At 54.2% G+C, this 57,671-nt stretch carries 50 protein-coding genes (1 of these 50 running past the window's edge); 21 read left to right on the top strand and 29 right to left on the bottom strand.

Annotated features, from left to right (window positions below; genetic code table 11):
• Nucleotides 1–770, top strand: partial view of an FdhF/YdeP family oxidoreductase gene (locus tag GGR27_RS18155; RefSeq protein ID WP_168039986.1) — the 3' portion only. It extends 1,516 nt beyond the left edge of the window; 770 of the gene's 2,286 nt are visible here — the last part of the coding sequence; the start codon falls outside the window, past its left edge; the stop codon is at nt 768–770.
• A 22-nt stretch (nt 771–792) separates the two neighbouring features.
• Here GGR27_RS18155 and GGR27_RS18150 read toward each other — a convergent pair whose 3' ends face one another.
• Together GGR27_RS18150 and GGR27_RS18145 are read right to left on the bottom strand one after the other, a co-directional pair.
• Nucleotides 793–1,203 (bottom strand): PIN domain-containing protein, encoded by a 411-nt coding sequence (locus GGR27_RS18150; RefSeq protein WP_168039984.1) that lies wholly within the window; start codon nt 1,201–1,203, stop codon nt 793–795.
• On the bottom strand, nt 1,200–1,469 hold the full coding sequence (locus tag GGR27_RS18145) for a DUF6364 family protein (RefSeq protein WP_168039982.1): 270 nt from the start codon (nt 1,467–1,469) through the stop codon (nt 1,200–1,202). The genes GGR27_RS18150 and GGR27_RS18145 overlap by 4 nt, the downstream gene beginning before the upstream one ends.
• 38 nt (nt 1,470–1,507) lie before the next feature.
• On the opposite strand from GGR27_RS18145, the gene GGR27_RS18140 reads away from it, so the two are divergent.
• Complete coding sequence (locus GGR27_RS18140) at nt 1,508–2,749, top strand: murein hydrolase activator EnvC family protein (protein WP_168039980.1); 1,242 nt, start codon at nt 1,508–1,510, stop codon at nt 2,747–2,749.
• A gap of 175 nt (nt 2,750–2,924) precedes the next feature.
• On the opposite strand, the gene GGR27_RS18135 is transcribed toward GGR27_RS18140, so the two are convergent.
• Nucleotides 2,925–5,597, bottom strand: coding sequence for a DNA gyrase/topoisomerase IV subunit A (locus GGR27_RS18135; RefSeq protein WP_168039978.1), 2,673 nt, complete (start codon nt 5,595–5,597; stop codon nt 2,925–2,927).
• Between the two features lie 529 nt (nt 5,598–6,126).
• Between GGR27_RS18135 and GGR27_RS18130 the strand changes: the two genes are divergently transcribed.
• The 10 genes from GGR27_RS18130 to GGR27_RS18085 all read left to right on the top strand — a co-directional run bounded on the left by GGR27_RS18130 (nt 6,127) and on the right by GGR27_RS18085 (nt 17,815).
• Nucleotides 6,127–7,506, top strand: a complete 1,380-nt coding sequence (locus tag GGR27_RS18130; protein WP_168039976.1) for a DUF819 family protein — start codon at nt 6,127–6,129, stop codon at nt 7,504–7,506.
• Nucleotides 7,507–7,662: 156 nt separating this feature from the next.
• Nucleotides 7,663–8,493, top strand: coding sequence for an SDR family oxidoreductase (locus GGR27_RS18125; RefSeq protein ID WP_168039974.1), 831 nt, complete (start codon nt 7,663–7,665; stop codon nt 8,491–8,493).
• A 246-nt stretch (nt 8,494–8,739) separates the two neighbouring features.
• On the top strand, nt 8,740–9,222 hold the full coding sequence (locus GGR27_RS18120; protein ID WP_168039972.1) for a hypothetical protein: 483 nt from the start codon (nt 8,740–8,742) through the stop codon (nt 9,220–9,222).
• 243 nt (nt 9,223–9,465) lie between these two features.
• Nucleotides 9,466–10,278, top strand: coding sequence for a universal stress protein (locus GGR27_RS18115; RefSeq protein ID WP_168039970.1), 813 nt, complete (start codon nt 9,466–9,468; stop codon nt 10,276–10,278).
• Nucleotides 10,279–10,328: 50 nt separating this feature from the next.
• Entirely contained in the window at nt 10,329–10,823 is a 495-nt protein-coding gene (locus GGR27_RS18110; RefSeq protein WP_320060371.1) for an SDR family NAD(P)-dependent oxidoreductase, read from the top strand.
• Between the two features lie 284 nt (nt 10,824–11,107).
• A complete protein-coding gene (locus GGR27_RS18105) occupies nt 11,108–11,545 on the top strand; it encodes a hypothetical protein (protein ID WP_168039968.1) in 438 nt (145 codons plus the stop codon).
• Nucleotides 11,546–11,869: 324 nt separating this feature from the next.
• A complete protein-coding gene (locus tag GGR27_RS18100; RefSeq protein ID WP_168039966.1) occupies nt 11,870–13,402 on the top strand; it encodes a type I restriction-modification system subunit M in 1,533 nt (510 codons plus the stop codon).
• Between the two features lie 44 nt (nt 13,403–13,446).
• Entirely contained in the window at nt 13,447–14,664 is a 1,218-nt protein-coding gene (locus tag GGR27_RS18095) for a restriction endonuclease subunit S (RefSeq protein ID WP_168039964.1), read from the top strand.
• Between the two features lie 214 nt (nt 14,665–14,878).
• Nucleotides 14,879–16,336, top strand: coding sequence for a cyclodeaminase/cyclohydrolase family protein (locus GGR27_RS18090; protein WP_168039962.1), 1,458 nt, complete (start codon nt 14,879–14,881; stop codon nt 16,334–16,336).
• 411 nt (nt 16,337–16,747) lie between these two features.
• Nucleotides 16,748–17,815, top strand: coding sequence for a PIN domain-containing protein (locus GGR27_RS18085; protein ID WP_168039960.1), 1,068 nt, complete (start codon nt 16,748–16,750; stop codon nt 17,813–17,815).
• 160 nt (nt 17,816–17,975) lie between these two features.
• Here the strand turns inward: GGR27_RS18085 and GGR27_RS18080 are convergent, their stop codons facing one another.
• The 3 genes from GGR27_RS18080 to GGR27_RS18070 form a co-directional block, all read right to left on the bottom strand.
• Complete coding sequence (locus GGR27_RS18080) at nt 17,976–18,212, bottom strand: hypothetical protein (RefSeq protein WP_168039958.1); 237 nt, start codon at nt 18,210–18,212, stop codon at nt 17,976–17,978.
• Between the two features lie 379 nt (nt 18,213–18,591).
• Nucleotides 18,592–18,870, bottom strand: a complete 279-nt coding sequence (locus GGR27_RS18075; RefSeq protein WP_168039956.1) for a hypothetical protein — start codon at nt 18,868–18,870, stop codon at nt 18,592–18,594.
• Between the two features lie 190 nt (nt 18,871–19,060).
• Nucleotides 19,061–20,053: a serpin family protein gene (locus GGR27_RS18070; protein ID WP_168039954.1), complete on the bottom strand. Its 993-nt coding sequence runs from the start codon at nt 20,051–20,053 to the stop codon at nt 19,061–19,063.
• 285 nt (nt 20,054–20,338) lie between these two features.
• Between GGR27_RS18070 and GGR27_RS20690 the strand changes: the two genes are divergently transcribed.
• Nucleotides 20,339–20,554: a hypothetical protein gene (locus tag GGR27_RS20690; RefSeq protein ID WP_454557398.1), complete on the top strand. Its 216-nt coding sequence runs from the start codon at nt 20,339–20,341 to the stop codon at nt 20,552–20,554.
• A complete protein-coding gene (locus GGR27_RS18065; protein ID WP_168039952.1) occupies nt 20,544–20,909 on the top strand; it encodes a hypothetical protein in 366 nt (121 codons plus the stop codon). Before GGR27_RS20690 ends, GGR27_RS18065 begins: the two co-directional genes overlap by 11 nt.
• Before the next feature lie 115 nt (nt 20,910–21,024).
• Here GGR27_RS18065 and GGR27_RS18060 read toward each other — a convergent pair whose 3' ends face one another.
• Nucleotides 21,025–22,476 (bottom strand): AAA family ATPase, encoded by a 1,452-nt coding sequence (locus GGR27_RS18060; protein WP_168039950.1) that lies wholly within the window; start codon nt 22,474–22,476, stop codon nt 21,025–21,027.
• 535 nt (nt 22,477–23,011) lie between these two features.
• On the opposite strand from GGR27_RS18060, the gene GGR27_RS18055 reads away from it, so the two are divergent.
• The 4 genes from GGR27_RS18055 (at nt 23,012) to GGR27_RS18040 (ending at nt 28,213) form a co-directional block, all read left to right on the top strand.
• Nucleotides 23,012–23,620, top strand: coding sequence for an XRE family transcriptional regulator (locus GGR27_RS18055; RefSeq protein WP_168039948.1), 609 nt, complete (start codon nt 23,012–23,014; stop codon nt 23,618–23,620).
• 259 nt (nt 23,621–23,879) lie between these two features.
• The gene (locus tag GGR27_RS20670) at nt 23,880–24,140 is read left to right on the top strand and encodes a HepT-like ribonuclease domain-containing protein (protein WP_168040098.1); all 261 of its coding nucleotides are present in this window, start codon (nt 23,880–23,882) and stop codon (nt 24,138–24,140) included.
• An 87-nt stretch (nt 24,141–24,227) separates the two neighbouring features.
• Nucleotides 24,228–27,521 carry a type I restriction endonuclease subunit R gene (locus tag GGR27_RS18045; RefSeq protein ID WP_168039946.1) on the top strand — a complete coding sequence of 1,098 codons (3,294 nt, stop codon included), beginning with the start codon at nt 24,228–24,230 and terminating at the stop codon, nt 27,519–27,521.
• Complete coding sequence (locus tag GGR27_RS18040) at nt 27,518–28,213, top strand: M48 family metallopeptidase (RefSeq protein ID WP_168039944.1); 696 nt, start codon at nt 27,518–27,520, stop codon at nt 28,211–28,213. Before GGR27_RS18045 ends, GGR27_RS18040 begins: the two co-directional genes overlap by 4 nt.
• A 675-nt stretch (nt 28,214–28,888) precedes the next feature.
• On the opposite strand, the gene GGR27_RS18035 is transcribed toward GGR27_RS18040, so the two are convergent.
• From GGR27_RS18035 to GGR27_RS18000, 8 genes are all read right to left on the bottom strand, one after another.
• Nucleotides 28,889–30,232: a hypothetical protein gene (locus GGR27_RS18035; protein WP_168039942.1), complete on the bottom strand. Its 1,344-nt coding sequence runs from the start codon at nt 30,230–30,232 to the stop codon at nt 28,889–28,891.
• Nucleotides 30,222–30,719 carry an RNA polymerase sigma factor gene (locus GGR27_RS18030; RefSeq protein ID WP_168039940.1) on the bottom strand — a complete coding sequence of 166 codons (498 nt, stop codon included), beginning with the start codon at nt 30,717–30,719 and terminating at the stop codon, nt 30,222–30,224. The genes GGR27_RS18035 and GGR27_RS18030 overlap by 11 nt, the downstream gene beginning before the upstream one ends.
• Nucleotides 30,712–31,329 carry a hypothetical protein gene (locus tag GGR27_RS18025; RefSeq protein ID WP_168039938.1) on the bottom strand — a complete coding sequence of 206 codons (618 nt, stop codon included), beginning with the start codon at nt 31,327–31,329 and terminating at the stop codon, nt 30,712–30,714. The genes GGR27_RS18030 and GGR27_RS18025 overlap by 8 nt, the downstream gene beginning before the upstream one ends.
• 497 nt (nt 31,330–31,826) lie before the next feature.
• Entirely contained in the window at nt 31,827–33,020 is a 1,194-nt protein-coding gene (gene hemW, locus GGR27_RS18020; protein ID WP_209037993.1) for a radical SAM family heme chaperone HemW, read from the bottom strand.
• A 2-nt stretch (nt 33,021–33,022) separates the two neighbouring features.
• Nucleotides 33,023–33,469: a PIN domain-containing protein gene (locus tag GGR27_RS18015; protein WP_168039936.1), complete on the bottom strand. Its 447-nt coding sequence runs from the start codon at nt 33,467–33,469 to the stop codon at nt 33,023–33,025.
• On the bottom strand, nt 33,469–33,702 hold the full coding sequence (locus GGR27_RS18010) for a hypothetical protein (RefSeq protein WP_168039934.1): 234 nt from the start codon (nt 33,700–33,702) through the stop codon (nt 33,469–33,471). Before GGR27_RS18010 ends, GGR27_RS18015 begins: the two co-directional genes overlap by 1 nt.
• Before the next feature lie 80 nt (nt 33,703–33,782).
• The gene (gene glyA / locus GGR27_RS18005; RefSeq protein ID WP_168039932.1) at nt 33,783–35,072 is read right to left on the bottom strand and encodes a serine hydroxymethyltransferase; all 1,290 of its coding nucleotides are present in this window, start codon (nt 35,070–35,072) and stop codon (nt 33,783–33,785) included.
• Between the two features lie 149 nt (nt 35,073–35,221).
• Nucleotides 35,222–37,831: a DUF5686 and carboxypeptidase regulatory-like domain-containing protein gene (locus tag GGR27_RS18000; RefSeq protein WP_168039930.1), complete on the bottom strand. Its 2,610-nt coding sequence runs from the start codon at nt 37,829–37,831 to the stop codon at nt 35,222–35,224.
• Between the two features lie 223 nt (nt 37,832–38,054).
• On the opposite strand from GGR27_RS18000, the gene rbfA reads away from it, so the two are divergent.
• Nucleotides 38,055–38,429, top strand: coding sequence for a 30S ribosome-binding factor RbfA (gene rbfA / locus GGR27_RS17995; RefSeq protein WP_168039928.1), 375 nt, complete (start codon nt 38,055–38,057; stop codon nt 38,427–38,429).
• Nucleotides 38,430–38,552: 123 nt separating this feature from the next.
• Nucleotides 38,553–39,332 (top strand): rhomboid family intramembrane serine protease, encoded by a 780-nt coding sequence (locus tag GGR27_RS17990; protein ID WP_168039926.1) that lies wholly within the window; start codon nt 38,553–38,555, stop codon nt 39,330–39,332.
• Nucleotides 39,333–39,392: 60 nt separating this feature from the next.
• On the opposite strand, the gene GGR27_RS17985 is transcribed toward GGR27_RS17990, so the two are convergent.
• From GGR27_RS17985 to GGR27_RS17925, 13 genes are all read right to left on the bottom strand, one after another.
• Complete coding sequence (locus GGR27_RS17985) at nt 39,393–40,988, bottom strand: ATP-dependent DNA ligase (RefSeq protein WP_168039924.1); 1,596 nt, start codon at nt 40,986–40,988, stop codon at nt 39,393–39,395.
• 329 nt (nt 40,989–41,317) lie between these two features.
• On the bottom strand, nt 41,318–42,043 hold the full coding sequence (locus tag GGR27_RS17980; RefSeq protein WP_168039922.1) for a PIG-L deacetylase family protein: 726 nt from the start codon (nt 42,041–42,043) through the stop codon (nt 41,318–41,320).
• A complete protein-coding gene (locus tag GGR27_RS17975) occupies nt 42,040–43,335 on the bottom strand; it encodes a glycosyltransferase family 4 protein (RefSeq protein WP_168039920.1) in 1,296 nt (431 codons plus the stop codon). The genes GGR27_RS17980 and GGR27_RS17975 overlap by 4 nt, the downstream gene beginning before the upstream one ends.
• Before the next feature lie 18 nt (nt 43,336–43,353).
• On the bottom strand, nt 43,354–44,244 hold the full coding sequence (locus tag GGR27_RS17970) for a sugar phosphate isomerase/epimerase family protein (protein ID WP_168039918.1): 891 nt from the start codon (nt 44,242–44,244) through the stop codon (nt 43,354–43,356).
• A gap of 103 nt (nt 44,245–44,347) precedes the next feature.
• The gene (locus GGR27_RS17965; protein ID WP_168039916.1) at nt 44,348–45,904 is read right to left on the bottom strand and encodes a YcaO-like family protein; all 1,557 of its coding nucleotides are present in this window, start codon (nt 45,902–45,904) and stop codon (nt 44,348–44,350) included.
• The gene (locus GGR27_RS17960) at nt 45,885–46,742 is read right to left on the bottom strand and encodes an MBL fold metallo-hydrolase (RefSeq protein ID WP_209037992.1); all 858 of its coding nucleotides are present in this window, start codon (nt 46,740–46,742) and stop codon (nt 45,885–45,887) included. The genes GGR27_RS17965 and GGR27_RS17960 overlap by 20 nt, the downstream gene beginning before the upstream one ends.
• A gap of 79 nt (nt 46,743–46,821) precedes the next feature.
• Nucleotides 46,822–47,955: a Gfo/Idh/MocA family protein gene (locus tag GGR27_RS17955; protein WP_168039914.1), complete on the bottom strand. Its 1,134-nt coding sequence runs from the start codon at nt 47,953–47,955 to the stop codon at nt 46,822–46,824.
• Nucleotides 47,949–49,043, bottom strand: a complete 1,095-nt coding sequence (locus GGR27_RS17950) for a class I SAM-dependent methyltransferase (protein ID WP_168039912.1) — start codon at nt 49,041–49,043, stop codon at nt 47,949–47,951. The genes GGR27_RS17955 and GGR27_RS17950 overlap by 7 nt, the downstream gene beginning before the upstream one ends.
• Complete coding sequence (locus GGR27_RS17945) at nt 49,028–49,996, bottom strand: hypothetical protein (RefSeq protein WP_168039911.1); 969 nt, start codon at nt 49,994–49,996, stop codon at nt 49,028–49,030. Before GGR27_RS17945 ends, GGR27_RS17950 begins: the two co-directional genes overlap by 16 nt.
• A 5-nt stretch (nt 49,997–50,001) precedes the next feature.
• The gene (locus tag GGR27_RS17940) at nt 50,002–51,252 is read right to left on the bottom strand and encodes an inositol-3-phosphate synthase (RefSeq protein ID WP_406603645.1); all 1,251 of its coding nucleotides are present in this window, start codon (nt 51,250–51,252) and stop codon (nt 50,002–50,004) included.
• Between the two features lie 175 nt (nt 51,253–51,427).
• Complete coding sequence (locus tag GGR27_RS17935; RefSeq protein ID WP_168039909.1) at nt 51,428–52,465, bottom strand: ligase-associated DNA damage response exonuclease; 1,038 nt, start codon at nt 52,463–52,465, stop codon at nt 51,428–51,430.
• Nucleotides 52,466–52,738: 273 nt separating this feature from the next.
• On the bottom strand, nt 52,739–53,863 hold the full coding sequence (locus GGR27_RS17930; protein WP_168039907.1) for a hypothetical protein: 1,125 nt from the start codon (nt 53,861–53,863) through the stop codon (nt 52,739–52,741).
• Nucleotides 53,864–53,913: 50 nt separating this feature from the next.
• A complete protein-coding gene (locus tag GGR27_RS17925) occupies nt 53,914–55,620 on the bottom strand; it encodes a M3 family oligoendopeptidase (RefSeq protein ID WP_168039905.1) in 1,707 nt (568 codons plus the stop codon).
• A gap of 245 nt (nt 55,621–55,865) precedes the next feature.
• Between GGR27_RS17925 and GGR27_RS17920 the strand changes: the two genes are divergently transcribed.
• Nucleotides 55,866–56,411, top strand: a complete 546-nt coding sequence (locus GGR27_RS17920; protein ID WP_168039903.1) for a hypothetical protein — start codon at nt 55,866–55,868, stop codon at nt 56,409–56,411.
• Nucleotides 56,412–56,784: 373 nt separating this feature from the next.
• On the opposite strand, the gene GGR27_RS17915 is transcribed toward GGR27_RS17920, so the two are convergent.
• On the bottom strand, nt 56,785–57,528 hold the full coding sequence (locus GGR27_RS17915; RefSeq protein WP_168039901.1) for a response regulator transcription factor: 744 nt from the start codon (nt 57,526–57,528) through the stop codon (nt 56,785–56,787).
• Between the last annotated feature and the right edge of the window lie 143 nt (nt 57,529–57,671).

Genomic DNA, 57,671 nt, shown 5'->3' with positions numbered 1-57,671 from the left:
ACGGAAAGCAAGCCCTCATTCTTCCCTGCCTCGGCCGGACGGAAATCGACCTGCGGGAAGCGGGCGAGCAGTTCGTGAGCTGTGAGAATTCGATGGGCGTGGTACAGATGAGTAAGGGGGTGTTGGAGCCCCGAAGTACGCATTTACGCAGCGAGGTAGCCATCATTTGCGGGATGGCCGCGAGGACGCTGGGCGAGAAAACGACGGTAAAGTGGACGGACATGGCTTCGGACTACGACAACGTCCGCGATGCGATTGCGGCCTGCATCAAAGGCTTCGAACGCTACAACGAAAAGGTGCGGCAACCGGCAGGTTTCTACTTACCGAACGGTCCGCGCAACTGCCGCTTCGAGACTTCGGACGGTAAGGCGCAATTCAGCGTTACGCCGCTGAGTAACCATGTGCTAGAGCCGGGTGAATTTCTGATGACGACCGTCCGCAGCCATGACCAGTACAACACAACTATCTACGGGATGGACGACCGCTACCGGGGCATCCACAACGAGCGGCGCGTGGTGATGATGAACGAATTGGATATGGCAGCGAACGGCTACGCTTCCGGCCAGAAAGTCGATCTGACGAGTGAGTACGATGGGGACGTGCGGCGGGTAAATCTATTTCAGATCGTGCCCTTCTCTATTCCCAGGGGGAATATTTGTACTTATTTTCCGGAGACTAATCCGCTGGTACCGATTTCGCGGACGGCGCGGGGGAGTAATACGCCAATTAGTAAGAGTGTTCGGGTGCGGGTTTTGGAGCGTAATAGATAGTACTCAGTCACATCAATTATTACTATCGGGATGCCATAAAATGAGCAGGCGTCATAACATTGATCGGCGAGGTAACGAAACCACTCGCGTCCCTTGTTATGATCACGTCCGCCTGCACGTGCACGGCAGAGTAAATCTGGAGACCATCTTCAAAATCGGGAAGTTCAGCATCATTTAAAGAACTAGAGACAATCTCTTTCGATAAGTCTACTACGCTGACGATTGAGCTAACTTCTTTAAGTGCTTTGGTTGCAAAGGCTCCATTATGAGACTTCGACAAAACATAATGAGCATTAGCATAGGTGAGCGTTGAAACAAATATTTCAATTTCGCCAAATTCAACCAACGAAAAAACCTCGCCCGAAGACACGAAACCATCTCTTTTTCCGAGCACGTCAATCAGTACATTAGTATCGACAAAGACTTTTCTCATTTGTATTTCTCTATGAGGTGATTACCGTAATCCACTTTGTGATCGTAATCATCTGGCAAATCTATTATGCCGAGTAATCGCTTCACCGTTGGTGAAAAATTAGCTTCCGCCTCTGTTTTTTCTTCTTGCGCGAAGACCGCTTCCAGGTAATTCTCAAATAGTCTGGAAAGACTCGTATTTCTGCCTTTAGCGTATACCTTTGCTTTGTCGATGACTGATGACTTTAGACTCAACGTAAGCTTTTTATCGGTTTTGACGAGTTCCATAACGTAAATAACGACGATTATACGTGTAAGTTGTAGTTATGGCTCCTATTTATACGTACAAAAAAGACATTTTGGAAATGACAAAGTCTTCAATCTTGTCTTATCTGGTGCTAATTATAGTACTTACCGTTTGGCTGATCAGTCCAACACTATCCGCCCAATCCCCCCTCCAACAACGCCGCCAACGCATTGAGCGCGAACTCCAACGTACCGGTCGTGAGCTGAAAACCACCCGCTCCCAAAAAGGTGCCGCCCTCACCCAGGCCGGCCAACTCAAAACCCAGATTACCCAACGGGAAGAGTTGATCCTGACCCTAGAAGAAGAAGCCGCCCGTAATACCGAACGCCTCCGCCGCGATAGCTCCGCCGTTGCGGCTCTGACTGCTGACCTTACCGGTATCATCGACGAGTACGGCCAAACCCTTCGCGCCGCCAACCGAGCCAGGCTGCTGGATGGCTGGACGGTCTTTTTGTTTAATGCAAAGGGCGTAAACGACGTCTTCCGCCGTATGATCTACCTGCGGCAGTACCAAAAATACCGCACCCGGCAAGCTTTGGCCGTGCGTCAAACGAGGGAGAAACTAAGTGGTCGCGTTGTAACCTTGCAGGAAGAAAGGATGCTGAGAGATTCCCTACTTCGCGCGACGGTAGAACAAGGAACAATCCTCCAGGGTGAACTAAAGGTTCAGGACCGGCTGGTCAAAAAGTTATCTACTAGTGAGCGAGCGCTACTAAAGAAAGTCAAAAAGCAGGAAAGCATCGCCCGCAGTTTGCGTCGCCAAGTATCCAGTGCGATCGACAAGGACGTGGCCAAAAAAGCCCGTACGCGCTCAGCAAAGAAAGGTAAGAAAACCGGAGCGGTAGCTACGGCTACATCCGCAAACAGTAATAGCATCGCCAACCGCCGGGGTCGCCTCGGTTGGCCGGTTGAGGGCCGCATCGTCCGTAAATTCGGGAAGCAGCCCCACCCGGACGTTCCTTCCGTCATCGTGGATAATCGGGGAGTTGATATTGAGGGGGGAAAACAGGCTGCCATCGCTGCTATTTACGCCGGGAAGGTGGTGGACGTGACCGGCACGGGTGGCGGGCGCAGTATGGTTTTAGTTAGCCACGGTAATTTCTATTCCGTGTATTCCAATCTTGAATTTCCGCAGGTGAAGACCGGAGATGAACTAGCCGCCGGGAAGCAGATTGGTCTTACGGCGCGGGATGGCTCCGCGCTGCACTTTGAGTTGTGGCGGGGGAAAGTGGCGTTGGACCCTGGGGGGTGGTTGCGTTGATGGTGAGCCTGGTTCCTGGCGTCGATCCGAGTGTTCGGACAATAATCAGTGGACCGACCCCGTGGGTTCGGTCCACTGATTATTCATCCGACCACCTATGATCGTTAGTAATCTCAACCGGGCTGATTCCCTCGGTCCAACAAGCCTGAAAAACAGGGTAGACTTTACCAAACCGCTAGAAATTCAACTCAATCGTCTGCCCCGGCCGCAAACCGTCTTCATCCTTGCCATCATTTTTTGTCTTACTACCGCCCTTAACCCTGGCGTCAGGTTCCTTGGCGGTAGGCACGAATGGATCGTTGAGTTCCTTGACCGCCGTAAGTTTCCCTTCATAGAGTTTATTACCGAGTGACTTCCAACCCTTCACGTCGATGAACTCCGCTAACTGGACGATGCGCGATTCCTTCGCGCGCTTGACCCGGTATTCGACTTCCACTTCCGGTTTGGGATGTACGGTTGCGTAGTAAAGTTTAGAGCTCTTGTTGTCGGAGATGAACTGGAACGACTGCCCCGGCGAGCTCGTCTCGATCTGAAACCGCTTTACCAAGGTGAGTTTCCGCTCGCCTTCGTAATAAACGGCGCTCACGACCATGTCTTCGTCGTACTTGCCGATGAACCAGATCTCCTTCGGATCGTACCTACGGTTCATGTCCAGTTCCTCCCGCTCGTAACTACCATCTTTGTTGAGCACGAGAATAAGGTCGCCCGTGTCGAAACCACCAATGAACTGGCCACGCTCGGCAGTATTAAGCCGGCCGCTCACCGTATCCATCCACATCTTAATGGCGCCGAGCGTACTCTTGCCGGCTTCCTTCAGCGTCACTTTACGGACGGGGTAGCGCGTCACGATATTACCCGCCGAAGCACGGCCTTTAATCGCCAGTTCGGCAAAGTCGAAATCGAAATCTTTCACCCGTGCTTTCGCCGATGGGCTGAGCAGTAGATTGACGATCTCCGCTTCCCCATTCGAGTTCGCGCTGAAATGAAGCATTTTGGACCCCTTCTCCCCTTTCGTGAGGTTGTATTCGCGGTCGCGGGTGATGCCCTTTACGTTGAAGCGCTTGCCCATCGTGCGACCGGTCTTACCGTCGAGGTAGAGCATATTGTAGGTTGTCCGCTCGTCGCCGCGGTTCCAGACGCTGACGTGGAGGATGTTTTTACCGACGTAGGTTTTATCGTCGATCTTGGTGACGGTCAGGACGCCGTCTTTGCGCACTACGATCACGTCGTCAATGTCGGAACATTCCATCACGAACTCTTCCTTCTTGAGGCCCATCCCCACGAAACCTTCCTTGCGGTCGACGTAAAGCTTGGCATTATTTGCTGCTACAGCCGACACCTGGACTTTTTCAAATACGTCAATGATCGTCTTACGATCGCGGCCTTTGCCGTATTTGTCCAGTATGTTCTGGTACCAGGCGATGGTGTACTCATTGAGGTGGTCAAGGTCATGCTTGACTTGCAAGAGCTCGGCTTCGAGGACGGCGATGCGTTCGTCGGCCTTGAAGGAATTGTATTTAGAAATGCGCTTGATGCGGATCTCGGTGAGGCGGACGATATCTTCCTCGGAAATATCACGGAGGAGCGGAATACGTTTGTCGCCACGTTTTTTCTTGCCGTTAGGCTCCAGAAAGTATTTCTCCAGGCCGGCACGAATGAGATCGATGACCTCAGGAAAGTCTCCGGCTTCTTCAATATCCCGGTAGATACGTTCCTTGATGAACACTTTCTCCAAGCTCGCGAAGTGAAGCTTTTCCTCCAGTTCTTTCTGCTTGATGGTCAGTTCCATCTTGAGCAGCGCCTTCGTCTGGTGGGTGATGTGCTCGAGGATGTCGAGCACCGAGACGAAGTACGGCTTGTTGCCGTTCATGATGATACACGCGTTCGGACTGACGGAGAGTTCGCAGTTCGTGAAGGCGTAGAGCGCGTCGATTGTCACGTCGGGGCTGATGCCGGGGGCGAGCTCGATGAGGACTTCGACTTCGGCGGCCGTGTTGTCCTGGACGTGCTTGATCTTGATCTTCCCCTTGTCGTTGGCCTTGATGATGGAGTCGATCAGCGTCGAGGTCGTCATGCCGTAGGGGAGTTCCTTGACGGCGATGAACTTATTGTCGATCTTTTCGATCGTGGCGCGGACCTTGATTTTGCCGCCGCGCTTGCCCCAATTATAGTCAGTCACGTCGATGGTGCCACCGGTGGGAAAGTCGGGGTAGAGACGAGGTTTTTTACCCTCCAGTATCTTGATGCTCTCCTTACACAACTCCTGAAAGTTGTGCGGCATGATCTTGGTACTCAACCCTACCGCGATGCCTTCCGCGCCCTGCGCCAGGACGAGGGGGAATTTTACGGGCAGGTTGATCGGTTCCTTTTTCCGGCCGTCGTAGCTGGTTTGCCACTCGGTTGTCTGTGGGTTGAAGACAACTTCGGTGGCGAACTTCGTCAGGCGTGCCTCGATGTAGCGGCTGGCGGCGGCGCGGTCGCCGGTGAGGGTGTTTCCCCAGTTGCCCTGCGGGTCGATGAGGAGGTCTTTTTGGCCCATGTTGACGAGCGCGTCGCCGATGGCGGCGTCGCCGTGGGGGTGGTACTGCATCGTCTGGCCGATGACGTTGGCGACCTTGTGGTAGCGGCCGTCATGCATCTCGTTGAGGGCGTGGAGGATACGGCGCTGGACGGGCTTGAGGCCGTCTTCGATGGTCGGTACGGCCCGTTCGAGAATGACGTAGCTCGCGTAGTCGAGGAAGTAATCCTCGTACATGCCGGTTAGGGTAACGATGGTGTCGCCGTCGTCGGTGGTGGCGGTTCCGGTGGAGTCGGGGGTTTCGTTGGGGTTGGCGGTTTCTTCCGTCATTTCAGGGCTGGGGGTTGGAAATGTTGGGGCTTGTTTGGGTGGTTGTCTAATTAACACTATTGTGGAAACATTTCCATTCATCAAAAACGAAAACGTAGGAAACATTCCACGCATTTAAATAACGAAAACGTGGGAAGCATCCCCATGCAATGTGAACGAAAATGTGGGGAAGCATCCCCACGCATTGTAAACGAAAACGTGGGGAAGCAATCCCATGGATTGTAAACGAAAACGTGGGGAAACATCCCCATGGATTGTAAACGAAAACGTGGGGAAGCATTCCCATGGATTGTAAACGAAAACGTGGGGAAGCATCCCCACGCTACGATAGACGACCCTCCGGGCCTAAAAGCTTGGGGGCGAAGATATGCTTTTTCCTTTCACTAACAAAATGTTTTATTTTAGTTTTAATTGTTTGAAATGTTGCTTGTTAACTTTGCTTCTACCGGTTTATCTTGGCACCCGCCCCGTACTTAGTCGGGACGCCCACATTTCAGGAAAACAGCGTCGCTAACGAATCGATAGTCCTATGCAACCATTTTTTACTAATGACGCGATTGTCTTCGGATTGTTGTTGATCGTCCTGGCACTCATTTTTACGAGTTCGAGTAGTGACAAGCCCTTATGGAAGAAGTTTTATACCTACGTGCCGGCCCTGTTGCTGTGCTATTTCGTGCCGGCGTTGCTGCACTGGCCGCTGGGCTTGATTGCTTACGATTGGTACGTGCCGGAGTTGGCGGGGGAGATTGGGTTGGAAAGTCTGAAAGGCATGAGTTATGGGGAGATCAATCGGCACATCGAAGGGCAGGGGCTCGACGTTGGAAATTTTGGTGACTATAAAGGACACAGCCAACTGTACTTCATGGCCAGCCGCTATTTATTGCCGGCCTCGCTGATCCTGCTCTGCATCAACATCGACATCAAGGGCATTTTTAACCTCGGTTACCGCGCCATCGTGATGTTTTTGGCGGCGACCTTTAGCATCGTTATTGGTGGGCCAATTGCCCTGTTGATCATTTCTAATTTGTTTCCGGACCTGATCGGCCTGGACCCCGACGAGCTCTGGCGCGGTCTGGCAACCATCGCCGGTTCCTGGATCGGCGGTGGCGCGAACCAGGCGGCGATGAAAGAGATCTACGATGTACCGACGGGTATTTTCGGGCAGATGATCGTCGTCGACGTGCTCGTGGCGAATATCTGGATGGGCTTCCTGTTATTCGGGGCGGGGCGGGCCGAAAGGATCGACAAATGGCTGAAGGCGGATAGCTCGGCAATCGAGGAATTGAAGGCAAAAGTAGAGTTGTACGCCGCCACGGTGAAGCGGGAGCCGACGACGACTTCGACCTTTCAAATGCTCGGCGTAGCCTTCGGCGGCGTGGCGCTGGCGCACTGGGGTGCCGATCTGCTCGCCCCCTTTTTCGGACAGTACGAAGCGCAGTTGGAAGCCATGCGTTTGACGACCTTGACGAGTGGTTTTTTCTGGTTAATCGTGATCGCTACGACCGTCGGTTTCGCGCTGAGTTTTACGCCCGCCCGGCGGTTGGAAGGGGTCGGTGCGAGTCGTTGGGCGTCGGTGGCGATCTACATTCTCGTCGCTACGATCGGGATGCAGATGAACATCGGTGACATCTTTTCTAACCTCGGTCTTTTCGCGATCGGGGCGATCTGGATGATCGTGCACGTTACGATTTTGCTGCTGGTTGCGAAGCTCATCAAGGCACCGTTTTTCTACGTGGCCGTTGGTAGTCAGGCGAACGTGGGCGGGGCGGCCTCCGCGCCGGTGGTGGCGAGTGTTTTTTCGCCGGCGCTGGCTCCGGTGGGGGCTATTATGGCGGTTTTGGGGTATGCGCTGGGGACTTATGGGGCTATTCTTTGTGCGGAGATGATGCGGTTGGCAGCCGGTGGCTGATATGCGATATGCGATTAGCTGCGCTGTACTTCATGCTCTCGATATGCGATATTTGATTTGGCTACCGCACGGCTCAAACGTAGTAGTGGGCGCGGTCGCGGGTGCAAAGGAGTTGGAAGAGGAGCAGTATATTTTGGGCCAGATAAAAAGATAATTATGACAATTCTACTCACCGGAATATCCACGGGCATCGGCCGGGCGACCGCCGAGAAGTTGCTTGCCGCCGGACATACTATTTTTGGGTCGACGCGGAAGGTGGAGGACTTTGCGGAGCTAGCAGCGCACGCGAATTTTACCGGACTGGTTTTTGATGTTACCGACCGGGCGGCTATCCAAGCCGGGATTGCAAAGATTAAAACTGCCGGGCCGTTACACGCCGTCGTTAACAACGCCGGCATCGCCGTTACCGGTCCGCTGGAAACATTGGCGGAAGACCAGTATCGTAAGCAATTCGAAGTTAATGTTTTCGGCGCGCTGGCCGTGGCGCAGGAAGCCCTACCGCTCCTACACGCCGCGCGGGAAAGTGGACAGACGAACGTCAAGATCATTAACGTGTCCAGCGTTTCGGGCTACTTGTCTTCTCCGTTCACGAGTATTTATTCCGCGAGCAAATTCGCCATCGAGGCGATCACGGACGGGATGCGGCGGGAATTGATGCCGTTCGGGATCGACGTGATTAGTATTGCACCGGGGCCGGTCAAGACGCCGATCTGGGGGAAGGGGAAGTTGCAGACGGCGGCTTACGAGGACAACCGGTATTCGGGGATGTTGGCCCGGTTGGATACCTACACGGAAAATGCGAATGCCGGGGGACTGGAACCGGCGGTCGTCGCGGCGGCCATCCTGAAAGCCCTGGAAGATCACCGACCACGACCGGATCAACTAATCATGAAGCGGGGGTGGATGGCCAAACTCGTGCTACGGTTGCCGAAGCGCTTGCAGGATAAGTTGATTCGACGGAATTTGGATCGGGACCGGCGGTATTGACGGGGACTGGAGGGTAGGATGCGATGAGCCGCAATCGGCTGAAGCTAGACGTTGCGACCCAGTTGAACCTGGCCCTTGGCCCCTTTTCCGGCACCTGCGACCGCGCCCCAAAACCGCAAAACGCTACCCACCAACCAAAATATCCGCCCCCGCCACACAACCACCGCTTCCTGCCATCGTTATTCAACCAGCGGCCCATCAGGGCACTTCCCGAGCCGCCTGGACGACCCCGCAACACCAACACCATTGAACTACCTATCCTTCCTCGGCCTGACGCTGTGCTTGCTCATCGCCGTACCCCTTACCGCGCAAGACGCCGAACCGAACCTGGCCGCGCGCCGGGTCGTACAGAACTTCCAGGACGCGACGTACCCCAGCCTAACCGAACGCCTCAACGCCGCCGCCGGCACCGAACTAACGTACGAGATCAACTGGGACGAACTCGTCAGTGAAGGCTACACCGACCTCTACGAGCAGGACTGGCCGAAGCTTTACTTCGAGCCACTAATCGCCGCCTTCACCAGCCTGAGCGCGGACGATATTGGGAAAACCGCCCTACGAGACGGACTCAAAAAAGTGGTCATCCGCAACACGACAACGTGTTATTCGAGCACCTGCTGGGCGAGCTTCGCGGATGGCGTACTGACGCTCGACCACCAATTCGCCAACGTGCCCCTCGTCGAAGACCGGACGGCCTCGTTACTGGAGTTGCTGGAAAAGAGCCTGTAGATAACGTAGGTAGCTTCCGGGCCGAACATCGAATACGGTACCGCAAGTTGATGCTTAAAGCACGTTGGGACTTTGCCGCCCGGGGTTCCAACCGTGAACGCCGGCCGCTGCCGCACGCCCCGCGGCAACATATGGCGAAACGGGAAGTTTTAAGTAGTCAAAGGTCCTTGTTGCAGCCCATTGCCGCGTCCCTGCGTTTACGCGTTACTGCTCGTTCATTCGTCTTCACAAAAAGCAATCCAAATGCGTAAAATCCTAATCCCAACCGACTTCTCCCCCATCGCGGATAATGCCATGAAGTGCGCCATCGAAATTGCAACAAGGCTCAAAGGTGAGTTGCACTTGCACCATGCCTACACCATGATCAGGAAAGTGGATTACAACTGGAACCACCCCAGTGACCAGCAACCGTTCGTGCAGGAAATTGAACGACAAATGAGCGTTTCCAAACGGAAATTCACCGACATCACGACCCGGCGCGGGCTCGATCTGCACACGGAAGTAGTGGAAGAACACGTCGACGCACTCTTCCGCAAAGCCATCCTGAACGGCGGCGTCGACCTGATCGTGATGGGTAGCAAGGGCACCACGGGGCTCGAACGGGTCGTCCTGGGCAGCGTGGCCGAGTCGGCGATGACCCTCGCGGAAATTCCCGTCCTGATCGTCCCACCCGGCCACGCATTCCCCCCGCTCGAACGCATCGTCGTGGCCATCGACGGGCAAGAGATCGCCCCGGCTACCCTACGCCCCCTCCGCGAGCTGGCCCTGGGTTTCGGTGCCGAAATAACCATTCTCTACGTCGACACCGGAGGGACTACGGAAAAGGAACAACAACTCGATTCCATTTTTGAGGGCATCCCGACGGTATACCGTAAAATACCCGTCAACAATACCATCAACGACACCGTCAGCGCCTTCGTCGAGGCGGAAGACGCTCACTTGCTCTGCATGATCAAACGGGAGAAAGGTTTCTTCGATAGCCTGTTTAAGAAGAGCGTTACGAAGGACCAGCTGGGTCGGAATGATGTGCCTTTGTTGGTTTTGCCGAAGGGGTGATGGGGTGTTTTGCTGATCTTTTGGTGCGGTCGATTTGACTGAGGGCGGGATTGCTGTTGCGCGGTCGCGGGTGCAAGGGAATTGGGCAGACGAACATCAAGATCATCAACATCTCCAGCGTTTCGGGTTACTTGTCTTCACCATTCCCAAGTATTTATTCCGCGATTAAATTCGCCGTCGAGGCGATTACGGACGGGATGCGGCGGGAATTAATGCCGTTCGGGATCGACGTGATCAGTATTGCGCCGGGGCCGGTCAAGACGCCGATCTGGGGGAAGGGGAAGTTACAGACGGCGGCTTACGAGGACAATCGGTATTCTAGCATACTGGCTAGGCTGGATACTTATACGGAGAAGGCGAACGCCGGCGGGCTGGAGCCGGAGGTGGTGGCGGCGGCCATTCTGAATGCCCTGGAAGATCACCGACAACGACCGGATCAGCTGGTGACGAAGCGGGGGTGGATGGCTAAGTTGGTGTTGCGGTTGCCGAAGCGGTTGCAGGATCGGTTGATTCGTGGGAATTTGGATAATGACCGGCGGTATTAAATAGGTCTTCTTCAACTTTAGGAACGCCAATTCAATAACTGTCCGATTTGCAGCTTGCTATCGCGGCGGTATTCTTCACCATTTGAAAACCACCGTCCCGACTAAGTACGGGATGCTGGTCTTCAAATCGCTCGAATACCACCACGCTAGCGGCGCTTCAATCAGGACAGTTATTAAATCGGCGTTCCTTAGTCACAACGATTAAGGTTCGTGGTTCACCTATCTAGAGAAAATTCAAAGAATCAACAGCATACCGAGACTAACGTAGGGTCGTTTGCTAAATTATGTACTACGCTTTCATAACGTCACTAGTATTTATTGTTACTGTCAATTCCTTGACTGGCCAATCACCAGCACCACAATTTATGAGCATGGTCCAGGTCACGTCCGTGGAAGATTGCTACGAAGACGCAACTTGCACGCAACAGAGGCGGAAAACATACCGTCCGGGAGATTTTCACCAATGGGGCTTCAACGACAGTACGTGCATAGTCACCGCCATAGACCACAAGTCTTCTTATACTTTTACCAAGACTGGCAAAGATGAATGGATAGAAAAGAAGACGAGTCAGGACAGCGTCGTGGCGTACACCTTTTTGTTGCGACGAGATAAAATTTATCGAGATATCTTGGAATTTTTGGGCGATCCAGATGGAGGCGTTTGTGGTACGTATTACGCGATCCTTGATTTTTATGCAGTAGATACCGTGCGGGTTAAGTAGTAACCTTGCGCAAAATATTCAATCACTTAGAACACGAAATCACAAAGGGTAGCTCTTCTTTGTGATTTCCGCGTCCTCCGTGATAGCAAGAAAATAGTGCGTAACGTCAGCGATGAATATAGAGGCCACTCCGCCCGACCCCGATAGTTACCGGGGAACGGCGGCAGCGGCCCGGCACACCCTACCGCCCGAAGCCAGTTGAGGGATTAAAAGGATGACTTCACGGAGTGACCCATCCGTCGGCATCCGCACATCCCCCGCTCCTTGCTACCTTCACCCGGCACCCGTCCCGATTAAATCGGGACCCAAATCACCTCACGGAAAATGACCACCCAAGCCCAAATCAACCAGATCATCTGGAAAGCCTGCGATACCTTTCGCGGCGTCATCGACCCGAGCCAGTACAAGGATTATATCCTGACGATGCTGTTCCTGAAATACGTGGCCGACGTGCACCGCGACCGGCTGGCGACCTACCTGGAGAAGTACGACGGCGACGAGGAACGGGCGCGCTTCGCCATGCGCCGCGAGCGGTTTCAACTGCCGGGCCGGAGCAGCTTTTACTACCTCTACGAGCAGCGCGGGGAAGCCAACATCGGCGAGCTGATCAACGTGGCGCTGAACGAATTCGAGGAGGCCAACCGGGAGAAGCTGGGGAGTGAGGACGGCAGCTCGATCTTCCGCAACATCGACTTCAACTCCAACAACCTCGGCCAGGTGAAGGACCGCAACGTGCGCCTCAAAAACCTGCTGATCGACTTTAGCGACGACCGGCTCGACCTGCGCCCGTCCGTGCTCGGCGACAACGACGTGATCGGCGACGCCTACGAATACCTGATCGCCAACTTCGCCTCCGACGCGGGGAAGAAGGCGGGCGAATTTTACACGCCCAGCCAGGTGTCTACCCTACTGGCCCGCCTCACGAAATCGGCCCCCGGCGCGCGCATCTGCGACCCGACCTGCGGCTCCGGCAGCTTGCTCATCAAAGCCGCCCAGCAGGTGGGCTCCGACAACGTGGCGCTCTACGGCCAGGAGGCGAACGGGACGACCTGGGCGCTGGCCGTCATGAACATGTTCCTGCACGGCTACGACAACGCGACGATCCGCTGGGGCGACACGATCCGCAACCCAAAACTGAAAGAAGGCGACCGGCTGATGAAGTTCGACACGGTGGTCGCCAACCCGCCCTTCAGCCTCGACAAGTGGGGCGCGGACACGGCGGCGGCCGACCCGCACCACCGCTTCTACCGGGGCGTGCCGAGCAAAAGCAAGGGCGACTGGGCCTTCATCTCCCACATGCTGGAGACGGCCAAAACGGACAGCGGCCGGGTGGGCGTGATCGTGCCGCACGGCGTGCTCTTCCGGGGGAGTAGCGAGGGGAAGATCCGGCAAAAGACGATCGAGGAAAACCTGCTGAGCGCCGTGGTGGGCCTGCCGGCCAACCTGTTTTTCGGCACCGGCATCCCGGCGGCGATCCTGCTGTTCGACCGGGGCCGCGCGCCCGAGCAAACCGACGTGCTGTTCATCGACGCCAGCGAAGGCTACGAGGCGGGCAAGAACCAGAACCTGCTGCCGGACGTGGAGATCGACAACATCACCGTGACCTACGATTCCTTCCGCGCCGGCCACCTGGACGCCGGTTTGGTGGAGGACAAATTCGCCTACGTGGCAACGTTTGCGGAGATCGCCGAGAATGAGTTTAATCTGAATATCCCGCGGTACGTGGATACGTTCGAGGAGGCGGCTCCGGTGGATCTGGTGGCGGTGCGGGCAGAGATTGCCGAGTTGGAATTGGCGCGGACGCGGGTGCGGGGGGAGTTGGATGGGTATTTGGCGGAGTTGGGGTTGGGGGCTTAGAAGAATAAATTCTCGATATACTTTATGGTTCGCTTAAATTTGAGATGATGGTTGTACGGTTAAAGCAAATTATAAAAGGCTTTGAGTCTGGTGTCAGCGTAAACGGTGAAAACAGAGATCTGGAAATTGGCGAAGTGGGCGTGCTAAAAGTAAGTGCGGTGAGCTATGGTGTGTTTGACCCAACAGCCGCAAAAGCAGTCGTTGAAAAGGATCTGGACAGGGTGAAGTGCAACCCAAAAAAGGATCATATCATCGTTAGTAGAGCCAACACTCCAGAATTAGTAGGTGCTTGTGCGTATGTGTTTGAAGATCATCCAAATTTGTATTTGCCGGATAAACTGTGGCAAGCCATAGTTGATGAGGCCAAAGTTGACTCGAAATACTTATTCTACCAGTTGAGATCGCCACGTATACGGTACCAAATCGCTAATCTAGCTACAGGCTCTAGCGGTAGCATGAAGAATATTTCGAAGTCATCTTTTCTTTCAATTCCCATCCCCCTCCCCCCTCTTGCTGAGCAGCGTAGGATTGCGGGAATTTTGTCGGCTTGGGATGCGGCTATTCGGGTTCAGGAGGGGTTGTTGGTGGCTAAGCGGGGGTTTCGGGCTGGGTTGGTCCAGCGGTTGTTTTCAAGAGAGCTTCGATTACCAGAATTTTCTGAGTCGTGGATCAATACTACGATTGATGAGTTTGGCACGACCTTTAATGGATTAACGGGTAAAAACAAAGATGATTTCGGGAAAGGAAAGCCCTACGTAAGTTACATGAATGTGTATAGAAATACGTTCATCAAAACCTCTCAGAGTGACTTAGTGAAGGTTGGCGAGACTGAGAAGCAAAACACCGTCAGGTATGGTGACATCATTTTCACAACTTCTAGTGAAACCCCTATTGAGGTAGGCATGTCCTCGGTTATGCTTGAAAGAGGTGATGAACCCTACCTAAATAGCTTTTGCTTTGGTCTCCGCCCAAATAAGTTAGAGGATATTGATCCTGCCTTTTTAGGATACCTTTTTAGAAGTCCTGAACTTCGCAGAGAAATTAGTCGGCTCGCTCAAGGGTCAACACGATTTAATCTTGGCAAGGGAAACTTTAAAAAAATTGAATTTAGTTTACCTTGTCTAGCTGAGCAGCATGCTATTGCCGGGGTTTTGGGATTGGTTGATGCAGAGATTTTGGGGTTGGCGGGGGAGTTGGGGTTGTTGCGGAGGGAGAAGTTGGGAGTTATGGGAAAGTTATTGAGTGGAGAAAATCATTCCTAATTTCCCACGATTTGTTAAAATAGACAAATTAATTCTTCAATCTCATTGTAAGTAAACAAGTAAGTTAAGGCGATAAAATACTACTAAGATACCATTCAAGTAGCAGCATTACGGTTATCAACATTTTGGTTAATCTTATCCACAGTGTTGACAACTAGCTACTTTGTGTTAACTTTCTGATTTTCAGCTACTTATATAATATTACCCACAAATTGTGGAAAACTACACTAAAATAGCACATAAATCTTCCGCTATCTTTGCTTTACAAACAAAAAGCCAGATGAGCCCCCTACTTCAATTACCTACTTCAGAACTGCTAGAGAAATTTGGGGCAGGTAATCACAAACCCGGATCAGGTAGTGCCGCAGCACTAAATGGACTTCTTGCATGCGAATTTATTGCAACAGTAATTCAACTTACAATTGATCCTGGTAGAGGATCGAAGTATAAGTCAATTATTGGTCGATGCAGGGAGACACTAGTATCAATTGAGAATAAAATAAGGCCGAGACTGATGGAACTGTTTCAGGAGGATTCTACCCAATTTGACAAGACTATTAAATTAAGAATTCAGCGAAATAAGGCTGAAAATCAAAAAATAAAGAATAGCCGTAATAAAGAGTGCCTGAAAGCGCTTTATAAGTCTACACAAATTCCTATTGAAATAGCAGAATTAGGTGTTAAACTAGCTGACTTTGCACTCTTCATAGCAAAAGAAGGATTTCAATCTGCTCGGGGAGATTCATCTGTTGCTTTAGAGAATGCGATAGCGTGCGTGTCAGGGTGTATATCCATCGTAGCACTCAATTTAAGTTCCTTCATTGGTTGTAGTTGGACGACTTCAGTTAAACAGAAGCTGAAAGAATTCAAGAACAACCTACAGCGCCTACAGAAAAGTAGTCATGAACTACAGGATAATCTTGAAGAGGAGGCAGATAGGAAAAACGAGGTTTCTGCAATCTTTCGTGAGTTTCGGAGTCGATACAAAGCTAAACTTTTTATTTCAGATAATGACATTCAGGGTCTTGTAAAAGACCTACAGAACACCCTTTGGAAGTACAGGGATATAATCTTTTCTAAAAAAATTCCAAGAAATCATATTGATGTGTTAAGACCAAGTGTAGTATTGAATCGCCTTGATTATGCATTTCAGGAAGTTGAGACACTGGGGTCTGCGGATGATTACCATGAAATCGGAGGCATTATAGACAATAGGGTCGACAAGGTGACAATATCTAAGATGTATCCCAAAGAGGTACAGTTATTTACTGCAGCACACGAGCTTGGTCATGCTTTGTTACATAAGGGCGTTGTTTTTCACAGGGATTTGCCATTAAGCTCTCCAACTGAAAGTACGAATAGGCCAATCGAAGAAATACAGAGCGATAAATTTGCTGCTTACTTTCTTATGCCAGAGAAGATTGTGCGAGAGATATTTTTTGCTTTGCTTGGAGTAGAGTCAGTCCAGATGAATGAATCTACTGCGAAGTGCCTTGGTAACATGTCTCTTCGAGATTTTAGAATGAAAGTTAAGTGCTGCCGAGATCTATCTCGAGAAGTAGCGAAAACTGAGTATTTCAACTTTCAACCGTTTAACTCATTGCATAAAATATTTAATGTTTCTGTCGAGGCTATGGCCATAAGATTAGAGGAACTTGGTCTCGTATCGTAAAGGAATTTAATAACTAATAGGCTTTTGCAATTATTGAACTTTACTTAGAGCATTACGTATTTGATTTTTTTTTGCAATTTTCAGTTCAGAGCTAATTTATAGCGAGCACCAGTAGCTGAAACGAATAAAGAAATGTAAAATCAGGTTACTGATTTTCCGAAATTTAAACCGCAGACCTATATACTATTCCGCGCGCTAGTTACATATAGGATTCACTAGAGTTGTTCGGCCTGATTGTCAGCGAGTTACAGAATTGGCTGAAAATAGTGAACTAGATTTCAATCTAAACAACCAGTTTTGAATTATTTAGGTTATAATCTCAATCCTTACGAACACAAACCTAAAATTCGGTACTGGCAATCAGCGAGTTAGGCTCAAACAACTCTAACCATAATAAAACATCAATATGATATGCTAAACTTGCTAATAGATTCTACCCATTATAAAAATGACATCGGATTTAATAAATCCGATCTTGTCAAAATTAGATCGCTAGGTCATCGTGGTTATCTCATACTACATATACCACATATAGTATACAACGAATGTATCAGTCATCTGAAGTCAACTCTAAATAGCTCTCTCAATAGTTCTTTTGGAAAAGTAGCTGGACTAAGTCGACAAGGTTTGCATCATGATGAACACGTCTTAGCAAAAGATGCTGCTGATGCCATACACGCACTTAAACAAGTAGTAGAGGCCTCAGCAGTTAAAAGTTGGGCAAAATTTATTGAAGAGTCTAAAAGTATTTTGTACGAATTGAATACAGAAGATACCCAAGAGATATTCGATGCGTATTTCTCAGCAGGGAAGCCTTTTAAATCTTTGAAGCATCGTGATGATATACCTGACGCATACATCTACTATCAAGCAAGGAAAATTGCAGAAAATTGCAATTTGACTATTTTGTCTGGTGACAAAAACCTAAGGGATAAATTAAATGAGCTCGAAAATATAAGAGCGTACGAAACGTGGGATGAAATTTATGAAACCTCTATTTATAAAGAAGCTGCTGCAAATCTAGAAGAGAACAAAATTATAGATGATAAGAGAGAGATCCTGATAGATGAGTTGCCTGATATTATAGAAGAAGTTAGATTGCAGATTTCAAAAATGGAAGATATAAGGTTTTTTAATGACATAGACGATGTAGATGAGCGTGAAACTACCATTCAACTTTTTGAAAATGTGAAAGTAAGTATTGATGAAGAAATAGAATTTTATGGTGAAGGTTTTGTTATCCCATTTTGCGTAGTCGCTGAAGCTCAGGTTGAGTACTACATGTATTGGGGTGATTATGCAGTTGCGGACTTCAGAAACCTATATGACTCAGAAGCTATTAATAAACATGTAATTCGGATTGTAGAAGGTTGGACTATAAAAACAGAAATAGACTATTTAATACTCCTTGAAGAAGTAATAGAAGGGGGAATTACCTTAACGGTAGAAAATATTGATGAATGGAAAATTATAGATTAATTCACTCAATTTTCTGGAGATTATAGCCTATTATGTTAAGCCAAATTTCCGTGCCTCCATATTCTATTTGACTAAATAAATCATTCACCCGACTCAATTTCTATGCCACTGACAAAACCTGCCCCATACCCTTACAGCCTGCAGAAACATTCCGCCGTTATCAATCTTCTTCAAATATTCTGAGCCTAGCCAAACCGAGGTGCTGAGTATGTTTGAATTCACAGAGGTTAAGTGCATTATCCGTCCGGTCGAGAAGCAGGTGGATCTGAAAGCTGGGATTGTGCTCGTCGCCCGCGTGATACCAGGTGTACTGCTGGGTTTGGATACCGGAAATGCTCAACGCGCGCTCCAAATCGAATAGTTCTTTCGGAAGTATGCCGTGGAAGGCAAGAATCATAAAACCAGGCTCAACAAAAAACTGCGTGCACTATAAATCTCTTTTACGTCACCAATTTCTATCATGACGGAAGTCGAACGTAACAATGGCTCCCCAGCTTACCATAAATTAGCCAACAGTGAAAGGAGGTCTGTGAAAAGTCAAATCGACTTTCTCCTTAAAGACGGTAGTGTAAATAAAAAGGGAACGACTAGACATACCACTTATTTTCTATTAACGCAAAACCGCGATAACATTGAATGAAAGAAGCTACTTCTATCTACATGCCCTCTCGAAAATACACAAAACACTGACAGTCAGAACTTTCTATCGACAAAACAGGACGCAAATAATTTAGCTCCGTTGATAGAAATACCGGACTGGTGACGTTGATTTCACTTCACCCAAACAAATCCCCCAACCCAACCACCCCCTGTACTACCCCGGCAACATTATCCACCCGACCCAACTCCGGCGCAACCACCAACGTACTGAGCACCATCTTTCCCGTCCTGGAATACGCTACGAAAGCGTCTCGCCGCTGGGCAATCTGGTCCAGTTGGGCATCGCTTAACCGCACCGGATGCTGGCTATGTTTGAATTCACAGAGGTTGATGGCATTATCCGCCCGGTTGATGATCAGGTCTATTTGGAAGCTTGGGCACTGGTCATTGCCCACATCGAAACAGACTGTTTGAACTCACCCAACACTAGGTTCTGATTGAATATTGACCTAGAGTTAGTGAAATTTCTGCAAAGGGTTTGTCTTCTTAATCGGTCAGAATTAGTCGAACCCCTTTCAACCAAGCCTCGCCGGATCAAATCCTATTGTCAACCTCTATCTGGACAGCGAACTTCAGTCTAATCGACTACTCCAAATCCAAAACCACCCCCCAAAACAACTCCACCCCCAACCCAACATCAAAAATCCGAAACACAAACGGCCGGTTAACAAAAATGGCAAGATGATCATGAAGCCGTGGCATACCTGTAGCCCCCATGCCCGTCACCGCCGCCGCCTCCGTACCCTTCTCGTCCACAATAATCTTAGCCCCCTGCTTAATCACTAAGTTGCCGAGTGACATGCCCTTGGCATACTTGATGTACTCGGGGAATTGCCGGAGCAGCTTAATTGGATTCAGGTCGAGTTGCGCGTCCAACGTAAACTTGGGAAACGCAAGGGTACAGGCCGTATCAACAAAGGTGAACTGGTCACGTGGCTCAGCGAATGCCACCAGATCTTCGGGCCGTAGGTTATCCCCATCCGGTAGCAACACCTCAAAGACCAGCTGTTCGTCTTTATAGGGTAGGCGGATAATTTTGTATCCCGGGCCGAAGGAGATTGGTAACTCCGCCGGATAGTAAGCATCGCCAAGGTGCATGAAGGTTATTCGGGACCATGACTTGGTGCGGCCATTGAAAGTGTCCACCGTGTTTTGTTGCGGATCGAAAGGGAGTTGCCAGTAGGCTTTCAAGTAAAGGGTGTTGACAATCAATTTGACCAGGCCGTCGGTGCTGTCCAAGCCTACATTGTCGATAAGATTCCGCGTGTGTTGTTTGACCCACTCGTTAACGCTGGCGAGGTCGATTACCGGAACCTCGTGGAAGTCGATCACGTCAGCATCCAACCCGTTTGTGCTACCGGTGCCGGATCCAACTTGCCAGATGCCCGTTGCGGAATCGATGCGGGAGTGTAACTCGTTGTCGGAAAGGTGTAGCTGCTTTTCGCGCAGTATTCCCCGGTGAAGTTTGCGATCGGCGTCGGTTAAGGGCGCGCCGAAGAGTACTTTCAGGAGGATGTGGAGACTGGCGGGGGAGTAGATGCCGGTTTTGGTAGCAGAGAGTAAGTCTTGAAGGGTCATGATAGATCGAAGGTAATGGTCATAAATCTAACTCCTCCTTGACCTCTACTTTCTCTCTTGCGCTAAGGTCGTCCTCATTGAAGACGTAGCTTTTCACAACTTCACAATCCGTAAGCGTTTGTTTTAACTTTTGATAAATTTTCTACTTTTTTCATCGCCCATATTTTTCTGGTGAGCTACTAGGATGCTTCACTTTCTATAACACCTTAGCATTCACATTCTTTAAAGGCAATCCCAACTCATTATTGAAAAATTTCGTTACTTTAATAAGTAAAACAGCAGGCAATGACCAACGTACAGTACGTGACAGACGATCAGGGAACGAGAACCTCCGTTTTGGTACCAATTGAGGATTGGAACCGATTAGTCAGATACATTGAAGATTTAGACGCGGTTGAACGGATTGAGCAGTCCGTCAGGTTGAGTATGAAAGAGGTGAGATTGATGGAGGCAGGCAAAATTCAGCCAGGCTCGACAAAAGAATTTTTGGATGCCCTCTAGAATAATCCTTACCGAAACATTCAAGAAGGAAGCCAAAAAGCTATCAAAGAAGCATCGTTCCCTTGGTGCGGACCTTCGAGTATTAGTCGCGCAGTTAGAAGCAGAGCCCTATTTGGGAGATCGGTTATCACCGCAATCATATAAAATCAGGTTAGCCATAAAGAGTAAAGGAAAGGGCAAAAGCGGTGGCGCGCGTGTCCTGACTTGGGTAAATGTTATTGCTGAAGACAGAGAAGAAGAGCAGAATCTTACAGTCTATTTGCTTTCTATTTTTGATAAATCTTCCATAGAAAACATTCCGAATAGTGTCTTGGACCAACGAATAGCCGAGGCAGTTTTAATGGAAGAAGAGTAGGTATTAGCTGACTTTTGCGCATACGCCCTACCTTACCCACAAGCCTTGTAGCCAATGCTCAAACCAAGCTTCCAATAAAACCACATCTCCCAAATCCTGGCCCACAAACAGTGTTTCACCCAAACAAATCCCCCAACCCAACCACCCCCTGAACTACCCCGGCAACATTATCCACCCAACTCAACTCCGGCGCCACCACCAACGTACTGAACACCATCTTTCCCGTCCTGGAATACGCTACGAAAGCGTCTCGCCGCTGGGCAATCTGGTCCAGTTGGGCATCGCTTAACCGCACCGGATGCTGGCTGTGTTTGAATTCACAGAGGTTGATGGCATTATCCGCCCGGTCGATGATCAGGTCGATCTGAAAGCCTGGGTACTGGTCATCGCCAGCGTGATAGAAAGTTGACTGGTTGGTTTGTACGCCGGCGATGCCCAGCGCTTGTTTGATTTGCCGGTAGTGGCGGAGGCCTACGTTTTCGAATGCGTAGCCCGCCCAGGAATGATAGGTGGGTTGCGCGCGCAAGGCCATCCACACGCCCGCTCCGTCATCCCTGAGCGGCTTGATGAAACGTAGGTAGAAAAGACTGAACTCGTCGAGCAGGCGGTAGACCTTGCCAATTTTACGCTTATTAAAGCTTGCGTAGCTGGTGATGAAACCGGAGAATGCCAGTTCCTCCAGCGTCCTGGTAAAGCCTCCTCCATCTTTCATTTTAGTAACTTTTAACAGCTGCGCCCTGGTGAGCCCGTGAGGGTGTGACGCCAGGGCGGTTACGATGCTAACGTGACGTTCCGACCGGTCGAATAAGGCGGGGTAGAGGTTTTCGAATTCATCGCGCAGTGCGCCATTGGGGTCGAGGCAGATTTGGTCGATGTTCTGGGCGGGCGTCAAGCCCGGTCTGAGCGCCCGCAAATAAAAGGGTACACCACCCAGCGCCATGTATAACTCAAGGGTAGTTTTCCGGTCGTGGAGCAATCCACTCGCCGCCAGGTATTCCTGAGTTTCCGCAAGCGTAAAGGGCTCGACGGATAGCCGGCGGGTAATTCGATTGTGGAGGCCACCCTTGTCACGCACTACCTTTCTGATCATCCACGAAGCGGCGGAACCGCAAATCACCACCAAAATATTCTGATCGACGGCCCAGTTGTTCCAGAAAAAACTGAAGGCCCGCAGAAACCCACTACGCGGCGTAGCCAACCACGGGAGTTCGTCAAGAAACACAATAAGCTTTTTATCTTTTGGGCGCGTACGCAGGTGCTCAATTAATCGGATGAAGGCAATCTGAAAATCCTCAAAATGATTGAGCCGAACATCGCGCCTCTCCTCTCCGGCTAAGCTGAACTCAAAGGCAAGCAGTTGATCGCGCAAGCTTCCGTCCTGCACGCCGGCTAAACTAAAATCAATACCGTAGCTACCCAGGGTCTGCTTTACCAGATAGGTTTTACCTACCCTGCGTCTCCCCGTGATGGACACCAAATCACTGCCGGCGCGCTGAGCCAATTCCGACAGGGCTTTACGCTGTGTCGTTCTACCAACAAAAATGTCATCTTTACTCATTCTCTGCATTTCTGCCAAGGTAAGCTATATTTAATTTTCCGCCAACTACAAGGTGCCTATTTGGCGGAAATTACCTCCCTGTTTAGCGAAACCGCCAGATATCATCTCTCTATTTGGCGGGTTCTCCCCCTCATACCACCGCCAAACCTTACCTTCCCGCAAAGCCTTTTAGCCTCCCATACCCAAGCCAGACACAGGGGGCGAAACTGGTGGGAGCGATCCCACGTAGTGCATTTTCCGCCAAATGCATGGTGCGTAATTGGTGGAATTTTTTTGGCAGCTCGCATAGTTCGCCATAATTTGGCCTTAATTAAGAGCATGTTGGGACTTTGGGTTCCTGACCGGTTTTGAGACAGTTTTGTGATGGTTAAGGCAGCAAAACCGGAGTTTAGCCATAGCTAAATGAGGATTTTGCTAACGAAGACCACCGCAAAAGTGGCCAAAACAAGGCCGGAAGCTAAAGTCCCAATATGCTCTAACAGCACAACTCGCGTAACTTAGCAGCATAATCACCATTAGCAGTAGCGTATCAGTCAAAGTAAAAATGCAAACCACCCTTGATCACCCACGTATAGCCGGAAAAGTACTCAGAAAATTGAGGAAAGATGCTGCGTTGAGCCAACTGACCCTAGGTGAGCGTTATGGAAGGTCCGGTCAGTTCATTTCAAGAGTCGAACGCGGACAAAGACCGCTTAACGCATCAGAATTAAATAGCTTTCTCCAGTCTTTAGGAGTACCACTGAAGACCTTTTCAGCACTTTATGATCCATTATGCTTACTGCAATCACTCACCGATCATAGCGTTGAAAATGATAAGAACCAACTTAATCTTAAACGTGTAAGTAGTAAGAATAAGAGGCGTGAACCACGAAATGCTATCCTGAAACAATTGCGTCAGTACTTCACGACGCAACCCGTTACGGAAGCGTTCCTTTTCGGTTCGGTAGCTCGATCCGAGCATACGAGTGAGAGTGATATTGATATTTATTTGACTTTTAATCAGATAGCGAAAGTTTCACTTTTTGATTTAAGCCGGATGAAATTGGAACTTGAAGACTTAACCGGCCGGGAGGTGGACCTAGTAGTGAAAGGTTCAGAACATGGATTTTTAAAACAGTCGCTGGAAGCAGATAAAATTAGTGTTTATGGCTAAGCGGAAAATTCCAGAAACGGTAGAGCGGCTTCAGCACATAGCTCAGGCGATAGATGATATCTACGCGTTCACGGCAGCGATGACGCTGGGAGAATTTACGAAGGAACGCCAATTCAATAACTGTCCGATTTGCAGCTTGCTATCGCGGCGGTATTCTTCACCATTTGAAAACCACCGTCCCGACTAAGTACGGGATGCTGGTCTTCAAATCGCTCGAATACCACCACGTTAGCGGCGCTTCAATCAGGACAGTTATTAAATCGGCGTTCCTAAAGACAAAAAGACCCGACTGGCAGTAGAGAAATCTTTTGAAATTATTGGTGAGGCTACCCATAAACTATCTACCGAATTTAAAGATAATCACCCCCAGGTGGAGTGGAAACAAATCGAAACCACCCGGCACATTCTCGTGCACAATTATTATGAAGTCTTGCCGGATATTTTGTGGAATGTAAAAGAAGTCTACCTAGCGGACCTTCGCTCTAAGATTGCTGCTATCCTAATAGAACTAAAGAGCTGAACAGTACTTCTTCAGCGTCTGGTTTTATTGTTCTCGCTATTCTCCGAAACTCCACGCCTTACCTTACCCAGCAAAGCCTTTTAGCTAATGCCCAACCCCAGTTTCCAAGAAGACCACATCTCCCAAATCCCCGCCCTCCAGCTCCTCATCAACCTCGGCTACGTCTACCTCAACCCCGCCGAAGCCCTCGCCCTGCGCGGCAACAAAGAAGCCAACGCCCTCCTGCAAACCGTTCTTTTAGACCAGTTGGAAGCCCTCAACTCGATCCATTACAAGGGAGCAACCCACCGCTTCTCGCCCCAAAACCTGGCATCCTGCGGCCGCGCCCTAACCGAAATACCGCTCAACGAGGGCCTCATCACCGCCAACGAAAAGGCCTACGATTACCTGACGCTGGGGATGAGCCGCGAGCAGACCATCGGCGGCGATAAGAAGAGCTACAACGTGCGCTTCATCGACTGGGAGCGCCCGGAAAACAACGTGTTTCACGTCACCGAAGAGCTCGCCGTGACGCGCACCGGCAGCAAGAGCACCTACCGGCCCGACCTAGTGCTGTACGTCAACGGCATCCCGCTCGGCATCATCGAATGCAAACGGCCGGACATGAAGGACCCGCTCGAACAGGCCATCAGCCAGCACCTACGCAACCAGCAGGAAGACGGCATCCGCCCGCTCTATCTCTACAGCCAGCTGCTCCTCGTCACCGCCACGAACCACGCCAAGTACGCCACGACCGGCACGACCGGCACGACCGCGGAATTCTGGAGCCAGTGGCGCGAGGCCGATCCGGACGACGGCGCCATCGCCCGCCACGTCAACACCCTCCTGCCCGACGACGTCCTCAACCGCATGTTCACCGACCGCACCCGCGCCGACTACCAACGCTTCGCCAAACCCAAGCCCCGCCTCGTCACCGAGCAGGACCGCTACCTCCACAACCTCTGCCGCCCCGCCCGCCTCCTCGACCTCACCCGCAACTTCACCCTCTTCGACGCCGGCGACAAAAAAATAGCGCGTTACCAGCAGTTTTTCGCGATCAAAAAAACCCTCGCCCGCCTCACCTCCAATGCCTACAACACCAGCTCCGACGACAGTTATAACGCAAGCTCCAACACCTCCAACGACGGAAATCGAATATCGCATATCGAGACTCGCATATCGCATATCGAGCCCCGAAGGGGCGGCGTAATCTGGCACACCCAAGGCTCCGGCAAATCCCTAACCATGGTCATGCTCGCCACCGCCATCACCGAGCACCCCGCCATCCGCAACCCCAAAATCGTCATCGTCACCGACCGCGTCAGCCTCGACGACCAGATCGCCAAGACCTTTAAAAAATGCGGCGCCACCGTCCACCAGGCCGACAACGGCAAGCAGCTCGTGGAGTACCTGACCTCGAAGTCGGACGCCATCATCACCACCGTCATCAACAAGTTCGAGTCGGCAGTCAAGCGGCTCGACCCGCTGCTGAGCAGTGAAATTTTCGTGCTCGTCGACGAGGGCCACCGCACCCAGTACGGCACCTTCGGCGTGGCGATGGAGCGCGCCTTTCCGAACGCCTGCTTCCTGGCCTTTACCGGCACGCCGCTCAGCAAAAAGGAGAAGAACACGGCGAAGAAATTCGGGGGATTAATAGACAGCTACACCGTCCGCCAGGCGGTGGCCGACGGGGCCGTCGTGCCGCTGCTCTACGAAGGCCGGCTGCCGGTGATGGAAGTCAACGAGCGGCCGATCGAAGCCCAGTTCGAGCAGATCACGGCCGACATGACGGGCCAGCAGATCAGCGATTTCAAGCGGAAATACGCGCGGGCGGACCAGATCCACAAGTCGGCCCAGCGCATCGAGCAGGTCGCGCAGGACCTCACTAAACACTACGTTGGCGAGTGGCGCGGCACCGGGTTCAAGGGCCAGCTCGTCACGCCCGACAAGCTCACCGCCGTTAAGTACAAGCGGGCGCTCGACGAGATCCCCGGCGGCGTGCACAGCGAACTGATGATCAGCGCGCCGGATATGCGCGAGGGCGAAGACAGCATTCACGCGGAGTCGGACGACCTCATCAAGCGCTTCTGGAAACGAATGATGAGCGAGCACGGTGGCGGCAAAAAGTACCAGGAAAACCTGGTCGAACGCTTCAAAAAGCAGGAGCGGCCGGAGATCATGATCGTCGTCGATAAGCTGCTGACCGGTTTCGACGCGCCCAACAATCGCGTCCTCTACATCGCGCGTTCCCTACGCGAACACACGCTACTGCAGGCCATCGCGCGGGTGAACCGCGTCGCGCCGGGCAAGGAATACGGGCTGGTGATCGACTACTACGGCGTCCTGACCGAGCTCTACGACGCGCTCGAACAGTTTGGCGACGGCTTCGACCCGGAAGATCTGGAAGGCACCGTCACGCCCGTCAGCGAGGAGCTCGAAAAGTTGCCGGCGGCGCACGGGGCGCTGTGGGATTTCTTCCGGGGCATCACCAACCGCGACGACCTCCAGGAGTACCAGCGGATTCTGGCGGACGAGGCGCTACGCGACCAGTTTTATGAAGCGCTCTCCGCCTACGCGCGCCTGCTCAAACTTGGTTTGGGAACGCTTACGTGGCAAGAAAAAGTGGGCGCGGCGCGGCTGGAAAAGTACAAAGCCGACCTCAAATTCATGCTCCGCCTGCGCGATGCCGTTCGCAACATTTATTCCGATACGGTCGATTTTAAGGATTACGAGAAGCAGATCCAGAAACTCCTCGACCGCCACGTGACGAGCTACGAGGTGGAGACGATCACGGACCTCGTCAACATCTTCGAAACGGAAGCCTTTGAGGCGGAGGTGGAGAAAGTCGTCGGCACCGCCGCCAAGGCCGACCTCATCGCCAGCCGCACCACGAAGCACTGCACGGAACGGCTGGAAGAAGACCCCACGTTTTACAAGCGCTTCAGCGAGTTGTTGCGCGAGGTCATCGCCGACTACCGCGCCCGTCGCATCAGCGAGTTAGAGTATTTGGCGCGGGTTAAGGAGCTCAAAGATCAAGTCCTCAGCCGGGCGGGCGCGGGCGTGCCGGACCGGTTGCGCGACCGGCCGGAGGCGCAGGCGTTCTACGGGTTGTGCCAGGAAAGTTTCGCGGGGCGTTTAGCGGATGCGGCAGCAGCAAGAGAAGTTTGCGCGGACGCGGGTGCCAGGGTTGACGACCTGATCCGCCGCCACGTCTTTGATTTTGGGCAACCGAAGGTGGACTGGATGTCCCGCAGTTCCATCACCGGTCCGTTGGCCATCCAGCTGGAGGATTATTTGATCGACGAGATTAAAAGAGGCCAGGGCATTGAGCTCAGCCTCACCGAGATCGCCGCCCTCACGGAGCGCTTCCTGGAAGTCGCCAAAATCCGCTACGCCGCGTGAGCCACCAGATCACTTACGGCCGCGAAACCATCACCTACGAGCTGCAATTCGCCGAGCGGAAGACGGTCGACATCGCCGTTGCCCCCGACCGCCGGGTCACCGTCACCGCCCCGCTGGCTGCGGATGGAGAGAGAGTAGCCAAACTCGTGCGCAAGCGGGCCGCCTGGATTTTAAAGCAACAACGCTTCTTCCTCGGCTTCGAGCCCCGGACGCCGCCCCGGAAGTACGTCGGTGGCGAGACGCACCTCTACCTCGGCCACCAGTACCGCCTGAAGATTTTCGCGGCGGAGGAGCCGAGTGTGAAATTGCGAGGTGGCTACTTTTACGTCGGCACGCCGGATCGCTCGGCGACAAAAGACATGCTGCACCACTGGTACGCCGCACGGGCTGCCGTTAAATTCCCGGAGATTGCCACGCCCTATTTGGCCCGGTTTGCTGAACTTGGGTACGTCCCCAAAGACCTGGTGATCCGTAGCATGCAGCGGCGTTGGGGGAGTTGTACGGCTAAGGGGAAGTTGATCCTGAATACGGACCTGGTCCGGGCACCGCGGGGGTGTATCGAATACGTGATCGTGCACGAATTGTGCCACCTGGCGCACCATAATCACGGGAAGAAGTTTCAGGCATTACAGGCGCGGGAGTTTCCGGCGTGGGCGAAGTGGAAGGGGGTGCTGGAGGAGCGGATGGTTTGAGCATGGGTATTTTTCTAGGTTGAGGGCACGGTTCATGGACCGGAGGTCTTCCTCGAAGAAGGACTGGGTGCCGATGCTCAGCCGGTTAACGGGGCTGGCGGCTGGCATGCGATGGTGCGTTCGTCGAGGTCGTCGGGATTGGCTTCGAGGGTGATCTTTACTCACTTGCTCATTGCCTTTGCACCCGCCCCGATAGCTATCGGGGCGCCCCAATATTCGCTTTCTTCCAAAGTTTTAAAAAAATCGATAATTCCGTTTCAGTAAATTGTGACGGCGTGTCACCACCAAAATACGCGGAAGAGACCGGTCCGTCGGTTAATCCTTCCCGGCGAACACTTAATTCTTTATTAATTCCATTGAGCACGCCGGGATGCGTACCCTTGCTGGTATTGAACCGAAAATTACAGTAGTAGCAAGCTTATTTGTAGAAGAGCATGTGGAGGTAGAGCCATATGGTAAGCGGTTAGTAAAACCATAAAGTAGCGTACGGATGTGATCATTAAACAGACAATTCAACCCCATGACTGTTTCCGACATAAGCCAATTAGGCCCTGTCGCCAATTATTATCACAAAAGAGAAAGCGCCCCAGATTGAATACCACTAGTCGACCGAGTTGCCTACTCTGAAAAAGAAACTCAGGACCCTCCCACCAAACTTTCTAGCAACCACCAAAATCACAAACAATACCGCAACCCCACCACCACCCCAACCACCGAAACCCGCCCCCGAGCAGTAGCCTGCAAATCACCCCACCTCCCCAACGCACCACCATATTCCAAATTAAGACGCAGCCCAAACCGATCAGTCAACCGAACGCCACCCACCGCACGGACGCCATACCGCCACCGCGCCTGCGCAACGGGAGAAAAACCCACCAACTCCCCCGCCTCAGTAACGCGGGCGACGTTCTGCGACTGGATAAAATGATAACCTACCAACACCCCGGCCCCGTAACTGAAGCGGCCACTCCGAGCTTCCCAATCCAGGCGAACGGGGAGGTAGTAGGACCGGAAACGATCGGTGTGTTGGAAGCTGACGTGACGTACACCGGCAACGGAATCCGTGGTAGTTTGCCGCATGAACTCACCGTCCGGCGTCTGGAAAATCGTATCGACCGTGCCCGGCTGAAAGACGCGCGCGTCGGTTTTGGCATCCAACGAATAGCCGTTGCGCAGGACCACCCGCCCCACCCCGGCTGATAACATAAAGTTACTGCCCAGCCGGCGGCCCAAACTGAGCTCACCGACGTTTCCGGTTAGTGAATTCTCGATGTTGGTTCGGACTCCGCCACCGGTCAAATCTACCACCCAGAGCGCTTTCCGGTCGGAAGTTATTCCGGAGCCATCGCTATCCGGTTGCTCGCTCACTACGGCTCGAACCTGGGGCAAGCCCGCGGTAAACTGGCTAAACACTACGCTATCCAAAGGTGCTACCGGCAAAATGCCGGCAGCTATATTTTTTGCTTTACCAAGCGATACGGTAGTGTCAGCAACATCCTCTATCGAAAGAATCCGTTCTTGCCGCAGCTCGTCTAAATTATCGGCTACCGGAGCAGCAACTACAATTTCACCCGCCGGCACGGAAGCCGGTACAACAAGTGGTCGTGCAACGGGCGCGTTATTTAAAGCTATCGCACCTGGTGCTCCGGACCCCGGAAAAACTACGGTCGACCGCAATTCACCAGCAACATTCTCCGAAGTCAGATCTTCGCGACCTTCCGAACTCGTGCTACTTTCAGAATTTGTCGTTGATTCGGCAAACACCGACTTACCACCAGTTTCCGGCGTAGACGGCCCCTCACCGCCGCTCCAAATCAAATAGGCACCACCCATCGACAACAGGAGGAACAGCAACAGTAACCAGCCCCGATACTTTCCGGAAGCACTACCCCGCAAGCGCGGCATATCGTCAAAAGCGAAGCCCGGCGGAACGTTCGGATCGGCGTAGCGGCCCAGCTTGTCGTTAAGCGCGCCGCGGCCCGGTTCCTCTTGGTCGGAAGATTTGTTGTTATAAGACATGGTTAAGTATTACCAATTTGGAAAGCTGGTGCCGCAAAAGGCTTTTTGCCCGGCTGAGTTGGCTACGGGAACCAGCGGAAGAGATGCCGAGGCGGTCGGCAATTTCCCGGTGGGAATAGCCTTCGACGACGTGTAAGTTGAAAACAGTTCTGAAGCCAAGGGGAAGCCCCGCAATCATGTCGGTCAAGTACTGCGCATCCAGGTGCTGAAGTTCGGCTAATACGTAAGGGCCGCGTTCGATCAGCTCCGTCAGGTCTTCCGTACGAAAACGGTGGCGGTCCCGCAAGTGATTGATCACCTGTGAAACCGCCACCGTTCTCAGCCAGGGCCGCAGTTTCCCCATTTCCGCATCGTACTGCTGGTACTTACGGAAGAGTTGCAGAAAAATATCCTGCACTAGGTCCTTTTGGTCACTTTCGTGAACGCCGTAGCGACGCACGATCGTCAGGACGTACGGGAGCCAGCTTTTATAGAATTCCTCATTCACAAGGGTCTTCAATGGGTACGTTATAGGTGATGGTGAACTGCCCCAGGTCCGCGGTGGGGTAATCATCACAGCCGCCGCCGCGGGGTAGACTGGCCAGTGTTCTGGAGTTGTACAGTCTGACGGATAACTCACCCGTTATGAAACCCGGTGTCGAGAAATCGGCGGTAAAAGTAAACGGACCGTTACTACAAAAATCACCGTCGCGAGCGATCGGATCGCCCCCAATATCGATGCCATTTGTCTGATTAAACTGTGCTACTAAAGGGGAGGAGTCATAGTCGAAAACGGGGTCGCCCCGCTCGTCCAGGCTAAAGTTTATGTACAGGAAAGTATCACTTTCGATCGGGATCTGCGTCTGGCCGTCGGGCCGGCAGAGAATGATGTCGGAGGAGATGATGTAGTTACCCGGGGTCTGCTCCCACGCCGTACCGGCGGACTGTCTCGCTACGTCACTTCTGGCGGATTTTATAGAAAAGCTCGGCGTCACGTCAACGTCTACGATAACGGGCTCGCTGGGCGTCGGTACTTCGTCGACGAGGAGGTTAGCGTCCTCGTCGCAACTAACGAAGAAAAACAGCGCAATGGCCGGTAATAAATATAGAAAGCGCATGAATCGAAGGTTTGATTGTATCGTGGAAGATTCCATTTGCCCACCCGTACGGGTTTCTCGCCCAGTACGTTGCATGGGGTACAAAACTATTTACCGGCCACTCCTCAGCCTCCGTATCGGCTAGTGTAAGATAAAGGCATTCGCTTTAGCGATTTGGGCCAGTGTCAGGGGCTAGCAGTCGTGGCATTTGAAGAATGCGTGCTGAATCAGGAAGCTACCGGCGTGCCCCAACCCCCGCATAATCGCCTGGAGGCCCGGGTTTTCTATAGTTCATGCCAGAAAGTTCTCGTGGGGCGGCGGGAAGACGAGGCAGCTGTTCGCGTAGTTTGCGCGGTCGCGGGTGCCAGGGAAGACGGGCTAGTGGCGGTACGTGAGTTGGGCTGTTTGGCGCACTATAATTATGGGAAGCAGCTTTGATTTGTTCCAAAAGGTTGAGGGCATCCTGCCCGAACGCTCGTGCGGTAGCGCTATCTCACGGCCGTTCGGGCAGGATGCCCTCAACCTTCAGACCGAAACCCATCACTAGCGACACCGTCCGCCCGCATAATCCCCGCCCGCGTCAGCCGGTACCGCCCGTCCGCCGCCGCGTCGTGGAATAAACCGGCCTCCACGTTGTCCACCTGACTCTTGCTAAAATACGGCACGGATTCCGGCCCAAAGCGTTCCCGCAACTCATCCAATGTCAACCCCTCTTCCCGCCGCAGGGCCGTCATGACGTACTCATTGTAGCGATCCCGATCGGTAAGGATCTCTTGCTCGAAAACCAGGTTTTCCGCAGCTAAGTAATCCGCGTGGGTACTTATATCCGCCCAAACTTTGGCGTAAGTCGCGTTATTTTCCAGGTTCCACCTACGGGTATTTTGCCCGTCGAAACCGTGAGCACCGGGGCCGATACCTAAGTAGGTTTGTCCAGACCAGTAACCGGAATTATGCTTCGATTCATGGCCGGGCAGGCAGAAGTTAGAAACTTCATAATGGCGGTAACCGTGACTAGTCAGGTGATCGACGAGCATCTCGAAGTGGCGAGTAAATTTCTCATCATCCGTATCGGCCACCTTACCTTTTGCAACCTGGACACCGAGGGCGGTTTTGGGCTCGACCGTCAGCGCGTAAGCGGAGATGTGGGTAACGCCGAGGTCGGTGGCAATGCGGAGATTTTCAGCCCACATAGCGTCGGTGGTCGTCTGGCCGCCGTAGATGAGGTCGATGCTGACGTCGTGAAAGCCGGCGCGGTTGACTTTGGCGATGGCCGTGCGGGCTTCGGCGGCGTTGTGGGCGCGGTTCATAAACCGGAGGTCTTCCTCGAAAAAGGATTGGATACCGATGCTCAGCCGGTTGACGGGGCTGGCAGCTAGCATTCCGATGGTACGTTCGTCGAGGTCGTCGGGGTTGGCTTCGAGGGTGATCTCTGCTTGCTTGCTCACTTCCCTTGCACCCGCGACCGCGCCCCAATATTCACTTTCTACCAAAGTATTGAAAATGCCCGACAATTCTTCTTCCGTAAGTAACGACGGCGTGCCACCACCAAAATACACGGAAGGAACCGGCCCAGCCGCTAATTCCTGTCGGCGAACGCGTAATTCTTTATTGATTCCATTAAGCACGCCGGGGCGCGTTTTCATGCTGGTGCTGAAGTGGAAGTTGCAGTAGGAGCAGGCTTGTTTGCAGAAGGGGATGTGGAGGTAGAGCATGCTTATCGAGAGGTTAACAAGGCGACAGCTTGCTGAAAATTAATTACCTTTTGATAGCCTTTACTGACTAAATGATCATACAGTTTCATGTCACCCGTAAGCAGCAATTCTTGTTTGTATTCAGTTAAGGCCACAAAAATTATGTCGTCCGGATCTATATCCCTGACCAGATCAGCGGCTCGCGACCAAAATGCCAACGGAATCTGAGCATCCGGAATAAATTTAATTCGTTTGTATACAATCTCTAATTGCCGAGAAACATCCTGAGCAGATAGCTTTGACCGTTCCACAATCTTATCAAAGTGTCGGTCGATTTCTATCTTTAAGAATTCGGGCGCAAAAAAGTCGATTAAACCAACACTCGAAATTACAATGAACTCACCGATGGGCGAACTCGGCTTCATAGCAGCTGAGAACACTAAATTTGCGTCGATAATATAAACGACCATCAGACCAAACCTTCAAATCCCGGCACGTCCTTGAAACGGTGTTTATTTTCTTTCCACCACACACCTTTACTCTCCGCGACCATTTCGTCTACATCGGATTGAGTAATTTCACTTTTAAACCCAATCAGACAATAATCGATATAATCAAGAAATTCTTCTTGGCGTCCGTTTAGTTCGCTGATTGGTATCCTTATTACCAACTCTTCCGACGATTTTTCGATTACGTGTGACATACATAAACTTTCCTAAGCAACGAATCTCTCATCGCCTTAGTTGCGGTAGAGAGATTCACCGTTTCAACCCGTAGCACAACTTAAGCTAGTACAGCCTCCCCTTCATACAAAGGAAACGCCACCATGTGCGTATGCACCTCATCACGCACCACATCGATCACCTCTTGATTCTCCACGTCACTAATGATCCGATCAATCCACTCCACCGTCTTCACGCAATCCGCCTCGGTAAAGCCGCGCGTCGTAACGGCCGCCGTACCGATCCGGATGCCGGAAGGATTCATGGCCGTCTTCTTATCAAACGGCACCATGTTTTTGTTGAGCGTAATGTGGGCGGCGTTGAGCGCATCTTCCGCCTGCGTGCCGGTAACGTCCTTATTACTCAGGTCGATGAGCATAGAGTGGTTGTCCGTACCACCGCTGATGATGTGGTAACCTTTGTCGACGAGGGCCCGGGCCATGGCCTGAGCGTTCTTGATGACTTGCTTGCCGTAAGCTTTCCACTCGGGCTGGAGGGATTCGCCGAAAGCCACGGCCTTGGCCGCGATGACGTGCTCCAGTGGGCCGCCCTGCATTCCGGGGAAAACCGCGCCGTTGAGCAAGCGGCTCATGGGGTAGGGTTTGCCAGACTTGAATGTTTTGCCAAACGGATTGTCGAAGTCCTTGCCCATCATGATGAGTCCGCCACGGGGGCCACGGAGGGTTTTGTGGGTCGTGGAAGTCACGATGTGGCAATGAGGTAGCGGATCGTTGAGCAGTCCGGCGGCGATGAGGCCGGCGGGGTGGGCAACGTCGGCCAGAAGGACGGCGCCTACTTCATCGGCGATCTCGCGGAAGCGGGCGTAATCCCAGTCGCGGCTGTAGGCAGACGCACCGCAGATGATCATTTTAGGCTGGACTTCGCGGGCTTTCTTAGCAACCTCGTCCATATCGACGCGGCCGGTTTCTTCTTCGACGCCGTAAAAGTGCGCGTCGAAGTATTTACCGGAAAAGTTGGCCGGGTGACCGTGGCTGAGGTGACCGCCGTGGGCGAGGCTGAAACCGAGCGTTTTGTCGCCCGGGTCGAGACACGCAAGAAAAACGGCCGCGTTGGCCTGAGCACCGGAGTGCGGCTGGACGTTGGCGTATTCCGCACCGAAGAGTTCGCAAAGCCGGTCGATGGCGAGTTGCTCGATCTTGTCGACGACTTCGCAACCACCGTAGTAACGCTTCCCGGGGTAGCCCTCGGCGTACTTGTTGGTCAGGCAGCTACCGGTCGCTTCGATAACGGCGGCGGAGGTGAAATTTTCGGAGGCGATGAGCTCGATGCCGTTGCGTTGGCGGGTGAGTTCGTCGTTGATTAGGTTGAAAACTGCGGTATCTCTGGCCATGAGTTGGGATATTTTTCGCTGGGAATGCGGCGTCGCTGGGAAAGACGTAAAGATAGGAAGTAGCGGCGATTTCGGTCGTCAGCTGCGTGTCTTTTAGGTAGGCGCGGTCGTCTCGATTTGTCCTATCGCGGTGAAATCACCAAAATTCTCTACAAGTCCGAAATAGAAGTAGCCACCCCAACCCGCACCCCAAAATCCTCGTACCGCCCATCCCGCCAACTCGTGACGAACTCCACCCGGAACACCCGCAGAATCTTATCCAGCGAATAGCCTAATTCCGTGTAATTATCCGACGTAAGCGTGTAAAGGTAATTGACGAAAAGATCTTCCCGCAGCCCGAAAAGATTAAGCTTGGTAATCTGCGTCAGCAAGAATTTTCGGAATTGGTAGTGTGCATACACTTCCGCATATTCCTGGCTCGTGCTTTCGGCGTAATAAGGTAGCAAGCGGTAACTGCGTAATGGATCAGCGGCCACGAAAGTGATCTCCGAGCCCTCGAAATGGCGAAAATCCGCAAAGTCGACGAAGCCGTCGTTAAGGAAAGCGCCGGCGCGAGCTAGGAACTGGACCTTCCCCTTCCGCCCCACGTCGAAACGGTGCTCGTAGGAAGCTTGCAGTTCGGTGAAGTCGGACCGCGTGCTACCCAGGTTCGGTACGCCCTGGCGGACGTTCAGGCCGAGCGTCGGCGCGCTGTCCTCGATCATTTCTCTGTTTCCGTTGACCAGCTTGTACTTCAACCCCGGTTGCCAGGTGACGCCGACGTCGATCGTCGCCGCATCCGTCACACCGAAGACGCGGCCCAGTTCGTTATTGACCGGCTGGTTAGCGGCGTAAACTTCTTCATCATCCAGTCCGAACCAGTTTTGGTCGGAGTTATTAGTGACGCCCCGGCGGTTCTCGTAGCTGAGTTTTGCGGTAACGCCCAGCTCGTTCGAGTACGCGCGGTTGTACTCAAATTGCAGGTATTCGCGCTCGTAAAGCCGGATGTAATTATCCCCGGTCATCAAGTTATAGAAAGCGCTCAGCCAGGGGTCAATACTCGGCGACGGGTTAAATTGCCGCAGGCCCTGGCCACCGGCGAGGCGGAAGCGGGGCGTTTCGGCGTCACCCTGGTCGTCCCGGTAACCACTCTTACCGAAGTAGGCATCCAACTCCAAATAGCCGCGCTTGGCAGCGAAGCCGTAGCTGGGTTGTACGCCGAAACCAAAGGCTTTATTCTGATTACCCCAGGTAACCTTCCCCCCGAGCACGTAGCCCTGGACCGGATTGAAGATCGGTAGCAGGTCCGCTGACTGGCGGCGGAAAGAGCGCATTTTACCGGGCGTGGTGTTCCGTTTAATTTTTGTCGTATCGACCGGGCCCCCTTCCTGCTCCATTGAGTTCACCACCCGCGCGCTATCCGCCATCGCGTAACCCTTAATTTCTTCGGCCGTCAGCGGCACCGGGCGGATGCCGGCCCAGGCGGCGGAGTCGCTGACCGTCACGGCGGTCGAGTCGATGAAGGTATAATCGCTCACCACCTCCGGCTCGTCACTTTCTTCCCGCTCCTGTTTGGCGTACGTTTTCATCAGCCGGCGCAGGTCTTTCCGCTTGATGGCCTCCCCGTTACCGAGGGCTTCTTCGAGGTCGGCAATGCTGCTTTTTTTGGCCGTCCGGGCGGCGACCTCGGGCTGAGATTTCTCATCGATCACCTCTACGTAGCCCGTCAGCGCGGGGTTGAGCTCCAGGTCGTAGTTGCCGATCGTGCTCAGGTAGTGATATTCGAAGTCGATGCCGAGCAAACTGCCGCCGACGTCGAGCGTGGTGGTGATCGGCATCCAGGTGTGCTCTTCGACTTCGGCGTAGTTCTGGCGGATGTCGATCTTGAAACCCAGTTTGTAGGTCGTCAGGTCGAGGCTGTGGATGCTCCAGTCGCCCTGGACGATGTTGATCGTGCCTTCGAACACGTCTTCGCCGCGGCTGCGGGGGGTGACGCGGATCTTGTTGACGAGCTCATCTTGGTCAATAAAGGTGCCGAGCTGTTCGAATTTGTAGTAGCCAAAGGCTTTTGAATGGAGCGGACTGACGACTTGTTCGGCGATGAGGGGCTGGTAAAAAGTCGTAAAGATGTAGTTCGAGGCGTCGAACTGTTCGTCGCCAACCGTATAGGCCTGCTTCACTTCCTGGCGGTACTTATTCGGCCGTTCGTAAAACACGGTGCTGGTACTTTCGCTGGTGAAGGGTCGGCCCACGGATTCGGCTATTTCTTCGCGCCCTTCCTTACCGGCCAGCATGTTAATCACCCCGCCGACTTTATTGACCTTGCCGGTGCCTTTGATGTAAACATCCGCCGTGTACTTTTCTACCTGGTTGAGGTGATAATCCGCCTTAGCGATCGCGCGGCGGATGACACTGTAACTAATGTCTTCGCCGCCACTGACGATCTCTACGGTACCAAGTTCCAGGGCCTGGGAGTTCAGTTTGACGTCGAACCGTTGCCCGCTACTCACCCGTTTCACCAGCGTTTCGTAGCCGAGGTACTGAAAAATCACGGTGTTCACGCCACCACCGAGCCGGACGTAGTATTCGCCGTTCGCGTTACTCGCCGAGCCCGTCTGCGTTTCCTGCACGTAGATACTCGCGAAGGGCAGTGGCTCGCCGGTCTCCTGGTCGGTAATAACGCCCGTCAGCACATTTTGGGCGCGGACGCCGGTGCCGGCAAATACGGAAAGGAGCAAAACGAGTGGGAACAGCGCAAGCCGTAGGCTAGATTTAATCACGGGAAGGAACTATTTGACGGTGAAGGCAGGTTAATGGGGTTCAACCCGACAAAAATACCCGTTCCGCCCCGAGCCAATCCGTTAAATCGACGAACGCCCTTATTTTGCCCCCGGAAACCCGCTGCGTTACTTCCCAGCTACTTCGCTTTCCTGGAAAACCCGGCACCCGCGACCGCGCCCCAGCTAAAAAACCCCAGCCCCCCCTCACCCGTTACTACCCAACATGGAATCGAAAAGACAACGGCAAGTCGCCGAAATGATCAAGCGCAACTTCTCTACCGTCCTGCAGGCGGAAGGCCCCTACGTGTACGGCGCCGAGCCCCTCGTGACGGTCACCGAAGTGCACCCTACGCCCGACCTGAGCCAGTGCAAGATCTACGTGAGCATCTGGAACGTGGAGAATAAGGAAGAGGTCATCCGCAAGATGAACGAGGAACACCACCGGCTGAAACAGGGCCTCGCTCACCGCATCCGCAAGCACGTCCGCCGCGTGCCCGCCATTGCTTTCTACATCGACGAAACGCTGGACGAGATGAACCGGGTGGAGGATTTGATTGATGATTTGTATGAGTCTGGCGGACTGCCGGAGGAAGAGTAGGCGGTAGGCGGTAGATACGAAGGTCTTAGATACTACTGCCTACCGCCTAATTCTTCCTACCGCCTACCCTTCCTACCGCCTAAATCCGTCCTACCATTCATACTATTTGATAAATCGAAAACCATGGTAAAGACCCGCTCCCTCGTCAACATCGCCAAGTGGCCCGTACTAATGCTCGCCGTCATGTGGCTAGTCTTCGGAGTAGACATGCTACTGGGCGGTCAATTAACGTACCAGTACGGCCTCAGCTCCCGCGAAATCGCCGGTTTGCCGGGGATCGTGATGAGTCCCTTTCTGCACGGCGGCATCGGGCACATCCTGAGTAATTCTTTTCCTTTTCTGACGCTGAGCGGATTGTTGGTTTTCTTTTACCCGCGTCTTTGGCCCCGCGTGTTGGCTACCCTCTGGCTCGGGACGGGTGCGCTCGTCTGGACGCTCGGCCGCGACGTGACGCACATCGGCGCGAGTGGTGTCGTATACGCGCTGGCTGCTTTTTTAGCCTTCAGCGGCATCTTCCGGCGGGATTTCCGCGCGGTGATCGTCTCGCTGATCGTGTTGTTTTATTATGGCGGAATGGTCTCCGGCGTTCTGCCCGGTCAGGAAGGCATCAGTTGGGAAAGTCATTTATTGGGCCTCGTCATGGGCGGCTTCTCCGGCTGGTTATTCCGGGGTGAGTTGGAAGCGCACGAAGTAGCCAAAAGAGAGAAAGACGCCGCCCGCCGCAAACCGCGTAATAAGGAACATTTTTTGGCCGCGGACGCCTTTACTAAGACCAAAGCGGAACGCGCTGCGGAAGCCAAACAGCAAGCCATTGAGGCAGACCGGCTCGCCCTCGATGACCGGGAAACCGCTTTTTGGCGGCGGATGGAACGGATTAAGGAAGAAGACAAATTACGGCGATAATATCAGAATCTTAAGCCTGGAAGGTCGTCTTTCGTAGCCTGGGAACCTGCGAAAGCCCCTTTACCCATAAGTCTCCAACATAGCCAGCAAATCCACCTTAGTATTAGCTTCCTCCATCGGCTTATCCTCCCGCCACCGCAGCATACGGGGGAAACGGAGGGCAACGCCGGATTTGTGCCGAGTTGACTTCCGAATGCCCTCAAAGCCAATCTCAAAAACGTGGTGCGGCTTGACGCTGCGGACCGGCCCGAAGGACTCGACCGTGTTCTTCCGTACCCAGGCAGTGATGCGGTTAAACTCTTTGTCCGTTAGGCCGGAATAGGCTTTCGTGAAGGGAACGAGCTTGTCTCCGTCCCAAACGCCAAAAGTGAAGTCGGTAAACAGGTTAGCCCGGCGGCCGTGGCCCCGCTGCGCGTACATCATGACCGCGTCGATCGTGAGCGGCTCGATCTTCCACTTCCACCAGTCTCCCTTTTTGCGGCCCTGGCGGTAGGGGCTGTTCTTGCGCTTGATCATCAGGCCCTCGCTGTGCTTTTCGCGGGCGGTACCGCGCTCGGTGGCTAAGTCTTCCCAGTTTGACCACTTTACGACGGGGGAGATTTCGACGATGCCTTCGGTATCGTTTTCTCGGAGCAGCTTCTCCAGCAATTCCCGGCGTTCGGACATCGGGCGGGGGCGGATGTCTTCCCCTTCGATCTCCAGCAGGTCGTAGGCCATCAGGATAATCGGGGCGTCCTGCAGGAGTTTTTTGCTGACTTTTTTCCGCCCGATGCGGGTTTGGAGAACGTTGAAGCCGAGGGGTAAGCCATCCCGGAACGGGAGGATTTCTCCGTCAATAACCGTACCGTTGGGTAGGAGGCGGGCGAGTGGTTCGTATTCGGGGTATTTATCGGTGACTAGTTCTTCTCCGCGCGACCAGACGAATAATTCGTCATCCCGCACGATCACTTGGCCGCGAATGCCATCCCACTTATGTTCGGCTTGCCACTCGTCGGGCGCGCCTAGTTCGCCGGGCTCCTGTTCGAGTTGGTAGGCTAGGTAGAAAGGATAGGGGCGGCTGATGTCGTCCGTGGCGGATTCGCTGTGGATGAGGTCGGCGTAGGTCGTGTCGTTCGGCGTCCAGTTGCCCATCAGGCGGTGGGCGAGGTTGGTTTCTTCGATGCCGGTGGCCTTGGACAGCGCGCGGGTCATCAGTTTCTGGGAGACGCCGACGCGGAAGTTGCCGGTGATGAGTTTGTTGAACAGGTAGCGCTCGGTGTAGTCGAGGACTTTCCAGACGTCCAGCACGGCGGCGCGTTTGCCTTCTTCGTCGAGTTTGGCGAGGCTTTCCACTACTTCGATCCACTCGGTTAGTTTGCGGTCGCTCAGGCGGTCGGGCGGCGGGAGGACGAGGGCAATGGTTTCGGCGAGGTCACCGACGACGTGGTAGCTTTCTTCGAGGATCCAGGTTTCGATGTCGGCATATTCGGCGGCCCAGGCGCGGAGGAGTTTGGAGTTGACGGTGCGTTTGGGGCGGCGGTGGCTAAGGAGGGCGATCGTCCAGAGTTTGTCGCGTTCGTCTTCGACGACGGTGAAGTATTCGGCGAGGGCGGCTACTTTGTCGTTGGTCTTGGTAGTCCGGTCTAGGTTGCGGAACATTTCGGCGAAGTGTCTCATGGTGTTAGACGGGCTGCGCCCTTTTTAGATGCGCTGCGCGCTTTTAGTCGGCTTTGCCGGTTAGACGGCTTCGCCTTTTAGGAGTCCACACTTCGGTTCAGCCATAGCTTTTTTTAAACTTGGCGACTAACCTTACGTAGTATTTTTTCTTTACCACAAAGGATACGGAGCACACAAAGAAGAGCTGCCCTGTGTGACCTTTGTGCACTATGTGGTTAAATATGTTTGGTTAGACCACTTAGTAAGTACAAAGCGAAGAGCGCTCGTTACGTTCACTTTAGGGCTACGGATTGCTGCGTGGTCTCTCTTTGAGTTATCGGTCCATTGCTTCAACGCAAAAACTCTAACTGGCCCAGCACTTCCGCAATCCGCTCTTGCCCGCCGAATTGGAAGGCGACTTGCGTGGTGTACTGGTTACAGGCGGCCACTTTCCTCGAAAAAACATCGTCCGCCAATTCAATGCCAGCCACTTCACGCCCCAGTTCCGGGTACCGCTCCGAAAAATTCCGAGCGTAGGGCATATCGTAGTACTGACGAAAGCGTACGCCCGGGAAAGCGGGTTTTAGTGTTTCTACGGCGGCAATCAGTTGTAAATGATCCACGTGGTTACCGGCACCGAAGGGGTACAGTACTTCGTTTGGCTTCAGTCGTTCGATACGCTCGCGTAGTTCAGTTAATAACCGGTCCGTATCTAGATCGTCCGTAGCCCGAATACCTGTAAACAGGGCCGGAGCGGAGTCGTAACCCCGGTGCGGAGCTTCGCGAAAATCCAGATGTTCCCAACCAACGCCGAGGTGCTCACAAGCCGCCCGGTCTTCCGCGCGCCGTAAGTCCATATAATCTACTTCCGGGGCCAATCCTTTATCCAGTTGGCAAGCCAGCGCGAAACCGGTCGGTCCTAAAACACTGCTCGTGAAAACGGTTACACATTGCACCCGCGACCGCGGCGCGTGAGCTAGTTCCGTACTTTGTCGGGGCGCCAAAACTTGTTGATGCAGGTAGCCGCCCACGGAAAAAACCGCGTCGTCGAGGTGCGGACTTAAAGCTAAAATCATAGCAAATGCGGTTGCGTACGGAAGCGGCAACTGAGGTCGGCGTCTTCCACTACTTCGTTGGCTTGAATGATCTTTGTCCAGGAAGTATCAACTTTTTGACCTTGCAAACGCTCGTAAAGTCCTTCAATTTGCTCCCCCACAACTGGCCAGGAATACTTCTCTTGTACTTCCTGATAAGCCGCCCGGGCCAGCTTGGTGCGCAAGGTTTCATCATCCAGCAAACGCCGCGTGGCTGCCGTCAAAGCGTCCAGATCGCCTGGTTCGACGAGCAAACCGTTCTCCCCATCACGCAGACAGTCGACCACCCCGACCGTCTTCGTACTCACGATCGGCAAGCCGCTGGCCATCGCTTCCAGAATGGTGTTGGAAAAGCCTTCCGCGTAAGTCGGGCTCAGGAAAATATCCCCGTCGTGATAGCGTAAGTGCGCCTCGTCGTAGGCCGCCTCCCCGGGAAAATGGGTCTTGTCGATCACCCCGAGTTCTTCGGCCAGTTCCCGTGTTTCGACAAAATCCGGACCGATTCCGCTCACGATCATTTCTACGTTGCGACCTTCTTTTAGCAATCGTGCGCCGCAGTAAATGAAGTCCAGGCTTCCTTTTCGCTTGTCTACTCGTCCGTGGTAGAGCAGTCGCACGGGTTCACCTAGTTGACCAATTTCAGCAACGGCGGCGGCTAGATCCGAATGCTTTTCTTGCTGAGGCGTGAACTGATCAACATTCGTCGCGCCGGGCACAATCGTAAATCTATTTGGGTCTGTTCCATGGTTTTCCACTACTTCAGCGCGGAAACTATCGCAGCCGATCGCCAGCCCCATAGCGTGGTTCAGCACCGCGTCCATTGCCCGCTGGTGCGTCGTGCAGCAGCCGCCGACCCAGTGCCCGTCGCCGCCCTGAATGCTGACGACGTTCGGAATGCCGAGCCGCCGACTGACTTCGAGCGCCGCCAGTCCGGTGGGGTAAGCATACTGTGCGTGGACGACGTCGAACGGTTTTTCCGCGTGCAATTTCACGGCCAGGTCAGCCATTTCGCGCAGGTCCCGTTCGAAATCCGCCGGCGGGTTTTCCGCGCCGAGTTCTTCGCCGACGCTGCGCAGGCCGTGCACTTCCATCCAGGGTTCGTTCGGGGGCGGGCCGCCGCCGTAGATTTCGACGCCGGTCGGGTCCTCGCGGTACTGGCTGATCATGACGACCTCGTGGCCCCGGTCGGCCAGGGCGTGCGTCAGGTTACGGGCGTAAACGCTCATGCCGGAGACGGCGGGGAAGTAGCGGCGGGAGATGAAACAGATGCGCATGGTTAGTCTTGTGGTCGGTTAGTCTTTTGGGGTGGTAGCTTCGATTGCTTGCAGAATTCGGATCGATTCGGGGATCGCCAGGTGAGCGCGAGGGCTTTCGCGGCTGAGTTCTACGCAGACGAGGCGGTTGAATTTTATGGCTTGCAATGCTTCAATCAGTGGGGGGATTTCCATGTCGCCCTGGTCTAGTGGCAAGTGCAAATGCACGCCTCTGTTCATGCCTTCGATGCTGATGGTTCCGAGCCGGTCGGCGTACGTTCGGATGGCCGCCGCGGGATCGCCTTCGCCGGTTACCCAGACGTGGCCGAGGTCGAGGGCTAGGTTTAATTTGTCCGGGTTTTCTAGTGTGGCGAGTAGGTTTTCGTAGTCCGCGTTGGTTTCGATGGCCATGCCGGGTTCCGGTTCGAAGCTGATGTCCTGGCCTACTTTGGTGGCGTGGGCGATGACTTCGTTTAGTCCTTCAGTCAGGTAGTTTTGCGTGGTCGTCCCGACTGAGTGCGGGACTAGCTTACGCGTCGCAGGAGATAAAGTACTGTCAGAAATGCCGGCCCAAAAAGATACCGTTTCGCTACCCAGAATCCGTCCGACGTCGATGGCGCGTTTTAGAAAACTAACCCGCCCGGCTCGGCCCTCCGCCGTGGTGGACACCAGGGTGGGTTCGTGCTTTTGGGCTGGGTCGAGTAGATACCGCGCCCCGGTTTCTATGACGGAAGCTAGTCCGTACCGATCAAGTAGCTTTTTGACTTCTGCCGTTCGTTCTTGCCAGTCCGGTGCCGTGGGGTCGAGGTGGTGCCAGTCGAGGGTGAGGGCTACGCCGTCGTAGCCGGCTTCGCTGATGAGGCGGAGGGCGTCGGGGAGGCGGTGGTGGGCGCAGCCGTTGGTATTGTAGGCGTAGCGGAGTTGATGCATTTCCTTGGTTGGGCCGCCGAGGTTACACCTCCGACGAACTTTTTATTTGTTTCGCTGCGCTACGCAAATAAAAAGATACGTCTGAGGAGAACCACAGCTAAGATTAATGAGAATGATTAGAGGTTGGGTTCTCCTCGGATGTATCTTGATGGTCATGAAGCGAAGCGGAATGACCAGCAAGTTCATCAGAGGTGTAACCCAACCGCTGCTGATCGATAGCGTAGCGGGCGGCGTGGGCCGAAGGCTCCCGGTAAAGCGCGTAAACAGGTTCGATGAGTTTATCCAGCCGATCGGTTTCGAGCCAGCAAGAACCGCCCAGACGTATTTCGGCAGCTTCGGTGAGGAGGACTCTTTTACGTCCCGGACCGTCTTGGCGACTAATCAACTCAACATCTTCCCGTTCCAGCAACCGCCGAACACCCCGCTCCCCCAACCGGTGATAACTACCCAGCTCCTGCTCAATGCCGGGCACGATCATTTTCACAACGTGGCAGTGCCCCCCGGTCGTCCCGGACCGGAAAACGTAAGGTGTCAACCCTTCCGCCGCCAACTGTTCTAAAACGAAAAACCATTGCTCTTCCAGCGTATCAAATCTATTTGCGGGTAAAGTTCGGCAATCGATAATCTCCCGTTCCAGAAAGACATTATCCGCCAACTTAGCCCGGAGTTCCGCGCGGCTACCGCTCAGCCAAACCACCATGGCATCCAGCGCCCGCGCCTCTTCTTTCGCTAAATCGATGTCCCCGAGAATACGCTCCCGAAACCCTTCCGGAACGACACCTTCCACTTCAGGCCAGTCGATATTATTGAACCGTTTCCGCCCGTGGCTACTCGCGCATTCCGTGATGGCCTTGAGCAGCGCGGTGCGGTAATCCGTGTCCGCGCCCTCGCCGGTGGCCGTGACGCTGAGGGGAAAATCATCGTCCGTCCGGTCATCCCCGACGGCATAAACACTCACGCAGCCGCAGGTGACGCGAGCGAGCTTGCAGGTGACGTGGAGGCCTTTTTCGGCTAGTTCCGCAATTAAATCTTTACAATCCTGCGGGAGCGTTTCCGGATCGATCACCAAGCCCCGGTCCAGCGCCCGAAAGCAATCTACGTTGCCGTCCCGTTGTAATAATTCGAGCGTACCGTGCAGCAACGCCCGCGTCTCCGTATCCCCCGCCCCGCTGCCGTTGCGAATGGCCGTAGTCAGTCGGTTCGGATAATCTACCTGGCCGTTTGAGCAAGCGACAAACTCCGCCGGTACCCAGCATTCGAGGCCGTCGGCGTAGCGTCGAATCGGCACCCATTGTAGTTCGTAATCTTCATCATACGGCGAGCCGGCTTCCAGCACGAGCGTCAGTGGATCGATAACTTTTTCGGTACCGTACTTCTCCACCAGCGAGCGGTAGCTGCCCGTTTCCTGGGGTAATTCCGCGAAGCCAGCAATGGTGTGCCGTTCCTCACACAACTCGCCGTAAGCACCCAGCTGCGCGGCCTCGGGCGTCCGGCCGTAGCCAATGCCGTTGGAGACGAGGCCGTCTTCCGCCCAGAAATCAACGTTTACGATGGGCACGCCGAGGTAGTCGACGGGGTCGATGCGGAATTCCTGAAGGGTGCCGGAAGGAAGGCTTTTACGGTACTTTTCCGTAGCAATTTTAAGCAGAGGTTGCGGCATGTTCCAAAAGGAGTTTGAGGGGGACGGGGCCGGTGTGGATGTCCGTATCCAGTAAATAATTAACCAGCGCGACGGCTTCGTGACAGCCGATTCCGCGACCGAATTCGAACGGCGTACAAACGTGCTCGAAATCGTAGCGGCCGAATACATCGCGGTAGTGAAGCAACTCGTCCCGCGTAAGGGGGATGGCGTAGTGGTAGCCTTTGTGGCAACTCAGCGCGACGGGCGTCACGCCGTCCGGGCCGAAGTCGATCTTGAGGGCATCGCCCAGGAACAGGATTTTGTACTCGCCATCGTAGAGCGCCGTTTGACCTTCGTAGTGACCGCCTAGTCGGCGCATTTCCCGTTGGTCGTCGAGGCGGTGGACATCGTCGATTGGGCGATTGACTTTAAATGCTTTGGTATGGACCAGGTCATCGCGGTGGATAATCAGTTCTTCCGGTTGGTGCTGCTCCTGCAATTGCCAGAGGGCTCCGTAGCCGTGGGGGTGGCTCGCGCCGAGAATCTGGATGCCGCCGAGTTCCTGGATCTTTTGCTTACTCGCCTCGTCGTAGTAGGGAGCTGCTTCGAAAGCAATGTTGCCCTCCTCCCGGATGATTAGCCATCCGTGACTGCCGAGACCTAACTGCGGGACGGTCCAGAACTCCCAAAGACCGGGCAGGGTTTCGCGCCATTCCGTACGGTATTTCCCCTCGGCCGCGTCGATGCGGAGGTAGGTGAAGTCTTCCTCGGGCAGGGCGTTGCGGACGTCCGTGCAGTTCGGGCAGGCGATGGGCTCGCGGGTGTCGAACCAGAGGATCCAGCCTCCGCAGTGGGTGCAGGCGTAGTGGGTTAGCATAATTGGTCTGGGGTTTTTGGTCTAAGGTCTGTGGTCTAAAGTCTTTGGTCTGTAGTCTTACGTCTTTACTCTATGCTCTTTATTCTTTACTCCCGTAGACATCGATGTTAGCGAAGGATTCCAGCACGGCGTAGGGATCGTACCGTGGGTGGGAGTCGGAAGCTGAGGGGCGTTCTACCTGGTGAGTAGGTCTGCTGGCGATGAGTGATTTTGGGGCGGGAGGTTGGCTGATGCGTAAGGCCCGGTGCAGGAGATTAACTTGGCGGAGGGTAGCTTCCAGTTCGGTGTTGTCGGTCGGGGCTTGGTGGATGCGGTCGAGGAAGTTGGTGAGTTGGTGGGTGAAGGGGCCGGTTTTTGCGTCGAAGGGGATGTTTTCGGTAGTGCCGGTTTCCGCGTCGGTGAAGGTCAGTTGGCCACCGGCGTCCTGGCCCATGGTGTTTTCGGCGGTGAGCATTCCCTGGGTACCGATGATTTCTAGTTTGCGGCGGGGCAGGGTTTCCGGGCGGTTGTAGCCGACGGTTTGGGCGGCGAGGGTGCCGCTTTCGAAGCGGATGCTCAGGACGCCGCCATCATCGACGGAGTAGTTTTGGACGAGGCTTTGTTGGAAGCAGTGGACTTCGGCGATGGGGTCTTCCAGTAGCCACTCTAATAGGTCCAGTCCGTGAGGGGCGAGGTCGATAATGGCGCCGCCGCCGGCTTTTTTGCGGTTGATGCGCCAGTTATCGCCGCTCCATTCTTTGGGGAGCCAACAGGCGTAGTCGATTCGGGCCTGGGTGATGGTACCTAGTTTTCCTGCTCTGATGATGTTGCGCATCTCCCGGTGGGCGGGGTGGTGGCGTTGGTCGTAGGCCGTTACGAGGAGACGTTGGTTGCGTTCCGCTGCTCCTTTCATGATTGACACGGCATCCGGCGTCAGCGCCAAGGGCTTTTCGCAAAGGACGTGTAGACCTGCATCCAGGCAGGCGATCGTTTGCTCCCGGTGCAGGTGATTTGGCGTGGCGATGTAAACCGCGTCTACTAGATCGGCCGCTAAGAATTCATCTAGATTATTGAAGCAACGCACACTGTTGGGCAGGTCGGCAAAATCTTCCTCCCGCAAACTCAGCACCGCCGTCAACTCAGCACGCTCACCCGCCGCCGCGATGGCCGGCAACATGTAATCCCGTGCCACCCAACCGAGGCCGACGATACCGATACGAGTAGTTTTTACCATGAGCCCGGGAGGTTGATGAGTAAGCGTTTTTGGTAGCGTGTAAGCACGTCCGCAGGCCACTCGGCATTAATTAATTCGGGCAGTGATTCCCCATTCAGACACTGACTATCTTCTTCATATTCTTGCCGCCAACCCGCGCTCGGCCAGCTAATTTTTCGTTCCTGAAGCAGTGGATTCTTCCTTAGCGAATCATTATTCTTTATCCATTCAATCGCCCGGTGCTCCGTTTCCCCCTCAATCCAACCCACCGCAACCGACGCCGGGTCACCAACGACCGCACGTTTTCCGTACCAGCCAAGCATAAAATCGGCATCGTCCCGCACGAAAGCATCCGTCAATTTTCCGTACGCCGCCCGCTCCAAAGCAAACCCGGCTTCGTGCGCGCTCGTACGCGTGTGTACGTGTCCGACGGCGACCGATCCACCGGCCGCAATCTGCCGTAAATGAGTCAGCGCAGCTTCCTTGAACTCAAAAAAGTAGAAGGCATCGTGACAAAAAACCGTCGTCGGACGACTAGTCCCTATTACCGGCCCCGCCTCGACGTCACCACAAATAAGTGGCCCCTTCACGCCTAAGATACGCCGCGCCAGCCAAAGTTTGGAGTAGACGATATCGACCCCGACGACCTCCCGACCGGCCTGTTCCAGCGCGCGCAAGAAGTGGCCGATTCCGCAAGCCACCTCCACCACCGCCTGGTGCGCCGGCGTCCGTTCCAGCATGTGTAGGCCGCCGGTAAAGGTGGGGGAGCACCAGCGGTAGGCGAAATAATCCCCCACCGGGCCGTAGCTCAGCAGCGCCATCGCTTCGCGTAAATTCAGGCCTTTTTTGTCGATGACGCGCTCGATTGCCGCCCGTTCCGGTGGCAGCGTGGGGCTAAATCGATCCTGGTCGGCCAGTAAGCGGCAAAGAGCATCGCGTTCGTTACCGTTTTCCAAATCCGCTACTACGGCTAACCGCAAATCATCATCAGGCCGCAGAAACGGAATACCGTCCACCACGGGCCAGCGGCGCTCCCCGTCCGTCAGAAAGTGCGCGCCGTCTTCCCGCAGGACGTTCCCGTTCGTCGGGCTGATCAGCGGGTAATCCACAGTTCGGTTTCGTTGAGTAGCGCGGTTTGAAAATCTTTGAGGGGCCCGGGGTGGACGAGGTCGAGGTCGCCGAGCACTTTAACGTCCGTCACCGCCGCCGCTTGCACGCGCCACTTCACGTCCAGCACCCGGTCGAGCACGTCACCACTACTGATGGCCAGGCCCACCGGCGTCGCGATGGTTTCGTGGTGCAGCAAAACGTCACTTAGGCGCTGGCGCAGGTGCGGGGTAAATTCGGAAAGCGCGGTCGTCCGGCAATTACCGATGACCTGGGCTAAGTACGGTTCCAAAGCCAACTCTCCCGCCCAACCGCAATCCGGCAAGAAGGCATTATGCAGGTGGTGGGCTAGTCCGCAGACGAATGCTTCCCCCACGCTAGCTCCATATTCTTCCGCACTCAACGCTGCGTAAACAGCCGTCATCAAACAGTGATCCGCGTGGCTTTCCGCCGGCAGTAACACCAAGCGAGGATGTTCCGGGTGGGTTGCTCCGGCGCGAGGCTGTTCGCGCAAGCGTTCCAAACAACCCGGCAAAGTCGTCTCGATCGGTTCCGCAATCGCAATACCGGACAATTCTTCAATTACGCCAGCCAGCGCACTCCGCAACCGGACTGCCGTTGCCGCCGTGACCCGACCTTCCACCGTCCGCTCAAAAGCCTGGTCGCATACTTTAGCTACCTCAGAAGGATGTAGTCCAGCCGCCGCGAAAAAACTCTGATCGACGCCCGGAAAAAGGACGTACAGGAGCGCCTGACAAGTAATCGAATCCGCCACCGCGTCCCACTTAGCGCCGTTCAGAATAGCCTGCCACGCCTTTACAAAAAGATCGTCCGCCAGCGAATAGCGGATACTGGCCGGTGCAATCCGCTTGAGATCTTGCAGTTCGGAAAACAACGCGGCAGTCGCCCGACGGGTGACCGCGCGCGGTAAATTAGTAGACTTAATGGTTGCCATAGGACCTAGATCGCTTGCTTCTCCTCCACTTTTTTGTTCAATGGAGTATCGTCCAGTTCGTTCAGTTCCTCCAACCAGCGCAAGAGTTCCAGTTGCTGCTCCGTGAAGTTGTGGTTCGGCTCGTTTCCCTCGCGCGTCATCGGCGCTTTGAAGAACACCCCGAGTGCTTCGGCGACGCCGCCACGACCTTTCCGACCGGCCATATCGAGGCAGCGGGCAATCTCCATTGCCAGTGGCGCGGCCAGGATGGAGTCCTTACAGAGGAAGTTGACTTTGATCTGCATCTGGTGGCCGAGGAACCCGGTCACGTCGATATTATCCCAGGCTTCCTTATTGTCGCCACGGGGCTTGTAGTAGTTGATCTTCACAACGTGGTCTTCAACGGGGTAGCCCAGGCAGTTTGCGAGAACGTCTCCTTTAGTATTGATCTTATTGAGCAGGCTCTTCGGCTTACGGAGCGCTTCTCCGTCCCGGTTTCCAAGGATATTAGTGCTGAACCAACCATCTACGTGGAGGGCGCGGGCGCGGAGCGCGGGTGCAATGACGGTTTTGATGTACGTCTGCCCGGTCTTGCCATCCTTTCCGGCGACTGGTACGTCGAGTTCGTTGGCGAGCAAGCGCAGGGCTGGCACGTCGGCACCGACGCTCGGTGTGAAGTTTCCGTAGGGCGTTCCGGACGTGATGCAGGCGTAGGCATAAATCATGGCCGGGCTGATGCACTCGTGGTGGCTGTCCATGGCTTCTTCGAAAGCGGCGACGGTTTGGTATTTCTCGTCCGTGAGGTCGATGTGTGATTCCGTGCTGGCGAGGTTGATAACGACGACGTTGCCACCGATCTCTTTTTTGAAGTCCGCAATCTGTTGCTGAATCGTCACGACCAGCTCCCGGTGCGTTTCCGTACTGTTGGCTCCATTGACGACGCCTTCGCAGTATGCTTCGTTGCGAATGGCCTGGAGGGGAAACATGTTGGACATATCCTCCTCAACGGCGGCGAGTTGCTCGCGGTCCAGCACGCCGTGGTGTTTGGCGGCTTTGTAAAGATCATCCTGGTAGAGGTCCCACCCGGTAAAGTGAAGGTTTTTGTAGCTCACCAAGTCGAGGTGGCCAAACTCGGCCAGGGGAAGACCGACGGGCTCCTGTAGCCCTTTTTTCATGAGCAGGCTACCGGCGACGGCAGTGGTGGCAACGGCGCCGCCCAGGCCAATAATGGCGATACCGAGGGCGCTCTCGTTGGAAGAGGAAGGATTAGTAGACAAGGATAATTGATTTAGGATGATGTTCGAAAGCGAGTTCTGACGGAGCAAAAGCTCGCGTTCGAGTACCTAAGTTACATTATCCAAAGATTGTTTTCACTTTTGAAAGCACCTTGTTAGACACGCTGCGTGCTTTTATTCGGCTTCGTCGGTTAAGTGAGCTCCGCCCATTTAGAGGCTACTTTCCGGCGTTCTCTGCTGATTCGGAGGGTTCGGCCTTACTCTCGATCTCGGCTAGTTCACCTTCGTATTCGGTTTCCAACTCGACGGCGTTGAGGCCGAGGCCGCGCAGGTGCTTACTGAAAATAGCCGTGTAGCCGTGGGTAACGTAGATGTTGTTGGCTTCCGTGAGGGCGATGGCTTCGAGGAGGGCGGGCCAGTCGCAGTGGTCGCTGAGCACGAAGCCGCGGTCGGCACCTCTCCGGCGGCGGGCACCCCGCAGGGTCATCCAGCCCGAAGCGGCCCCAACCCGCGCCTGTCCGAATTTCTTCATCCAGGGTTGACCGACGGCACCGGGGGTGGCCATGACGATGTTACCGGGGTAATCTTTCTTGTTGACGTCCTTAGTGACGCGCACCGTGTCGTTCAGCTTAATGCCCTGGGCGCGGATGACTTCGTTCGTGTTTTCGATCGCGCCGTGGGTGTAGATGGTACCGATCTCGGGGTCGAGCCCTTCCAGCAAACGCTGGGCTTTTCCGAGGGCGTAGGCGGTGATGACGCTCACTTTTCCGTCTTCCTTATTGGCGCGCCACCAGTCGTTGATGTCGGCAAAAACTTCTTCCTGCGGCACCCAGCGGTAGACGGGTAGGCCGAAGGTAGATTCGGTGATGAAGTGTTGGCACTTAATCGGTTCGTAGGCTTCGCTCAGACCGTCGTCTTCGAGTTTGTAGTCGCCGCTGGCTACCCAGATTTCGCCCTTGTATTCCACCCGGATCTGCGCCGATCCAATGATGTGCCCGGCGGGGTGAAAGCTAAATTTCACGCCGTTGATCGTTTTAACTTCGCCAAATTCCACCGTCTCGATCTTGATGTCGCCGAGGCGGTAGTTGATCACCGGGGCGGCGGTGCGGGTGGTCAGGTAGTACTTATTTCCCCAGCGGGAGTGGTCGGCGTGGCCGTGGGTGAGCAGGGCGCGGTCGACGGGTTTCCAGGGGTCGATGTAGACGTCGGCGCGTTCGCAGTAGATTCCTCGGTCGGTGAAGGTTAGTAGTGGCATTATTGGCGTAACGGGGTGGGTGGGGTTGGTGTTTTGGTTTTGGCGCTGTCGCAGGTGCGGGGTTTAGGCGGTAGGCGGTAGGCGGTAGGCGGTAGGCGGTAGGCGGTAGGCGGTAGGCGGTAGATAATATTCTTGATACTGGGAGAATAGGGATTTATGACGATTAAGTCGGGGGTTTATTAGACTGCTCCTTTCGGGTAGTCTGGCAAACCCTTCGTTACCCGTCCCCCCTTGCTCTTCCCGGATTCTTTGGCACCCCGCGACCGCGCCGCCTTACCTAAATTTCTCCAACAACTCCTCCGCATTCCCGTAGAAGGTAGTGATCCGGCCGTTGCGATCCACGCCTACGTAATAGGGATAATCCGACCGGCAATTAAGACCTAAACAAGTCTTTTCGTTTCCCGTGTGGGTGGGTAGCCGAACGGACCACATCCCCATTCGGTCACGATAGTTTGCTAAGAAGTTCGTCTGCTGCGCAATTGCTTCCACCTGATAGTTCGGTAAAAAGTCCGTTTGCTGCATGATCACTTCCACTTGGTAGTTTGCCTGGCGCTCGGGGGGCATCGCGAAATAGGCACTATCTACCTCACCAATTGTCCTGCCCGCGTTTAATGACCAGGGCGTGTTGAATAATAGAATGAGCTCTTTTCCTTCTTCCCGCTTGACGTAAGACAAATTCCCCTCCGCGTCATCAACCGCCACCCGCCGGTAGTTGAAGTCGATCTCCGCCACCAGCGGAAGGTCACCCGGGTCCGGAACGGTTTCGATCACTAGCTCCCGCCGGTCGTTGGAAAGCGACTTGACGGCGTAATGCTGTCGGCCAACCCGAAAAATGGTCTGCCGCGTAATCGGCCCCACGTTCTGCGCAGTGAGGGCCACCAGTAAAGAATCCTTACCCGGGGGATAAAGCAGCAAATAATCGGCTCCGTCCACCGCAAAGTCTTGCCAGGGAAAGACCTTTCCCGTGATGCGGACGACGCCAATGCGGACCGAATCCTGGCCCAACAAAATATCCGCCGCCGACACCTCAGCCGTCATCTGGTTCCAGTGACCCAAGTAGGCGAGGTTGTTCCCCAAGTTAACACTGTCTATTCCAGCTTTCCAACCCGGGTACTCCTGCCGCGCCTTTACGACGCCCAACGGGTCTTCGTGAAATTCGTACCAGATCCGCTTACTTCGCAACTTAACGAAGCCGCCTTCCATCCGCATCGTCGTGTCGGCGGCCGCGAGCACTTCCTCCCAGGCGAGGGTATCGGCGACGCCGTAGTAGCGCTGCTTGTAGTACTTACCGGGCGCGTGAATTTCCTGGTCCAGCACGATCCGCCGGGCGTTAGGCGGCAAGTCCGTACCGCACGATGACAACAAGGAAAGCAGAATAAATACAGCAAAAAATCGCATAACGCGCAAGATCGCCGCGCCCACCCAATATGGCGAAACATTCGGAACCATTAAGCTACCGTTAAGCTTCGCAGTTGCTCCTTGATGACGCCGGTAATCTTCTCCATGACGCCGGGTTCAAAAGGGTTTTCCAGGTTCGCCAGCTCCACGAGCCCGAGGAAACTCTTGGACCCGCCGGCCGTGCACAGCCGCGCGTAATCCGCCCAGGCCGACTCGTGGTCCTTCCGGTCTTTGAGCCAGAATTGGAACGCACAAATCTGCGCCAGGCAGTAGTCGATGTAGTAGAACGGCATCCCGAAGATGTGCAGTTGACCCTGCCAGAAAGTACCGTCGTTAAGGTGCGGCATGTCGGAGTAGTCGAGGTGGGGCAAGTATTCAGCTTCGAGCTTTTTCCAGGCGGCGTTGCGCTCGGCGGGCGACCAGGTAGGGTTTTCGTAGACGAGGTGCTGAAACTCGTCCACCGCGCAACCGTAGGGCAAAAAGCGAATCGCGCCGGCGAGGTGACTGTAGTAATACTTCTCCGCGTCCGGCCCAAAGAAATCCGGGACGCCCGGGTAGGCGAAAAACTCCATACTCATAGAGTGAATCTCGGCGGCGTCGAAAGTCGGCCAATTGTATTCCATCGGCTTTTGGAACCGGCTGGAGTACACCTGGAAGGCGTGGCCGAATTCGTGGGTCAGCACGTCCACGTCGTGGCTGGTGCCGTTGAAGTTGGAAAAGATGTACGGCGCGCCGTAGTCGTTAATGTAGATGCAGTAGCCGCCGGTTGCTTTGCCGTCCTTGGCTGCGAGGTCCATCAGTTGGCGGTCTTCCAGTAAGCGGAAAAATGCGCCGGTTTCTTTGCTCAGTCCGTCGTAAAGTTTGCGGGCGGCGTCGACGGTGTCGGCCATTTCGCCCTGCGGCTTGGGGTTGCCGTCGGGAAACTGGAACGCCGTATCGTAAAAGTGTAGCCGGTCGACGCCGATCCGCGCGGTTTGTTGCTTATACAGCTCCTGAGCGAGCGGGACGATGTGTTTCTTGACTTCGTTGCGGAATACGGCGATTTCTGCGGGTCCGTAGTCCGTCCGGTTCATCCGGTCGTAGCCGAGCTGGGTGAAGTTTTCGTAGCCGAGTTTGGTCGCCATCTCCGTCCGGATCTTGACGAGCTCGTCGTACACGTCCTCGATCTCCTCCCGGTTTTTGGCGTACCAACCCCACTTGGCGGTGCTGGCCTGCTTGCGGCGGTCGCGGTCGTTATCCTGCTCCACGGGGGTGATCGAACTAAGATTGTAATCTTCACCGTCGAGGTCGATTTTGGCGCCCCCCTTCATTTGCATGTACTTGCTATACGTCTTGTTTTCCGTTTGCAACCCCTCCACGATCTCGGGTTTGAACGTGTTGATGCTTAGTTCGGCGGTCTTGAATAACTGGTCACCGAAATGAGCCTGCAGTGCCGCGCGGTGCTCGCTGGTGATTAGGGCGCGGTAGTAGTCCGTGCGCCAGGCTTCGGTGGCGGGTAGTTGCTCGTCGAACCACTCTTTCTCGGCCTTGTAAAATTCATCCTTCGTGTCGATGGAATGGCGGACGTAGCTGATGTTGCTGGCCGTATCGACCCCGGAGCGGATGACGTCGATCTGCTCCACGGCGGCGATGGCGTCGTTGAGGCCGGCGGCGGTTTTCAGTTCCGCGAGGACGGCACGGAAAGCTTTTTCTTGGAAAGCGAGGTCGGGGCGTTCGTAGGGAAATTCGGGAAAAGTGAGGGTAGGGTTCTGGGACATGGTGGTGGTTTTTGTGCAAAAAACGCGCAGCGAAACTTTATTGGGGGCCTTTTTGTCGGGGCAATAGTGCGTACGCTGCGTTAGGCGCCGGGGCAAATTATTGAACGCCCCAGCGGTAAATTCGTTCTGGCATATTTTGGTGGCCCGACAAAGTACGGGACTAGCTTACGCGTCGCGGACGCGGGTGCGGTGCGGGTGGGGAAAGGAGCCAAAAACCGTGGCCCGCGTCGGGGCGTTCCCTACCCATGTCAACACGTATTCAAGCACTAAAGGACCAACTCGAGAAAGTCTATGCGCTCATGGGCGTCACCGGTCGTCGTGGCCAACAACGGGTCGTTTTCGGCGAAGGCGCTTTCGGCGAACTCCTCCAGTTCATCGATATGGCACCGGACGATAAGCTGACCGACTTAATCTACCGGATGTCGGGCGATCACCCGCCCCTGTTCATCGCCGCCGTGTTTAACATCCTCGTCTGGTCCGCCGAGAGCGGCGAGACGGTCGACGTCGAAGAAATCGCCGAGTGGTTCTATTCCGACCAGGCCAAAAAAGTAGAAATCGCTCTACAGGTAGATATCTTCCCCAGCAACAGCATGGAAGAATCGCAGCGCATCCTGACCGAGATCGAGCGAAAGTTCCCCCACCTCCGCCAGCTCTGCGCGGACCTCAAGGCTGAAGTCGATCATCGACTGGAAGAGGAAGAAAGCTGGGCGAAATACCGGCGCGATACGTTCGAGATGCCGAAGGAGATGACGGGGAGTATTTTGAATATTATTCGGGATATCAAAGGTTGAGGGCTTAGCTACGCTGCTGACTTCGTCGGTGTAGCTCGAACGGAACCGCGGCAGTATTCCCCCACCATAGGCCGAGGGCCTCCGATCCGAACGTAATGCAGGTCTGACTAACGCGTGCTTCATTCGGGCCTGGAGGCCCGCGACCTAGGGGGCATATTTGTTAGGCCGAGGGCCTCCAGCCCGAACGTAACGTAAGACGACCTAACGCGTGTTGCATTCGGGCCTGGAGGCCCTCGACCTAGGGGGCATATTTATTAGGCCGAGGGCCTCTGGCCCGAACGAAACAGCGGTAGCGCTATCCTATCCCGATAGTTATCGGGATCGGGCCGGAGGCCCTCAACCTATACATTCAGTTGACGCGACCGCACAAACCCTACCCCTTAATTAACAACTGAAACCCATTCCCATGAATATTGACAATCTCAATATTCTCATCCAGCTTGACGTACTTCCGAAGCTTCGTGACGAAAACATCCATCGACCGCGCCGTGAAGTAATTGTCCTCCCCCCAGATCTTGGTTAGCGCCTCGCTGCGGCTGAGGACTTCGTTTTTGTTGATCGCAAACAGCCGCATAAGTTGCGCCTCCTTGGGTGATAATTTCTCTTTGTGCTCCGTGCCGTCAGCGGCCGTGTGGGTAAGGATGCGGACGGGAAAGACGAAGTGAAACTGGCCAAATTCAAACTCGGTTTGCTCGTCCTTTGGGTCGGCGGGCGTGGCCGTGCGGCGGAGGATGACGTTCATGCGTGCAAGCAATTCGTCGCTGTTGAAGGGTTTGGTGATGTAGTCGTCGGCGCCAATCTGGAAACCGTTGAGGATGTCTTCCTTCATGGCCTTGGCCGTCAGGAAAATGATGGGCGTCTTGGTGTCGTTCTCCCGCACTTTTTTGGCCAGTTCGAATCCACTCAGCCGGGGCATCATGACGTCGAAGATGCAAAGGTCCCACTCGCCCTTGCGGTAAGCCTCGAAGCCCGCGAGCCCGTCGGTAGCGAGGGTCACGTCGAAATCGTGGACGTTGGACAGGAAGTCGCGCAAGACGTTCCCGAAGTTTTGGTCGTCTTCGACGAGGAGGATTTTGGGGGCGACGGCGGTATCGGTAATGGTAGCGGTTTCGGACATAGTAGGAGTATTCTGAAGGTGTTGGTTTGTGGTTTAGTGTGGAAGGGTTAGGCGGTAGGCGGTAGGCGGTAGGCGGTAGGCGGTAGGCGGTAGGCGGTAGGCGGTAGGCGGTAGGCGGTAGGCGGTAGGCGGTAGGCGGTAGG

Source organism: Neolewinella antarctica (assembly GCF_011927835.1).
Taxonomy (GTDB): Bacteria; Bacteroidota; Bacteroidia; order Chitinophagales; family Saprospiraceae; genus Neolewinella; species Neolewinella antarctica.
This window is presented reverse-complemented; position numbering and strand designations above follow the sequence as displayed.

Excerpts from the sequence above, each read along its gene's own strand:
- GGR27_RS17930 (WP_168039907.1), bottom strand. The coding sequence starts at position 53,863 with ATGCGATTTTTTGCTGTATTTATTCTGCTTTCCTTGTTGTCATCGTGC.
- GGR27_RS18135 (WP_168039978.1), bottom strand. The coding sequence starts at position 5,597 with ATGACGGAAGAAACCGCCAACCCCAACGAAACCCCCGACTCCACCGGA.
- GGR27_RS18125 (WP_168039974.1), top strand. The coding sequence starts at position 7,663 with ATGACAATTCTACTCACCGGAATATCCACGGGCATCGGCCGGGCGACC.
- GGR27_RS17945 (WP_168039911.1), bottom strand. The coding sequence starts at position 49,996 with ATGGCAACCATTAAGTCTACTAATTTACCGCGCGCGGTCACCCGTCGG.
- GGR27_RS18045 (WP_168039946.1), top strand. The coding sequence starts at position 24,228 with ATGCCCAACCCCAGTTTCCAAGAAGACCACATCTCCCAAATCCCCGCC.
- glyA (WP_168039932.1), bottom strand. The coding sequence starts at position 35,072 with ATGGCCAGAGATACCGCAGTTTTCAACCTAATCAACGACGAACTCACC.
- GGR27_RS18060 (WP_168039950.1), bottom strand. The coding sequence starts at position 22,476 with ATGCAGAGAATGAGTAAAGATGACATTTTTGTTGGTAGAACGACACAG.
- GGR27_RS17985 (WP_168039924.1), bottom strand. The coding sequence starts at position 40,988 with ATGAGACACTTCGCCGAAATGTTCCGCAACCTAGACCGGACTACCAAG.
- GGR27_RS18010 (WP_168039934.1), bottom strand. The coding sequence starts at position 33,702 with ATGTCACACGTAATCGAAAAATCGTCGGAAGAGTTGGTAATAAGGATA.
- GGR27_RS18150 (WP_168039984.1), bottom strand. The coding sequence starts at position 1,203 with ATGAGAAAAGTCTTTGTCGATACTAATGTACTGATTGACGTGCTCGGA.
- GGR27_RS18065 (WP_168039952.1), top strand. The coding sequence starts at position 20,544 with ATGCCCTCTAGAATAATCCTTACCGAAACATTCAAGAAGGAAGCCAAA.
- GGR27_RS18140 (WP_168039980.1), top strand. The coding sequence starts at position 1,508 with ATGGCTCCTATTTATACGTACAAAAAAGACATTTTGGAAATGACAAAG.
- GGR27_RS18055 (WP_168039948.1), top strand. The coding sequence starts at position 23,012 with ATGCAAACCACCCTTGATCACCCACGTATAGCCGGAAAAGTACTCAGA.
- GGR27_RS18025 (WP_168039938.1), bottom strand. The coding sequence starts at position 31,329 with ATGCGCTTTCTATATTTATTACCGGCCATTGCGCTGTTTTTCTTCGTT.
- hemW (WP_209037993.1), bottom strand. The coding sequence starts at position 33,020 with ATGCTCTACCTCCACATCCCCTTCTGCAAACAAGCCTGCTCCTACTGC.
- GGR27_RS18095 (WP_168039964.1), top strand. The coding sequence starts at position 13,447 with ATGATGGTTGTACGGTTAAAGCAAATTATAAAAGGCTTTGAGTCTGGT.
- GGR27_RS18080 (WP_168039958.1), bottom strand. The coding sequence starts at position 18,212 with ATGATTCTTGCCTTCCACGGCATACTTCCGAAAGAACTATTCGATTTG.
- GGR27_RS17955 (WP_168039914.1), bottom strand. The coding sequence starts at position 47,955 with ATGGTAAAAACTACTCGTATCGGTATCGTCGGCCTCGGTTGGGTGGCA.
- GGR27_RS17990 (WP_168039926.1), top strand. The coding sequence starts at position 38,553 with ATGGTAAAGACCCGCTCCCTCGTCAACATCGCCAAGTGGCCCGTACTA.
- GGR27_RS17980 (WP_168039922.1), bottom strand. The coding sequence starts at position 42,043 with ATGATTTTAGCTTTAAGTCCGCACCTCGACGACGCGGTTTTTTCCGTG.
- GGR27_RS17975 (WP_168039920.1), bottom strand. The coding sequence starts at position 43,335 with ATGCGCATCTGTTTCATCTCCCGCCGCTACTTCCCCGCCGTCTCCGGC.
- rbfA (WP_168039928.1), top strand. The coding sequence starts at position 38,055 with ATGGAATCGAAAAGACAACGGCAAGTCGCCGAAATGATCAAGCGCAAC.
- GGR27_RS20690 (WP_454557398.1), top strand. The coding sequence starts at position 20,339 with ATGACCAACGTACAGTACGTGACAGACGATCAGGGAACGAGAACCTCC.
- GGR27_RS17920 (WP_168039903.1), top strand. The coding sequence starts at position 55,866 with ATGTCAACACGTATTCAAGCACTAAAGGACCAACTCGAGAAAGTCTAT.
- GGR27_RS18035 (WP_168039942.1), bottom strand. The coding sequence starts at position 30,232 with ATGTCTTATAACAACAAATCTTCCGACCAAGAGGAACCGGGCCGCGGC.
- GGR27_RS18145 (WP_168039982.1), bottom strand. The coding sequence starts at position 1,469 with ATGGAACTCGTCAAAACCGATAAAAAGCTTACGTTGAGTCTAAAGTCA.
- GGR27_RS18070 (WP_168039954.1), bottom strand. The coding sequence starts at position 20,053 with ATGACCCTTCAAGACTTACTCTCTGCTACCAAAACCGGCATCTACTCC.
- GGR27_RS17915 (WP_168039901.1), bottom strand. The coding sequence starts at position 57,528 with ATGTCCGAAACCGCTACCATTACCGATACCGCCGTCGCCCCCAAAATC.
- GGR27_RS17960 (WP_209037992.1), bottom strand. The coding sequence starts at position 46,742 with ATGCTAACCCACTACGCCTGCACCCACTGCGGAGGCTGGATCCTCTGG.
- GGR27_RS18105 (WP_168039968.1), top strand. The coding sequence starts at position 11,108 with ATGTACTACGCTTTCATAACGTCACTAGTATTTATTGTTACTGTCAAT.
- GGR27_RS18085 (WP_168039960.1), top strand. The coding sequence starts at position 16,748 with ATGCTAAACTTGCTAATAGATTCTACCCATTATAAAAATGACATCGGA.
- GGR27_RS17935 (WP_168039909.1), bottom strand. The coding sequence starts at position 52,465 with ATGCCACTACTAACCTTCACCGACCGAGGAATCTACTGCGAACGCGCC.
- GGR27_RS18015 (WP_168039936.1), bottom strand. The coding sequence starts at position 33,469 with ATGGTCGTTTATATTATCGACGCAAATTTAGTGTTCTCAGCTGCTATG.
- GGR27_RS18100 (WP_168039966.1), top strand. The coding sequence starts at position 11,870 with ATGACCACCCAAGCCCAAATCAACCAGATCATCTGGAAAGCCTGCGAT.
- GGR27_RS18115 (WP_168039970.1), top strand. The coding sequence starts at position 9,466 with ATGCGTAAAATCCTAATCCCAACCGACTTCTCCCCCATCGCGGATAAT.
- GGR27_RS17925 (WP_168039905.1), bottom strand. The coding sequence starts at position 55,620 with ATGTCCCAGAACCCTACCCTCACTTTTCCCGAATTTCCCTACGAACGC.
- GGR27_RS18130 (WP_168039976.1), top strand. The coding sequence starts at position 6,127 with ATGCAACCATTTTTTACTAATGACGCGATTGTCTTCGGATTGTTGTTG.
- GGR27_RS17970 (WP_168039918.1), bottom strand. The coding sequence starts at position 44,244 with ATGCATCAACTCCGCTACGCCTACAATACCAACGGCTGCGCCCACCAC.
- GGR27_RS17965 (WP_168039916.1), bottom strand. The coding sequence starts at position 45,904 with ATGCCGCAACCTCTGCTTAAAATTGCTACGGAAAAGTACCGTAAAAGC.